This window comes from Streptomyces sp. CMB-StM0423, assembly GCF_002847285.1.
Lineage (GTDB): Bacteria > Actinomycetota > Actinomycetes > Streptomycetales > Streptomycetaceae > Streptomyces.
Genome location: NZ_CP025407.1, coordinates 1,381,387 through 1,439,057, shown reverse-complemented (window position 1 = coordinate 1,439,057; position 57,671 = coordinate 1,381,387). Strand labels below are relative to the sequence as shown.

General features: G+C 73.2%; 47 protein-coding genes (2 of these 47 only partly in view). 24 read left to right on the top strand and 23 right to left on the bottom strand.

What is annotated here, in order from left to right; all coding sequences use genetic code 11:
• The 12 genes from CXR04_RS36370 to dxs form a co-directional block, all read left to right on the top strand.
• Positions 1 to 2,304, top strand: partial view of an RHS repeat-associated core domain-containing protein gene (locus CXR04_RS36370; protein ID WP_101420854.1) — the 3' portion only. It extends 2,235 nt beyond the left edge of the window; the window shows 2,304 of its 4,539 coding nt (coding positions 2,236-4,539); the start codon falls outside the window, past its left edge; its stop codon occupies positions 2,302 to 2,304.
• Positions 2,301 to 2,690 (top strand): hypothetical protein, encoded by a 390-nt coding sequence (locus tag CXR04_RS06060; RefSeq protein ID WP_101420853.1) that lies wholly within the window; start codon positions 2,301 to 2,303, stop codon positions 2,688 to 2,690. Before CXR04_RS36370 ends, CXR04_RS06060 begins: the two co-directional genes overlap by 4 nt.
• Positions 2,691 to 2,914: 224 nt before the next feature.
• On the top strand, positions 2,915 to 3,562 hold the full coding sequence (locus CXR04_RS06055) for a hypothetical protein (protein ID WP_101420852.1): 648 nt from the start codon (positions 2,915 to 2,917) through the stop codon (positions 3,560 to 3,562).
• Positions 3,550 to 4,512 (top strand): hypothetical protein, encoded by a 963-nt coding sequence (locus tag CXR04_RS06050; protein ID WP_234380082.1) that lies wholly within the window; start codon positions 3,550 to 3,552, stop codon positions 4,510 to 4,512. Before CXR04_RS06055 ends, CXR04_RS06050 begins: the two co-directional genes overlap by 13 nt.
• Before the next feature lie 320 nt (positions 4,513 to 4,832).
• Complete coding sequence (gene ngcE, locus CXR04_RS06045; RefSeq protein ID WP_101420851.1) at positions 4,833 to 6,251, top strand: N-acetylglucosamine/diacetylchitobiose ABC transporter substrate-binding protein; 1,419 nt, start codon at positions 4,833 to 4,835, stop codon at positions 6,249 to 6,251.
• 64 nt (positions 6,252 to 6,315) lie between these two features.
• Positions 6,316 to 7,311: a carbohydrate ABC transporter permease gene (locus CXR04_RS06040; protein WP_101426219.1), complete on the top strand. Its 996-nt coding sequence runs from the start codon at positions 6,316 to 6,318 to the stop codon at positions 7,309 to 7,311.
• A gap of 22 nt (positions 7,312 to 7,333) precedes the next feature.
• Entirely contained in the window at positions 7,334 to 8,272 is a 939-nt protein-coding gene (locus tag CXR04_RS06035) for a carbohydrate ABC transporter permease (protein WP_101420850.1), read from the top strand.
• Positions 8,273 to 8,489: 217 nt separating this feature from the next.
• Complete coding sequence (locus tag CXR04_RS06030) at positions 8,490 to 9,695, top strand: ROK family transcriptional regulator (protein WP_101426218.1); 1,206 nt, start codon at positions 8,490 to 8,492, stop codon at positions 9,693 to 9,695.
• 130 nt (positions 9,696 to 9,825) lie between these two features.
• Positions 9,826 to 10,935 carry an ABC transporter substrate-binding protein gene (locus CXR04_RS06025; protein ID WP_101420849.1) on the top strand — a complete coding sequence of 370 codons (1,110 nt, stop codon included), beginning with the start codon at positions 9,826 to 9,828 and terminating at the stop codon, positions 10,933 to 10,935.
• Between the two features lie 120 nt (positions 10,936 to 11,055).
• Positions 11,056 to 11,847: an ATP-binding cassette domain-containing protein gene (locus CXR04_RS06020; RefSeq protein WP_047018641.1), complete on the top strand. Its 792-nt coding sequence runs from the start codon at positions 11,056 to 11,058 to the stop codon at positions 11,845 to 11,847.
• Positions 11,844 to 13,178: a sugar ABC transporter permease gene (locus tag CXR04_RS06015; protein ID WP_101420848.1), complete on the top strand. Its 1,335-nt coding sequence runs from the start codon at positions 11,844 to 11,846 to the stop codon at positions 13,176 to 13,178. The genes CXR04_RS06020 and CXR04_RS06015 overlap by 4 nt, the downstream gene beginning before the upstream one ends.
• A 217-nt stretch (positions 13,179 to 13,395) precedes the next feature.
• Positions 13,396 to 15,354: a 1-deoxy-D-xylulose-5-phosphate synthase gene (gene dxs, locus CXR04_RS06010; RefSeq protein ID WP_101420847.1), complete on the top strand. Its 1,959-nt coding sequence runs from the start codon at positions 13,396 to 13,398 to the stop codon at positions 15,352 to 15,354.
• 74 nt (positions 15,355 to 15,428) lie between these two features.
• On the opposite strand, the gene CXR04_RS06005 is transcribed toward dxs, so the two are convergent.
• The 6 genes from CXR04_RS06005 to CXR04_RS05980 all read right to left on the bottom strand — a co-directional run bounded on the left by CXR04_RS06005 (position 15,429) and on the right by CXR04_RS05980 (position 23,065).
• Positions 15,429 to 15,821, bottom strand: coding sequence for an NTP pyrophosphohydrolase (locus CXR04_RS06005; RefSeq protein WP_101426217.1), 393 nt, complete (start codon positions 15,819 to 15,821; stop codon positions 15,429 to 15,431).
• A 79-nt stretch (positions 15,822 to 15,900) separates the two neighbouring features.
• Complete coding sequence (locus CXR04_RS06000) at positions 15,901 to 18,033, bottom strand: 3-hydroxyacyl-CoA dehydrogenase NAD-binding domain-containing protein (RefSeq protein ID WP_101420846.1); 2,133 nt, start codon at positions 18,031 to 18,033, stop codon at positions 15,901 to 15,903.
• Complete coding sequence (locus tag CXR04_RS05995) at positions 18,030 to 19,274, bottom strand: thiolase family protein (RefSeq protein WP_101420845.1); 1,245 nt, start codon at positions 19,272 to 19,274, stop codon at positions 18,030 to 18,032. Before CXR04_RS05995 ends, CXR04_RS06000 begins: the two co-directional genes overlap by 4 nt.
• A gap of 709 nt (positions 19,275 to 19,983) precedes the next feature.
• The gene (locus CXR04_RS05990) at positions 19,984 to 21,243 is read right to left on the bottom strand and encodes a ribonuclease D (RefSeq protein ID WP_199850398.1); all 1,260 of its coding nucleotides are present in this window, start codon (positions 21,241 to 21,243) and stop codon (positions 19,984 to 19,986) included.
• Positions 21,244 to 21,348: 105 nt separating this feature from the next.
• Positions 21,349 to 22,041, bottom strand: a complete 693-nt coding sequence (locus CXR04_RS05985) for a response regulator transcription factor (protein ID WP_101420844.1) — start codon at positions 22,039 to 22,041, stop codon at positions 21,349 to 21,351.
• 328 nt (positions 22,042 to 22,369) lie between these two features.
• On the bottom strand, positions 22,370 to 23,065 hold the full coding sequence (locus tag CXR04_RS05980) for a DUF3000 domain-containing protein (RefSeq protein ID WP_101420843.1): 696 nt from the start codon (positions 23,063 to 23,065) through the stop codon (positions 22,370 to 22,372).
• 190 nt (positions 23,066 to 23,255) lie between these two features.
• Between CXR04_RS05980 and hemE the strand changes: the two genes are divergently transcribed.
• The 3 genes from hemE to CXR04_RS05965 all read left to right on the top strand — a co-directional run bounded on the left by hemE (position 23,256) and on the right by CXR04_RS05965 (position 26,924).
• Positions 23,256 to 24,263 carry a uroporphyrinogen decarboxylase gene (gene hemE / locus CXR04_RS05975; RefSeq protein ID WP_234380701.1) on the top strand — a complete coding sequence of 336 codons (1,008 nt, stop codon included), beginning with the start codon at positions 23,256 to 23,258 and terminating at the stop codon, positions 24,261 to 24,263.
• Between the two features lie 135 nt (positions 24,264 to 24,398).
• Positions 24,399 to 25,133 carry a TIGR04222 domain-containing membrane protein gene (locus tag CXR04_RS05970; RefSeq protein WP_101420841.1) on the top strand — a complete coding sequence of 245 codons (735 nt, stop codon included), beginning with the start codon at positions 24,399 to 24,401 and terminating at the stop codon, positions 25,131 to 25,133.
• 177 nt (positions 25,134 to 25,310) lie between these two features.
• A complete protein-coding gene (locus CXR04_RS05965; protein WP_101420840.1) occupies positions 25,311 to 26,924 on the top strand; it encodes an alpha/beta hydrolase in 1,614 nt (537 codons plus the stop codon).
• Between the two features lie 37 nt (positions 26,925 to 26,961).
• Here CXR04_RS05965 and hemQ read toward each other — a convergent pair whose 3' ends face one another.
• Together hemQ and hemG are read right to left on the bottom strand one after the other, a co-directional pair.
• Positions 26,962 to 27,708, bottom strand: a complete 747-nt coding sequence (gene hemQ / locus CXR04_RS05960) for a hydrogen peroxide-dependent heme synthase (protein WP_101420839.1) — start codon at positions 27,706 to 27,708, stop codon at positions 26,962 to 26,964.
• Positions 27,705 to 29,249, bottom strand: a complete 1,545-nt coding sequence (hemG, locus tag CXR04_RS05955) for a protoporphyrinogen oxidase (RefSeq protein WP_101420838.1) — start codon at positions 29,247 to 29,249, stop codon at positions 27,705 to 27,707. The genes hemQ and hemG overlap by 4 nt, the downstream gene beginning before the upstream one ends.
• 257 nt (positions 29,250 to 29,506) lie before the next feature.
• Between hemG and CXR04_RS05950 the strand changes: the two genes are divergently transcribed.
• The 3 genes from CXR04_RS05950 (at position 29,507) to CXR04_RS05940 (ending at position 32,717) form a co-directional block, all read left to right on the top strand.
• Entirely contained in the window at positions 29,507 to 30,487 is a 981-nt protein-coding gene (locus CXR04_RS05950; RefSeq protein WP_101420837.1) for a DUF4349 domain-containing protein, read from the top strand.
• A gap of 41 nt (positions 30,488 to 30,528) precedes the next feature.
• A complete protein-coding gene (locus tag CXR04_RS05945; RefSeq protein ID WP_101420836.1) occupies positions 30,529 to 31,935 on the top strand; it encodes an FAD-dependent oxidoreductase in 1,407 nt (468 codons plus the stop codon).
• Positions 31,936 to 32,066: 131 nt separating this feature from the next.
• The gene (locus tag CXR04_RS05940; protein ID WP_101420835.1) at positions 32,067 to 32,717 is read left to right on the top strand and encodes a LysE family translocator; all 651 of its coding nucleotides are present in this window, start codon (positions 32,067 to 32,069) and stop codon (positions 32,715 to 32,717) included.
• A gap of 82 nt (positions 32,718 to 32,799) precedes the next feature.
• Here the strand turns inward: CXR04_RS05940 and CXR04_RS05935 are convergent, their stop codons facing one another.
• Complete coding sequence (locus tag CXR04_RS05935; protein ID WP_107497100.1) at positions 32,800 to 33,630, bottom strand: peptidyl-tRNA hydrolase; 831 nt, start codon at positions 33,628 to 33,630, stop codon at positions 32,800 to 32,802.
• Positions 33,631 to 33,636: 6 nt separating this feature from the next.
• On the opposite strand from CXR04_RS05935, the gene CXR04_RS05930 reads away from it, so the two are divergent.
• On the top strand, positions 33,637 to 34,314 hold the full coding sequence (locus tag CXR04_RS05930) for an AIM24 family protein (protein WP_047018657.1): 678 nt from the start codon (positions 33,637 to 33,639) through the stop codon (positions 34,312 to 34,314).
• A gap of 61 nt (positions 34,315 to 34,375) precedes the next feature.
• On the opposite strand, the gene CXR04_RS05925 is transcribed toward CXR04_RS05930, so the two are convergent.
• The 3 genes from CXR04_RS05925 to zapE form a co-directional block, all read right to left on the bottom strand.
• Entirely contained in the window at positions 34,376 to 35,329 is a 954-nt protein-coding gene (locus CXR04_RS05925; protein ID WP_101420833.1) for a polysaccharide deacetylase family protein, read from the bottom strand.
• 177 nt (positions 35,330 to 35,506) lie between these two features.
• Complete coding sequence (locus tag CXR04_RS05920) at positions 35,507 to 36,868, bottom strand: alkaline phosphatase PhoX (protein ID WP_101420832.1); 1,362 nt, start codon at positions 36,866 to 36,868, stop codon at positions 35,507 to 35,509.
• 103 nt (positions 36,869 to 36,971) lie between these two features.
• A complete protein-coding gene (zapE, locus tag CXR04_RS05915) occupies positions 36,972 to 38,126 on the bottom strand; it encodes a cell division protein ZapE (protein WP_101420831.1) in 1,155 nt (384 codons plus the stop codon).
• Positions 38,127 to 38,191: 65 nt separating this feature from the next.
• Between zapE and CXR04_RS05910 the strand changes: the two genes are divergently transcribed.
• The 4 genes from CXR04_RS05910 (at position 38,192) to msrB (ending at position 41,492) form a co-directional block, all read left to right on the top strand.
• Complete coding sequence (locus CXR04_RS05910; RefSeq protein WP_101420830.1) at positions 38,192 to 38,959, top strand: pyrimidine reductase family protein; 768 nt, start codon at positions 38,192 to 38,194, stop codon at positions 38,957 to 38,959.
• Positions 38,960 to 39,065: 106 nt separating this feature from the next.
• On the top strand, positions 39,066 to 39,533 hold the full coding sequence (locus CXR04_RS05905) for an indole-3-glycerol phosphate synthase (protein WP_101420829.1): 468 nt from the start codon (positions 39,066 to 39,068) through the stop codon (positions 39,531 to 39,533).
• A gap of 128 nt (positions 39,534 to 39,661) precedes the next feature.
• Positions 39,662 to 41,071 (top strand): UDP-N-acetylmuramate--L-alanine ligase, encoded by a 1,410-nt coding sequence (murC, locus tag CXR04_RS05900; protein WP_101420828.1) that lies wholly within the window; start codon positions 39,662 to 39,664, stop codon positions 41,069 to 41,071.
• A gap of 1 nt (position 41,072) precedes the next feature.
• Entirely contained in the window at positions 41,073 to 41,492 is a 420-nt protein-coding gene (gene msrB, locus CXR04_RS05895) for a peptide-methionine (R)-S-oxide reductase MsrB (protein ID WP_101420827.1), read from the top strand.
• A 66-nt stretch (positions 41,493 to 41,558) separates the two neighbouring features.
• Here msrB and CXR04_RS05890 read toward each other — a convergent pair whose 3' ends face one another.
• The 8 genes from CXR04_RS05890 to CXR04_RS05855 form a co-directional block, all read right to left on the bottom strand.
• On the bottom strand, positions 41,559 to 42,749 hold the full coding sequence (locus tag CXR04_RS05890; protein ID WP_101420826.1) for a hypothetical protein: 1,191 nt from the start codon (positions 42,747 to 42,749) through the stop codon (positions 41,559 to 41,561).
• A 20-nt stretch (positions 42,750 to 42,769) separates the two neighbouring features.
• Positions 42,770 to 43,798: a 2-hydroxyacid dehydrogenase gene (locus tag CXR04_RS05885; protein WP_101420825.1), complete on the bottom strand. Its 1,029-nt coding sequence runs from the start codon at positions 43,796 to 43,798 to the stop codon at positions 42,770 to 42,772.
• Positions 43,795 to 44,463 (bottom strand): histidine phosphatase family protein, encoded by a 669-nt coding sequence (locus tag CXR04_RS05880; RefSeq protein ID WP_101420824.1) that lies wholly within the window; start codon positions 44,461 to 44,463, stop codon positions 43,795 to 43,797. The genes CXR04_RS05885 and CXR04_RS05880 overlap by 4 nt, the downstream gene beginning before the upstream one ends.
• The gene (locus CXR04_RS05875) at positions 44,460 to 46,007 is read right to left on the bottom strand and encodes an FGGY-family carbohydrate kinase (protein WP_101420823.1); all 1,548 of its coding nucleotides are present in this window, start codon (positions 46,005 to 46,007) and stop codon (positions 44,460 to 44,462) included. Before CXR04_RS05875 ends, CXR04_RS05880 begins: the two co-directional genes overlap by 4 nt.
• The gene (locus CXR04_RS05870; protein ID WP_101420822.1) at positions 46,004 to 47,545 is read right to left on the bottom strand and encodes an FGGY-family carbohydrate kinase; all 1,542 of its coding nucleotides are present in this window, start codon (positions 47,543 to 47,545) and stop codon (positions 46,004 to 46,006) included. The genes CXR04_RS05875 and CXR04_RS05870 overlap by 4 nt, the downstream gene beginning before the upstream one ends.
• Positions 47,546 to 47,549: 4 nt before the next feature.
• Entirely contained in the window at positions 47,550 to 48,800 is a 1,251-nt protein-coding gene (locus tag CXR04_RS05865) for a sugar ABC transporter permease (protein WP_101420821.1), read from the bottom strand.
• Positions 48,797 to 49,642, bottom strand: a complete 846-nt coding sequence (locus tag CXR04_RS05860; RefSeq protein ID WP_101420820.1) for an ATP-binding cassette domain-containing protein — start codon at positions 49,640 to 49,642, stop codon at positions 48,797 to 48,799. Before CXR04_RS05860 ends, CXR04_RS05865 begins: the two co-directional genes overlap by 4 nt.
• Before the next feature lie 63 nt (positions 49,643 to 49,705).
• Positions 49,706 to 50,782: an ABC transporter substrate-binding protein gene (locus CXR04_RS05855; RefSeq protein WP_101420819.1), complete on the bottom strand. Its 1,077-nt coding sequence runs from the start codon at positions 50,780 to 50,782 to the stop codon at positions 49,706 to 49,708.
• Between the two features lie 392 nt (positions 50,783 to 51,174).
• Between CXR04_RS05855 and CXR04_RS05850 the strand changes: the two genes are divergently transcribed.
• Positions 51,175 to 51,951 carry a DeoR/GlpR family DNA-binding transcription regulator gene (locus tag CXR04_RS05850; protein WP_101426215.1) on the top strand — a complete coding sequence of 259 codons (777 nt, stop codon included), beginning with the start codon at positions 51,175 to 51,177 and terminating at the stop codon, positions 51,949 to 51,951.
• Between the two features lie 75 nt (positions 51,952 to 52,026).
• On the opposite strand, the gene CXR04_RS05845 is transcribed toward CXR04_RS05850, so the two are convergent.
• The 3 genes from CXR04_RS05845 to CXR04_RS05835 form a co-directional block, all read right to left on the bottom strand.
• Complete coding sequence (locus CXR04_RS05845; protein ID WP_101420818.1) at positions 52,027 to 52,542, bottom strand: DUF5709 domain-containing protein; 516 nt, start codon at positions 52,540 to 52,542, stop codon at positions 52,027 to 52,029.
• 3,521 nt (positions 52,543 to 56,063) lie between these two features.
• Entirely contained in the window at positions 56,064 to 57,260 is a 1,197-nt protein-coding gene (locus CXR04_RS05840; RefSeq protein ID WP_234380081.1) for a globin domain-containing protein, read from the bottom strand.
• A 114-nt stretch (positions 57,261 to 57,374) separates the two neighbouring features.
• Positions 57,375 to 57,671, bottom strand: the 3' portion of a protein-coding gene (locus CXR04_RS05835) for a GNAT family N-acetyltransferase (RefSeq protein WP_101426213.1). Its footprint extends 159 nt past the window's final position; only the last 297 of its 456 coding nucleotides appear in the window; its start codon lies off the right edge, out of view; the stop codon is at positions 57,375 to 57,377.

Genomic DNA, 57,671 nt, shown 5'->3' with positions numbered 1-57,671 from the left:
GTAGTGACCGACGCCGCCGGCCTGCCTGTTGCCGTGACGGACCCCTCGGCGGCGACCACGCGCTGGGAGCGGGACGCATTCGGGCGCATCGCCGCCGCCGTCGACGCGCTCGGTGCCCGGACCGAGCTGGAGTGGACGACCGAGGGCAAGCCGTCCCGGCACCGCGCGCCGGACGGCTCCGAACAGCGGTGGACGTACGACGCGGAGGGTAATTGCACCGCGCACGTGGACGCCGCCGGGAACACCGTGCATTACGAGTACGGGGTCTTCGATGTCCTCGTCTCCCGCACGGAGCCCGATGGCAGCCGATACGAGTTCACGCACGACACCGAGCTGCGGCTCACCGGGGTGACCGACCCGAACCGGCTGACCTGGACATATGCCTACGACCCTGCGGGCCGCCTCGTCGCCGAGACCGACTTCGACCAGCGTCGGCTGGACTATGCGCACGACGCCGCCGGGCGGCTCGTTTCCCGCACCAATGCCCTGGGCCAGGAGATCGCCTATCGGTACGACGCCCTCGGCCGCGTCGTCAGCCAGAACGCCGCCGGAGCCGAGTCGACGTTCGCGTACAGCCCGGACGACGAGCTGGTCGCGGCCACCGGGCCGGACGCCGAGCTCGGCTGGGAGCGTGACGCCGTCGGCCGGGTCACCGCCGAGACCTGCAACGGCCGCACCCTCACTACTGCCTACGACGCACGCGGCCGGCGCACCCGCCGTACGACCCCGGCCGGCACCGTGACCACGTACGCCTATGACGCCACCGGCCGCCGCACCCTGCTCGCCACCGGAGGCATCGAGCTGGGCTCTGCCTACGATGCCGCCGGCCACGAGATCGCCCGCAGCATCGGCGACGCCCTGGTCCTGGATCGGGTGTGGGAGCCGACCGGGCGGCTCTCCGGGCAGACCCTCACCGGGCACGGCCGCCGGCTGCAGGAACATGGCTACCACTACCGCGCCGACGGGCAGCTCACCGGCATCGACGACCTCATCGATGGCCCGCGCACCTTCGAGCTGGATCCCACCGGCCGGGTCACCGCCGTCACGGCGGCCGGCTGGACGGAGTCGTACGCTTACGACCCGGCCGGCAACCAGACCGAGGCGCACTGGCCGGCGGGCCCCCACGACGCGGACGCGACCGGGTCGCGCGCCTTCGCGGGGACCGCGCTCGTCAGTGCCGGTGCCATCCGTTACCGCCACGACGCCGCGGGCCGTACCGTCGAACGGCAGAAGGTCCGGCTCTCCCGCAAGCCCGACACCTGGCGCTACGAGTGGGACGCCGAGGACCGCCTGACGCGCGTGACCACCCCGGACGGCGTCGTATGGCGCTACCTGTACGACCCGCTGGGCCGGCGCATCGCCAAGCATCGCCTCGGCGGGGACGGTACGTCCGAGGAGCGGGTGGAGTTCTGCTGGGACGGCTTCACACTGGTCGAGCAGACCGGGTACGGGCCGGGTGAGGCCCGGCCGGTCACGCTCACGTGGGACCACGACGGGGTGCACCCCGTGGCGCAGAGCGAGCGGCTCGGCTCGGCCGACCTGCCGCAGGAGGAGGTCGACCGGCGGTTCTTCGCGATCGTCACCGATCTCGTCGGCACACCCACCGAGTTGGTGGACCCGGACGGCGGCATAGCGTGGCGCACGCGGCGCACCGTGTGGGGCTGTACGGCCTGGTCCGCGGACGCCACCGCGTGCACGCCGCTGCGCTTCCCGGGGCAGTACTTCGACGCGGAGAGCGCGCTGCACTACAACGTGCACCGATACTACGACCCAGAGACCGCCCGCTACGCCACTCCGGACCCGCTGGGGCTGACCCCGGCGCCCAACCCCGGGACCTACGTCCGCAACCCGTTCACCTGGAGCGACCCGCTCGGGCTCAGCCCCTGTACGTCCGCCGGGAGCAGGGCGGCGCTGCCGCCCGCGGGCCGCGAGCCGCCCAACCTGGAGGGCACGAACATCGTCTCCCGCCTGGCCCGGCCGGGTGAGGAGTTCAACATGGTGCTTTCCCGCGGCCAGCCTCCGTCGCGCCCCGGCGGCTTCGGCACGTTCGACGACATCCCCAACCAGCAGTACGCGCGGGAGCAACTGGCGATCCGCAGCGACTGGAAGCCGGACGTGTCGATGGTGCAGCGCTACCGCATCCCGGACGGCGACGCTATCCGGATCCAGGAGAGTATCGTCGGGCCGCAGACCGACCCCGTGCTCGGGCACCTGCCCGGTGGGGGGAGTCAGCTTGAGATCCTGAACTTCGATGACCGGGCGCGACTCATCCCGGTCGGTGACCCGGGGGAGTTGCCCACGTGAGCCAGCAGCCCGAGACGATCGAGGTCCGGTGGGCCGAGGGTGAGCGGTTCGTCCGTTGGACGTACGGCTCCGCGGTGGTGGAGAAGCGCTTCGCCGAGCCCCCGCAGTCGGTCGTGGCCTGGGACGGCCACGTCCTCGTGGTCGAGGCGATGCCGCCCGCGGAGGCGAGAAAGGACAACGCGGTCGTCTTCGACGCGGACGGGACCGAACGGGTGAGGTTGAAACCGCCGCGGACGGGGGGCGAGCCGCACTGGGTCATCGGGTACTACACCGCCTACCTCGACGGCACGGGTCCCGTCGTGGTGGTGGCTACCCGGGTGGGGGACGTATGGGGTCGGGTCGACCTCGGCGAGGGCACGCTCACGGACGTACGGCCCTGGCGCTGACCGGGACATTCCGGGCCGGCGTGGACGGTGCCGGAGCCTGCCCGGGGCGGGCTCCGGATGGCTTGCGTACGCCGCGACTCCTCCGGATGCTGCCGCCTCCGGCGCCGCCGCCACGTAACAGGCCCGTGAGAATGCCCCGGGACCGCTTTCTTCCGGCGTTCACGCCTCGCTAGGCTCAGTGCACTTGACTACGTTGTGTGCACGACATTGGGGGTTGCCGCACGATGACCACCTCACGCTGGCGCGGGGGCGCCGCCGCGGTGCTGGGCGCGGCCCTGCTGCTGACGTCCTGCGGGGACTCGGGGGACGAGGGCACGGACGAGATCGTGGGTGCGGAGCGGGACCCCACGGAGCAGTCCTCGACACCGGCAAGCGAGGAACCGGCCCGGGACGCACCGGAGTTCGACTTCCCCGCCGACCTGAAGGTCGAGGTCGACGCCGACACCACGGGGGACGGGACCAAGGACGCGGTCCTGCGCGACCACGGCTACGCGGTACGGGCCAACATGCTGGCTCTCGCCAAGCTCGACCCCAAGCTGCCGGTGCTGGCCGAGTATGTCGCCGGCGATGCGTTCATCAACTCCGCCGACAACGTCGAGTCCTTCAAGGCCGACGCCCGGACCGTGACCGGCGCGACCCGCTTCTATGACCGCGAGGTCGAACTGCGGGAGAAGGGCCTGGCCTCGGTGACGTACTGCGAGGACCAGCGCAAGGCGTTCAACAAGGATGTCGACAGCGGCGAGGTCGACAGGACCGAGCCCAGCGACGAGAGCTTCGTGGGCTACACGGCGCTGATGGAGAAGACGGATGAAGGGGTCTGGCAGATGACCTTCGACCAGTCCGAGAGGGGAGCCCCCCAGTGTCAGCTCTGAGCCTGCGGAGGGCGGGTGCCGTCGGCGCCGGACTCGTGGTGGCGACGGCCCTTGGCGCCGCGCCGGCGGCGGCGGACTACGGCGGCGGCAGCGAGGACGGCGGGGCCAGCGCGTACGTCGACTTCGTGTACAGCAACCCCGGCTCCTCGGGCACGTCCATGACGTCCAGCGACGCCAACTGGTCGCCGCCGACGTGCTGGTACGAGCCGGCGTACAACCCGAAGGAGTTCGAGGAGTACCTGCGGGAGCACAACTACGGCGGCGGCAGCGCAGGCACCGAGCTGTACGAGCAGTACTACAACGAGACGGACGGGAAGTACCACCAGGGCGACGAGGGCGCCTGGTGGAAGCTGACCGTCGACCTGGACAAGGAAGACCTCAGTTGCGCGCGGGAGATGGACGCGTACGAGTTCATAGGCCCGGACTTCCCGCCCCCGCCCGGCGTCGAGATCCTCGACCCCGAGTTGCTTGCCATGCTCGCCTACGAGCGGATCAAGCTGCCGGCGCCGCCGGTCGATTTGAAGCCCGGCGCCGACCGGCAGATCGTGAACCTGGAGACGCTCGCGACCTTCGGCCAGGACCTGGAGCCGGCGTGGGTGACCGCGAGTGTCGACTACGTAGGGGTCCAGCTCGCCGCGACCACCGTGGCCACCCCGAGCCGGCTCACGCTGTCGGCGGATTCGTCCCAGGCCGACCCGGCGGAGTGCTCCTACGACCTGGTGGCCAGCGGCGGCGGCTACACGGTGGACACCGAGGACGCCGGGTGCAACGTCACGTACCGGAAGTCGAGCGGTGAAGGCACCCACGACCTCCAGGCGTCGCTCACGTGGGAGGTGGCCTGGAACCCGTCCGCCGACCCGGGCGGCACCCCGACAACCCCGCTGCCGGACGGGCAGTCGACCGGCGATATTCCGGTGACCGTGAAGGAGATCCAGACCGTGGTCCGGTAGTAGACCATTGGACTAGACCTCTGGGTATACCACTGAGGGCCGCGCCACCGCCGGGATGCGGGTGACGCGGCCCTTCCCGTCGCCGGTTCGCCCAGGTCTCAAGTCGGGAAAGACTGACGGTGAACCTTGTATTCGATCTTGCTCGGATGGTGGCGAGTGGACTATACCTGTCCGCACCCGGCGGCTCCCCCTGGCCCTCCGGGGTAAGACCCAGAACCACTCACGTATCACCGACCGCGGTAATCGGCCCCTTACCACTGGCATTTGGCGTCGGGGACCCGGTGCACCGCCTGAGTCCTGGAGAAAGTGAGGACTTGAGCATGGGATCCACCTCGGAAGTTGGTCGCCGCGATCTCGTCAAGCAGGCCATGGCGCTCGGCTTGATCTCCGTACCCACCATCGGCGCTCTGTCGGCATGCGCGAGTGGCGGTGACGACGACAACGGCGGGGGCGCCAAGGGTGAGAAGACGGACAAGAACCCGCTGGGCGTCGACAAGAACGCCCCGCTGGAACTCCTGATCTTCGACGGCGGTTTCGGCACGCAGTACGTCGAGGACGATGCCGCGGCCTACGAGAAGAAGTACGCCAAGGTCACGACGGGTTCGACGGTCAAGATCCAGTCCAAGGTGCAGGGCCGGATGGCCGCGGGTGACCCGCCGGATGTGATCAACAACTCGGGCGACGAGGCCATGGACGTGCCCGCGCTGATCGGCCAGGGGCAGCTCGCGGATATGACGCCGCTGCTGAACGCCCCGTCGATCGACGCCCCGTCGAAGACCGTCGCGGAGACCTTGCGCCCCGGCACGGTCGAAATGGGTCAGTACGGGGACGAGAAGTGCTACCGGATGAACATCGCGTACTCCGTGTTCGGCATCTGGTACTCGCAGAAGATGCTCGACGACAACGGCTGGGAGTACCCCAAGACCTGGGACGACATGCTCGCGGTCTGCGCGGAGGCGAAGAAGGCGGGCATCGCCGGCTGGACCTACACCGGCGTCTACCCCCAGTACCTCGGCTTCAGCATGCTGCCGATGATCGGCAAGGTCGGCGGCGCCGAAGTGCTCGACGCGATCGACAACTTCGAGCCCAACGCCTGGAAGCACGACGCGGTCAAGAGCGTCCTGGAGGCGCACTACGAGCTCTACGCCAAGGGCTACATCCTCAAGGGCTCCGGCGGCTGGAAGCACACCGAGTCGCAGACCAAGTGGACCGAGCGCAAAGCCCTGTTCATCCCAAACGGCTCCTGGGTGGAGAACGAGTCCAAGGACACCACACCCGACGACTTCCAGATGACCGTTTCCCCGTCCCCCAACCTGGACAGCTCGGACGCGATGCCGTTCGAGACGATCTGGGCCCAGGCCGGGGAGCCCTACATCGTTCCGGCGAAGGCGAAGAACGCCAACGGCGGCCTGGAGTTCCTGCGCCACATGCTCACGAAGGAGTCCGCCGCGGGCTTTACCAAGCTGGTCTCCTCGCTGGCGTCCGTCCAGGGCTCGGAGGAAGGGCTTGAGCTCGGCACCGGCCTGACGAGCGCGATCGGGCTCATGGACGCCGCCGGCGAGAACTTCCTCAACCCCCGGTTCCCCGACTGGTACCCGACGACCTGGCGCGAGAACGTCGTCTTCGTCCTCGGCGACATGATGAAGGGCGACGCGAGCCCCGGCGAGGCGGTCAACAAGATCCAGCAGATCGCCGACGACGCCGCCAAGGACGACAGCATCAAGAAGTACAAGCACTGAGCGGCGAGTCCAGTCGGTGAGCGAGCGAGACGGAGGGGGCGGGATGACGGTCGACGACCCTGCCGTGACCAAGACAGTACGGCGATCCGCCGGATCGCCGAAGGCGGGCGCGGGGGGCTTCCGGTCCTCGGCGCGCTATCGGACCTACGTCAAGTACCGGTTCGTCTTCGGGTTCCTGGTGGTCCCGTTCGGCCTGTACGCGGTGTTCGTCATCTCGCCGTTCGTCCAGACCTTCTACTACTCGTTCACCGACTGGTCCGGCCTCAGCAGCGACTTCAACATGGTCGGGTTCGAGAACTTCACCCGGCTCATGGACGACGAGCGGTTCTGGGCCGCCGTCCGGAACAACCTCATCCTGGCCCTCGCCGTGCCCTTGGTCACGCTGAGCCTGGGCCTGTTCTTCGCCTTCATGATCAACATCGGGGGCCGCGGCCGGCGGGGTGAGGCGGTGACGGGGGTCGCGGGCGCCAAGGCGTACAAGATCCTCTACTTCTTCCCCCAGGCCCTCTCCATCGCGGTCATCGCCGCGCTCTGGGGCTACATCTTCACGCCCGGCATCGGTGTGCTCGAAGCCATCCTTCCCTCCTCGCTGTCGCCGGAGAACGGCTGGCTGGGGGAGCGCCGCTTCGCGCTCTTCGCCGTGATGATCGTCATGTGCTGGGCGATGGTCGGCTTCTTCGTCGTGCTCTTCTCGGCCGCCATCGGGCAGATCCCCAAGGAGATCAACGAGTCGGCGCTGCTGGACGGCGCGGGCCGGGCAAGGACGTTCTTCAGCATCACCCTGCCGCTGATCCGCGACACGGTGCAGACCGGCTGGGTCTACATGGGCATCATGGCGCTGGGCGCGGAGTCCTTCGCCGTGGTCAACATCATCACCATCGGCCCCGGCGGTCCCGACGACTCCACCCAGGTGCTCGGCGTCTACCTCTGGCAGACCGGCTTCACCCAGGCGCAGGCGGGCCGCGGCGCTGCCATGGGTGTGTGCCTCTTCATCCTCACCATGCTCCTCGCCGTGGCCGCCCTGTCCCTCGGGCGCCGCCGCGACCGCATCGAATACTGAGCGCGACCCGGGAGAGCACTCCATGACCACTGCGGAACCCACGGACACCCCCCGGGCCGCCGAGGCACCCACGGCCGGGGACCCGAAGTCGAAGAAGTCGAGTTCGCCTCTGCTCAAGCCGGAGCGGAGCATCGAGGGCGCCGTGCTCAACGTCTTCTCGCACGGCTTCCTCATCCTGTGGGCGGTGCTGGCCGCCGGGCCGCTGCTCTGGGCGCTGATGACGGCCTTCAAGCCGTCCGCGAGCATCCTGGAGAGCCCGTGGGGGCTGCCGGACGGCCTGCACTGGGAGAACTGGTCCAACGCCTGGTCGAAGGCGAACATCGGCCGCTACACGCTGAACTCGTTCGTCATCGTGATCTTCTCCGTGCCGCTCACGATGCTGTTCGGCTCGATGGCGGCCTATGTGCTGGCCCGCTTCGACTTCCGGGGCAGCCGGATCGTCTACTTCACCTTCGTCGGCGGCATGGCCTTCCCCGTGGTGATGGCGCTCGTTCCGCTGTTCTTCGTCATGAAGAACCTGTCGCTGCTGGACACCCGGCACGGCCTGATCATGGTCTATATCGCCTACTCGATGCCCTTCACGATCTTCTTCATGACCACCTTCTTCCGCACGCTGCCCTCGTCGGTCGCCGAGGCCGCCGAGATCGACGGCGCCTCACACTCGCGGATCTTCTTCCAGGTGATGCTGCCCATGGCCAAGCCGGGCCTGATCAGCGTCGGTATCTTCAACTTCCTCGGCCACTGGAACCAGTACGTCCTGCCCTTCGCCCTCAACCAGGGCGACGAGGACGACTACGTCCTGACCCAGGGCATCGGCTTCCTCTTCGCGCAGGCGGGCTATCGCGCGGACTACGGCCGCCTGTTCGCGGGTCTGATGATGGCGGCCCTGCCGATCCTGATCGTCTACGCCATCTTCCAACGCCAGGTCCAGGCGGGCCTTACCGCCGGCGCCGTGAAGTGATCACCCCTGGCCGGGCCCGGTTCGGGGGCCCGGCCGGTGAGGCCCGAGGTCGCGGATGTGTGCGGGTTACGGAATAGTCACGCCGTCAAGGTCTTGACGGCGGTAACCATGGCCGTCGAGCCTAGACTTCACAAGTTGTAGGCGATCCGGGTCCCATCGGCGTGGCCCGGGAGGTGGGGGGCCGTCGTGTCGCCCGCCGAACCAGGAGTGGATGGCCGTGGAGACTCCGGGCTCGCAGTCCTCGCTGCACCGGGCAAACCTTGAGCGCGTCGTGCGCGCCGTGCGACTGTCCGGTTCGCTCACGCAGGCGCAGATCGCGCGGAGCACCGGGCTGTCGGCCGCGACGGTCTCCAACATCGTCCGGGAGCTCCAGGAGAGCGGCACGGTCAGCGTCACGCCCACCTCCGCGGGCGGGCGGCGCGCGCGGGCCGTGTCCCTCAGCGGGGACGCCGGGATCGTCGTCGGGGTCGACTTCGGGCATACGCACCTGCGGGTGGCCGTGGGCAACCTGGCGCACCAGGTGCTCGCCGAGGAGTCCGAGCCGATCGACGTGGACGCTTCCGCGACCCAGGGCCTGGACCGCGCGGAGGCGCTGGTGAGCCGCCTGGTGGGGGCCACGGACGTGCCCGCGGACAAGGTCGTCGGCGTCGGCCTCGGGGTGCCCGGGCCCATAGACACCGAGACCGGCGTGCTGGGCTCCACCAGCATCCTGCCGGGCTGGACCGGCACGAACCCGCGCGACGACCTGCAGTCCCGCCTGGGCGTCCCGGTCTACGTCGACAACGACGCGAACCTCGGCGCCCTCGGCGAGCTGGTCTGGGGCAGCGGCCGGGGCGCCAAGGACGTGGCGTACATCAAGGTCGCCAGCGGCGTCGGCGCCGGCCTGGTGATCAACGGCCAGCTCTACCGCGGCCCCGGCGGCACCGCCGGCGAGATAGGGCACATCACCCTGGACGAGTCCGGACCCGTCTGCCGCTGCGGCAACCGCGGCTGTCTGGAGACCTTCACCGCCGGCCGCTACATCCTCGGCCTGCTGGAGGCCAGCCACGGCCCCGGGCTGACCGTGGAGCGCATGGTGCAGCTCGCGCGGGACGGTGACCCGGGCTGCCGCCGGGTGATCGCCGACGTCGGCCGGCACATCGGCAGCGGCGTGGCCAGCCTGTGCAACCTGCTCAACCCGAGCCGGGTCGTCCTCGGCGGCGATCTCGCCGAGGCCGGGGAGCTGATCCTGCAGCCCATAGGGGAGTCCGTCGCGCGCTACGCGATCCCCAGCGCCGCCCGTCAGCTCGACCTGGCCTCCGGGGCGCTGGGCAGCCGCGCGGAGGTGCTCGGGGCGCTGGCCCTGGTGCTGAGCGAGATGGGCGACCGTTCGATCCTTGACGGCGCCGTGCCGGTCCTCACCCCCGCTCTCACAGAGGGATGAGTTCACATAGAGAAACCATGAGATCGTATCCTTCTCGTTAAGCATTTACTTCTTGACGGCATGGTTACGGGCGAGTTGACTACCTCACACCTCGGCCGCGAAGGCGCGGCCACGTCAGGGAGGTTCGACCGTGCACACCTATCTGCGCCGTGCGGCAGTCGCACTGGCCGCCGTAACCATGACCGTCGGCATCGCGGCCTGTGGCAGCGCCGATGAGGCCGACAACGACTCCGGCAGCGGCGACAAGAAGAACGACGGACCGTTGACGATAGGTCTCCTCCTGCCGGAGGACCAGACCGCGCGCTACGAGGACTTCGACCGGCCGCTGATCGAGAAGAAGATCGAAGAGCTGGCCCCGGGCACCAAGGTCATCTACAACAACGCCAAGCAGGACGCGACCACGCAGAAGCAGCAGGTCGACACCATGATCACGCAGGAGGTCGACGCGCTGATCCTGGACGCCGTCGACTACAAGTCGGTCGCCTCCAGCGTCAAGGAGGCCGACGACGCGGGCATCCCCGTCGTCGCGTACGACCGCCTGGCCGAGGGCCCGATCAGCGGGTACACCTCCTTCGACAACAACAAGGTCGGCCAGGTCCAGGCCGAGTCCCTGCTGGAGGCGCTCGGCGGCAAGGCCAAGGACGGCGAAGTCGTCATGCTCAACGGCTCCGTCACCGACCCGAACGCCGCGATGTTCAAGGAGGGCGCGCACTCCGTCCTCGACGGCAAGGTGAACGTCGGCAAGGAGTACGACGTCAAGGAGTGGAAGGCGGAGAACGCCAACTCCGACATGAAGGGCGCCATCTCCTCGGTCGGCAAGGACAAGATCATCGGTGTCTACGCCGCCAACGACGGCATGGCGGGCGGCGCCATCACCGCCCTGAAGGCCGCCGACTTCGACCCGCTGCCGCCGGTCACCGGCCAGGACGCGGAGCTGGCGGGCGTGCAGCGCATCGTCACCGGCGAGCAGTACATGAGCGTTTACAAGCCGTACAAGCCCGAGGCCGACGCCGCCGCCGAGATGGCGGTCAAGCTGGCCCGCGGCGAGAAGGTCGACTCCGTCGCGACCGGCACGGTGGACAGCGAGTCCGAGCAGGGCGTGCCCGCCGTGCTCATCGACCCGATCGCGCTGACCACGGACAACATCGAGGAGACGGTCGTCAAGGACGGCCTGTGGACGATCGAGGAGATCTGCGCGGGCAAGTTCGCGTCCGCCTGCAAGGACGCCGGCCTGCAGTGAGCCGCTGAGCCGGCCACCAGCCACCCGCGTGCCCGGGGTCCCGCCACCCAACTCCCGCTGCCGGCGGGGCCCCGGGCACCCGGGCCCTCATCTTGTCCACGCCCTATCCCCCTGTAGGAGATGGTTCACGTGTCCGCTACGCCCGTGCTGGCGTTGCGCGGGATCTCGAAGCGGTTCGGTGCCGTCCAGGCACTCACCGACGTCGATCTCGAGGTCCGCGCCGGTGAAGTGGTCGCCCTCGTCGGCGACAACGGCGCCGGGAAGTCCACGCTCGTCAAGACCGTCGCCGGCGTCCACGCCATCGACGACGGCCGCATCGAGTGGGGCGGCCGCCCCGTTCGTATCCACAAGCCGCACGACGCCCAGGACCTGGGCATCGCGACCGTCTACCAGGACCTGTCGCTCTGCGACAACCTCGACGTCGTCGGCAACCTCTTCCTCGGCCGCGAGATCCGCCGCGCGGGTGTCCTGGACGAGGTCGAAATGGAGCGCCGCGCCCGCGAGTTGCTCACCACCCTGTCCATCCGCATCCCCAGCGTCCGCATCCCCACCGCCTCCCTGTCCGGCGGCCAGCGGCAGACCGTGGCCATCGCCCGCTCGCTCCTCGGCGACCCCAAGCTCGTCATCCTCGACGAGCCCACCGCCGCCCTCGGCGTCGAGCAGACCGCCCAGGTGCTCGACCTCGTCGAGCGGCTGCGCGAGCGCGACCACGCCGTGCTGCTGATCAGCCACAACATGGAGGACGTCAAGGCCGTCGCCGACCGGGTCGCCGTCCTGCGCCTCGGCCGTAACAACGGCGTCTTCGACGTCGCGACCACGACGCAGGAGGAGATCGTCGCCGCCATCACGGGCGCCACGGACAACGCCGTGACGCGCCGCTCGGCGCGCGGAAGTGCGGAGGCAGCGAAGTGAGCACCGAGGGGATCAAGAAAAAGGACTCCGCGAAGCCCGACCTCGCGAAGTCCGCCGCACCCGCCGATACCCCGCCCGCCGAGTCCTCGCCCGGTGTCGCCAAGGGCGCCGTCACCGCCGTCGACCCCCGGCTGGTCGTCCGCGAGCAGGGCTTCGCCGGCTATCTGACCGAGTTCAAGCGCCGCATGCGCGGGGGTGAGCTGGGCTCCGTCCCGGTCATCGTCGGCCTGATCCTCATCATGGCGATCTTCCAGGGCCTGGACGACGCCTTCCTGTCCGCGCAGAACCTGTCGAACATCTCCATCGACATCGCCGGTCCCGGGCTGATAGCCGTCGGCATCATCTTCGTGCTGCTGCTCGGCGAGATCGACCTGTCGATCGGCTCGGTCAGCGGCCTCGCCGGCGCGGTGTTCGCCGTGCTGGCCGTCCAGGAGGGGATGCCGGAAGTCCCGGCGATCATCCTCGCGATCCTGGTCGGCACCGCGACCGGCACCTTCCACGGCTTCTTCTTCGCCCGGATCGGCGTCCCGCCGCTCGTGGTGACCCTCGCGGGGCTGCTCGGCTGGCAGGGCCTGATGCTCTACATCCTGGGCAGCTCCGGCACCATCAACATCGACTCCGACGGCGTGGTCGGCAAGCTCACCACGTACTACTTCACCGACGTCGCCGCCGCCTACGGCGTGGCCACGATCGCCGTCGGCGGCTACTTCGCCGCCGCGTACTTCGGGGCGAAGCGGCGCGAGGCGGCCGGGGTGCCGTCGCGCCCGCTGAGCGAGATCATCCTGCGTACGGCCGTGCTCGCGGTGCTCGCGTACGTCCCGGCGTACGTGCTGAACCAGTACAAGGGCCTGCCGCTGGCGCTGCTCATCTTCCTCATCGTCGTCGTCGGCGCGGACTTCACGCTGCGCCGCACCGGCTTCGGCCGGCGGATCTTCGCCCTCGGCGGCAGCGTCGAGGCCAGCCGCCGGGCGGGTATCGACGTCGACCTGATGCGCATCGCGGTCTTCGCCGTCTCCGGCACGCTGGCGGCGGTCGGCGGTCTGTTCATGACGTCGACCATCGCCGCGGCGAACCAGGGCGCGGGCGGCGGCACGCTGCTGATGAACGCCATCGCGGCGGCCGTCATCGGCGGCACCAGCCTCTACGGCGGCCGCGGCAGCAGTTGGTCCGCGCTGCTCGGCGTGCTGGTCATCATGTCCATCCAGTCGGGCCTGGCGCTCAAGGGCATCGACGCGCCGGTGCAGTACATGATCACCGGCTCGGTGCTGCTGGCGGCGGTCGTCATCGACTCCGTCTCCCGCCGCACCCAGAAAACGGCCGGACGCGCCTGACCGGCGTGACGCCCGCCACCCGCCTGCACCCCCGTACCGACCCCGGTACGGGGGTGTAGCTGTTGCGGACCTGTGGCATACATCGCACTGTCGGATCAGCGACCGGACATCGGGAACATTAGACTCGACCGGACGCTTCGGGCCCGGCACGTCCGCACGGACGGCGGGGCCCGGGCCGTACGGCCCGAAGGCAGGCTGCGACAGCAAGGAGGCACGGGTGGCACTGCTGGCCCGTATCAGGGGACCGCGCGACCTGGACCGGCTCGGTCCCGAGCAGCTCGACCGGCTGGCCGCGGAGATCCGCACCTTCCTGGTGGAATCCGTCGCCCGCACCGGCGGCCACCTCGGCCCCAACCTCGGCGTGGTGGAGCTGAGCATCGCGCTGCACCGGGTCTTCGAATCGCCCCGCGACCGGGTGCTGTGGGACACCGGCCACCAGTCGTACGTGCACAAGCTGCTCACCGGCCGCCAGGACTTCGGCAAGCTCAAGAAGAAGGGCGGCCTGTCCGGCTACCCCTCGCGGGCCGAGTCCGACCACGACGTCATCGAGAACAGCCACGCCTCCACCGTCCTCGGCTGGGCCGACGGCCTGGCCAAGGCCAACGAGGTGCGCGGCCGCGACGCCGCCGTCGTCGCGGTCATCGGCGACGGCGCGCTGACCGGCGGCATGGCCTGGGAGGCGCTGAACAACATCGCCGCCGCCCAGGACCGCCCCCTCGTCATCGTCGTCAACGACAACGAGCGCTCGTACGCCCCCACCATCGGCGGCCTCGCCGACCATCTCGCCACCCTGCGCACCACCGACGGCTACGAGCGCTTCCTCGCCCGCGGCAAGGAGCTGCTGGACCGTACGCCCGTCGTCGGCAAGCCGCTGTACGAGACCCTGCACGGCGCCAAGAAGGGCCTGAAGGACTTCATCGCGCCGCAGGGCATGTTCGAGGACCTGGGGCTGAAGTACGTCGGCCCCATCGACGGCCACGACATCGCCGCCGTCGAGTCCGCCCTCCAGCGCGCCCGCCGCTTCGGGGGCCCCGTCATCGTGCACTGCCTGACCGAGAAGGGCCGCGGCTACCTGCCCGCGCGCCAGGACGAGGCCGACCAGTTCCACCAGGTCGGCGTCATCCACCCGGACACCGGCCTGCCGGTGGCCGCGGGCGGCGCCGACTGGACCTCCGTCTTCGCCGACGAGATGGTACGGATCGGCCGCGAGCGCCCCGACGTCGTCGGGATCACCGCCGCGATGATGCGCCCCGTGGGCCTGCAGAAGTTCGCCGAGACCTTCCCCGACCGGGTCTACGACGTGGGCATCGCCGAGCAGCACGCCGCGGTCTCCGCCGCGGGACTGGCCACCGGCGGCCTGCACCCGGTCTTCGCCGTCTACGCCACCTTCCTCAACCGGGCGTTCGACCAGGTGCTGATGGACGTCGCGCTGCACCGCTGCGGGGTGACGTTCGTCCTGGACCGCGCCGGGGTCACCGGCAGCGACGGCGCCTCCCACAACGGCATGTGGGACATGTCGATCCTCCAGGTCGTCCCCGGGCTGCGGATCGCCGCACCGCGCGACGCCGACCAGGTACGCGCCCAGTTGCGCGAGGCCGTCGCCGTCGACGACGCCCCGACCGTCGTGCGCTACTCCAAGGGCGCCGTCGGCCCCGCGGTCCCCGCGGTCGGCCGGATCGGCGGCATGGACGTGCTCCACGAGCCGGCGGCCGGCACCGAGGGCGCGGAGCGGCCCGACGTGCTGCTGGTCTCCGTCGGCGCGCTGGCGCCGATGTGCCTGGAGGTCGCCGGGCTGCTCGACAAGCAGGGCATCACGACGACGGTCGTCGACCCGCGCTGGGTCAAGCCCGTCGACGCCGCGCTGCCGCCGCTCGCGGAGCGGCACCGCGTGGTCGTCACCGTCGAGGACAACATCCGCACCGGCGGCGTCGGCTCCGCCGTCGCGCAGGCGCTGCGCGACGCGGGCGTCGACATCCCGCTGCGCGACTTCGGCATCCCGGAGCGCTTCCTGGACCACGCCTCCCGCAAGGAGGTCCTGGCGGACATCGGCCTGACGGCCCCGGACATCGCCCGCCAGGTCACCGGCCTGGTCGCCCGTCTCGACCGGCGCGCGGGCGAGGACATCGGGGCCCAGGGCACCGGGGAAGGCACGGTGTCGAAGGTCGTCGGGGACTGAGTCCCGCAACGGCAGACGGAGGGGCGGCTCGTACGGGCCGCCCCTCCGGCGTGTGTCCGCCGGTGCCGCGGGCGTCAGGCGGGACGGACCGTGCGCGGGCCCGCCGTGGCCGCGCCGTGGCGGTGGACGCGGTCGCGCAGCGCGCGGTCCGCCGTGACCACCAGCACGCGGCGCTCCGGATCCCGCTCGGCCGCCTCCGCGACGACGGCCACGATCCGGTCGTCCCCGCTGCCGTCCGCCGCCACGACCCGTACTCCCGGCACCGCCGCCACCCCGCGGGCCGCGCCCTCGACCACGAGCACCACCTCCACCGGACCCGGCAGCCCGGCCACGCCCGCCGAGGCGTACGGCACGAGGCCGTCGCGCAGCCGCTCCGCCGCCCCGCGCCGGTCGCGCCACCAGCCGTCGGGCACCGACCCGACGACGTTGGCGGCGTCCACGACGAGCAGCGGGAGGGGTGCGTCCATGCCGCCCAGCCTCCCACGCCCGTACGACACGAACGTGCCCCGGCCGCACAGCGGCGGCCGGGGCACGGGTGACGTACCGCTACTCCGGAACGCTCGCCACGCCCGGCGGCAGGAACCGGCGGCCCGTGACGCGCTCGCTGACGCCCGCCCGGTCCAGGTACGGCGTGATGCCGCCCAGGTGGAACGGCCAGCCCGCGCCGGTGATCAGGCACAGGTCGACGTCCTGGGCCTCCGCCACGACGCCCTCGTCCAGCATCAGCCGGATCTCCTGCGCGATGGCGTCCAGCGCCCGGTCGCGTACCTGCTCCTCCGTCAGCACCGTGTCGCCGACCTGGAAGAGCGCCGCCACCTCCGGGTCCAGCTCCGGCTTGCCCGAGTCATGGACGTACAGCGTCCGCTTGCCCGCCTCCACGACCCGGCCCAGGTTCGCCGACTGCGCGAAGCGGTCGGGGAACGCCTCGGCGAGGGTGCCCGCGACGTGGTGGGCGACCGCGGGGCCGACCAGGTCGAGCAGCACGATCGGTGACATCGGCAGCCCCAGCGGCGCCAGCGCCCCGTCCGCGACCTCCACCGGCGTGCCCTCGTCCACGGCGCCCAGCACCTCGCCCATGAAGCGGGTCAGGATGCGGTTGACGACGAACGCCGGGGCGTCCTTGACCAGCACGGCCGACTTCTTCAGCTTCTTGGCGACGGCGAACGCCGTGGCCAGCGAGGCGTCGTCGGTGTCCGCGGCCCGTACGATCTCCAGCAGCGGCAGCACCGCCACCGGGTTGAAGAAGTGGAAGCCCACGACCCGCTCGGGGTGCTTGAGCCCGGCGGCCATCTCCGTCACCGACAGGGACGAGGTGTTCGTCGCGAGGATCGCCGTCGGCGGTACGACCTCCTCCAGCTCGGCGAAGATCCGCTGCTTGAGGGAGAGTTCCTCGAAGACCGCCTCGATCACGAAGTCGGCGTCGGCGAACGCCGCGGCCTTGTCCAGCGACCCGGTGACCAGCGCCTTGAGCCGGTTGGCGGCGTCCTGGTTCACCCGGCCCTTCAGCAGCAGCATGTCGATCTGCTCGTGGACCCACGCCACGCCCTTGTCGATCCGCTCCTGGTCGATGTCCGTGAGCACGACGGGCACTTCGAGCCGGCGGACGAACAGCAGCGCCAACTGCGAGGCCATCAGCCCCGCGCCGACCACGCCGACCTTCGTGACCGGCCGGGCGAGGCCCTTGTCCGGCGCCCCGGCGGGCCGCTTGGCGCGCCGCTGCACGAGGTTGAACGCGTAGATCCCGGCCCGCAGTTCGCCGCCCGTGATCAGGTCGGCCAGCGCCTCGTCCTCGGCCGCGAAGCCCTGCCGCAGATCGCCGTTCTTCGCCGCGGCCATGATGTCCAGCGCGCGGTACGCCGCCGGGGCGGCGCCGTGCACCTTGTCGTCGGCGACGGCGCGGCCGCGCTCGATCGCCGCGTCCCACGCCTCGCCGCGGTCGATGTCCGGGCGTACGACCTCCAGTTCGCCGCCGAGGACGGCGCCGGTCCAGGCGAGGGACTGCTCCAGGAAGTCGGCGCCCTCGAAGATCGCGTCCGCGATGCCCAGGTCGTAGACCTGCTTGCCCTTGAGCTGCCGGTTCTGGTTGAGGCTGTTCTCGATCACGACGGTGACCGCGCGGTCCGCGCCGATCAGGTTCGGCAGCAGCGTGCAGCCGCCCCAGCCGGGCACCAGCCCGAGGAAGACCTCCGGCAGCGAGAACGCGGGCACGGCGGCGGAGACCGTGCGGTACGTGCAGTGCAGCCCGATCTCGACGCCGCCGCCCATCGCGGCGCCGTTGTAGTACGCGAACGTCGGCACGCCCAGATCGGCCAGCCGCTTGAACACCTCGTGCCCGCCGCGCCCGATGGCCAGCGCCTCGTCACGCTGCCCGAGCACCTCGACGCCCTTGAGGTCGGCGCCGACGGCGAAGATGAACGGCTTGCCGGTCACGCCGACGCCGACGATCCCGCCCTCCGCGGCCTCCTTCTCGACCTGGTCGAGCGCGGCGTCGAGGCCGGCGAGCGACTGCGGGCCGAAAGTGGTCGGCTTGGTGTGGTCGAAGCCGTTGTCCAGGGTGATGAGCGCGAACCGGCCCGCGCCGCCGGGCAGATCGAGGTGGCGTACGTGCGCCTGCGTGACGACCTCGTCGGGGAAGCGCTCGGCGGCGCCCTTGAGGAGTTCCACGGTGCTGCTGCTCACTTGCCTGCCCCCTCGAAGTGCGGGTTCTCCCAGATGACCGTGCCGCCCATGCCGAAGCCGACGCACATGGTGGTGATGCCGTACCGCACCTGCGGCTGCTCCTCGAACTGCCGCGCCAGTTGCGTCATCAGCCGCACGCCGGAGGAGGCGAGGGGGTGGCCGAAGGCGATGGCGCCGCCGTACTGGTTGACGCGGGGGTCGTCGTCGGCGATGCCGAAGTGGTCGAGGAACGCCAGCACCTGCACGGCGAACGCCTCGTTGATCTCGAACAGGCCGATGTCGCCGATGCCGAGGCCCGCCTTGGCGAGCGCCTTCTCGGTGGACGGGATCGGGCCGACGCCCATCACCTCGGGCTCCACGCCGGCGAAGGCGAACGACACCAGCCGCATCTTCACCGGCAGTCCGGCCGCGCGCGCCACGTCCTCGGCGGCGATGAGGGAGGCGGTGGCGCCGTCGTTGAGCCCGGCGGCGTTGCCTGCGGTGACCCGGCCGTGGGCGCGGAAGGGCGTCTTCAGCGTCGCGAGGTTCGCCAGCGTGGTGCCGGGGCGCATCGGCTCGTCCCGGGTGGCCAGGCCCCAGCCGGTCTCGCCGGCTGAGCCCGCGGCGGAGCCGCTGTCAGATGCAGTGGTGCGGCGGACGGAGATGGGCACCAGGTCGGCCTGGATCCGCCCGTTCGCGTACGCCTTGGCGGCCTTCTCCTGCGAGTGCACCGCGTACTCGTCGGCGCGGGCCCTGGTCAGGTGCGGGAAGCGGTCGTGCAGGTTCTCCGCGGTCATGCCCATGAAGAGGGCGGACTCGTCGACGAGCTTCTCGGAGACGAACCGCGGGTTGGGGTCCACGGCCTCGCCCATCGGGTGCCGGCCCATGTGCTCGACGCCGCCGGCCAGGGCGATGTCGTACGCGCCGAAGGCGGTGGAGGCGGCGGTCGTCGTCACGGCGGTCATGGCGCCGGCGCACATCCGGTCGATGGAGTACCCGGGCACGGTCGGCGGCAGCCCGGCGAGTATGCCGGCGGTGCGGCCGATGGTCAGGCCCTGGTCGCCGATCTGGGTGGTGGCGGCGATGGCGACGTCGTCGACGGCGGCGGGGTCGAGGGCGGGGTTGCGGCGCAGCAGCTCGCGGATGCACTTGACGACGAGGTCGTCGGCGCGGGTCTCGTGGTAGATGCCCTTCGGGCCCGCCTTGCCGAACGGGGTCCGGACGCCGTCGACGAAGACGACGTCCCTTGCGGTACGAGGCACGGGCTCTCCTCCGGAGGGGATGCGGGGTCACGCGGCACCGGCCCACGGGGGGCGGCACGGCTCGCCCCCCATGCTACTCACGGGTAACAGAAGGTGCCCAGGCCCCCGCCGGAGTTGTGCCTCACAGTCCCCTCACCGGGCGGTCCACACCGGGTCATGAGGCGGCGTGCACGGCGGTTGCCTTGCGTCCCCGGGACCGGGGAGGGAGCGACGCGGCGGCTTCACCGGGCACTGCGCCCGGTACCGGGCGGTGCCTTCGCCGGGCGGGCGATGGCGGGGTACGGGCCGCGGGGTCGGCGGGTGCGGCGATTGCCTTACGGCACCGGGACGGGTGACCGGGCGACGCCAACGGCTTCGCCGGGCGCGCCTCCTGGGCGTGCCGTGCCTGTGGCGCGCCTGGCGGTGCCGCCGGCGGATGCCGGGCGGACCGCCGCGCCACGGCTTCGCTGGCCGGGCGATTCCGCCTCGGGCTGTGCCGCCCGGGCGGCCGTGCCTCCGGCCCGCGCGCCGCGGTCGTTCGCGGGATGGCCCCGCACGCCTTGCCGACCCGGCGCCGGGCCCGATGACTCAGCCGCGCCTCCGGCTGGGAGTGCATCCCTCCCCGCGGCGTCGGACCGTGGCCCGCACCGCGGGGAGTTCCGGCCGCGTGGCGGCGCCGTCCAGGCCGTCCACCGAGGCCACCCCGCGCCGTGCCTTCCGGCCGGACGCTTCAGTCGCTGACCGCCGCCGTCAGGAGTGGGGTGACCTGTTCGATTTGCCAGCGGCGGGCGCCCAGGTGGGTCAGGGCTGCTGCCACCGACTCCTCCGCGGGGTCCTTCGGGGGCTCCCAGCAGATGCGGCGCACCGTGTCCGGTGCGATCAGGTTCTCCTGCGGCAGGCCCAGCTCCTCCGCGCGTGCCGTCACCGCCGCCCGTGCCGCCGACAGCCGGGCGGCCGCGGCCGGGTCCTTGTCCGCCCATGCGCGCGGCGGCGGCGGGCCGTTCAGCGGCAGACCCGGCTGCGGGAGCTCCGACTCCGGCAGCGCGCGGGCGCGCTCCACCGCGGCGAGCCACTGCTCCAACTGCCGCCGGCCCATGCGGTGCCCGAAGCCCGGCAGCGCGGCCAGCGCCCGCGTGGACGTCGGCATCGCGAGCGCCGCCTCCACGATGGCGGTGTCCGCGAGCACCTTGCCCGGCGAGATGTCGCGCCGCTGCGCGATGCGGTCCCGGGCCGTCCACAGCTCCCGTACGGTGCCGAGCTGGCGCCTGCGCCGTACCTTGTGCATGCCCGACGTACGCCGCCAGGGGTCCCGGCGCGGCTCCGGCGGCGGCGCCGCGGCGATCGCCGCGAACTCCTCCTCCGCCCACCGCAGCTTCCCCTGCGCCGTCAGCTCCTCGACCAGCGCGTCCCGCAGGTCCACCAGCAGCTCGACGTCGAGCGCGGCGTAGCGCAGCCACGGCTCGGGCAGCGGCCGGGTGGACCAGTCGACGGCGGAGTGGCCCTTCTCCAGCGCGTACCCGAGGACGTTCTCGACCATCGCGCCGAGACCGACCCGGGGGAAGCCCGCCAGCCGCCCCGCCAGCTCCGTGTCGAACAGCGCGCCAGGACGCATGCCTATCTCGGCGAGACACGGCAGATCCTGGGTCGCGGCGTGCAGAACCCATTCCGCATCGCCGATGGCCGTCGCGAGACCGGAGAGGTCGGGGCAGGTCACCGGGTCGATCAGCGCCGTGCCCGCGCCCTCACGGCGCAACTGCACGAGGTACGCCCGCTGCCCGTAGCGGTAGCCGCTGGCGCGCTCCGCGTCGATGGCGACCGGGCCGCTGCCCGCGGCGAATGCGCGGACGACCTCGGCGAGCGCCTCGGGGTCCGCGGTGACGGGCGGGATGCCCTCGCGGGGATCGAGAAGGGGGACCGGCGCCGATCCGGAAGTCGATGCTCCGGGTGCGGGGAGTCTGTCCTCTGCTGCGGTCTCTTGGGCGTCGGTCACGTGTCAAGGGTATCTGTGAGTCGTGCACGACAGCGCCCGTCGACGGAACGTTACGTCGACGGGCGCCGCGCGGCTGCCTGGGGAGGGCCCGTCACCGGGCCCCGGTCAGTGGATGATGCCGGTGCGCAGCGCCACCGCCACCATGCCGGCGCGGTCGCCCGTGCCGAGCTTGCGCGCGATGCGGGCGAGGTGGCTCTTGACGGTCAGCGCGGACAGTCCCATCGAGACGCCGATGGCCTTGTTCGACTGGCCCTCCGCCACCAGCCGCAGCACCTCGACCTCGCGGCCGGACAGCTCGCGGTAACCGCCCGGGTGTCCGGGCGGACCGGAGTTGCCGCCGGCGCCGGGGGAGCCCGGTGGCCGGCGGTGGTGCAGCCGTCCTGCGGCGGCGCCGATGTGCGCGGCGTTGGGGCGGGTGGGCAGGCCCATGCCGGTGCGGGTGCCGGTGACGACGTAGCCGCGCACGCCGCCCGCGAGGGCGTTGCGTACGGCGCCGATGTCGTCGGCGGCGGAGAGGGCGAGGCCGTTGGGCCAGCCCGCGGAACGCGCCTCGGAGAGCAGCGTGAGGCCGGAGCCGTCGGGCAGGTGGACGTCGGCGACGCAGATGTCGCGGGGGTTGGCGATCCGGGGGCGGGCCTCCGCGACGGACGACGCCTCGATCACGTCGCGCACGCCCAGCGCCCACAGGTGGCGGGTGACGGTCGAGCGCACGCGGGGGTCGGCCACGACGACCATGGCCGTCGGCTTGTTGGGGCGGTAGGCGACCAGGCTTGTGGGTTGCTCGAGGAGAACAGACACCAGGTCCCTCCAGACGGTGTGCGGGGACGGGGCCGGCTGGGAGAGCCGGGACGTTCCGTGTCGCGTAGGGGCCGCGTACGGAAGGTCTCTCACGTCTTCGGCAGGAGCCCGGAGGGGCTTTAGGCAATGATCACGAATTAGTGAGGAAAAAACGGACAATTCGGATGGGCGATCGACTGCGGGGCACGCGGCCGGTCGCCACCCTCCGGGCCGGTGCGCGCGGGCCCCGGTCCCGGTCCCGCACCCGGGCTGGCGACCCTGCCGAGCCCGTACGCCCCGACCGCCCGCCGTGCGCTCCGTCCCGCCCCCGTGACGGCGCGCTCGGCGCTCAGCGCCGGCGCGAGCCGCGGCGCTGCGGCAGCGGCACGATCGGCGCGGCGTCCGGCTCCGGCGCCGCCGGCGGCGCGGCCGACGGCGGCAGGCCCGCGCACTGGCACAGCATCTCCACCCACGCCGCCAGGTGTGCCGCCGCGTCCGGGGCGCCGTCCCCGGCCGCGCGCGACGGCTGCGGCGTCCAGGACGCCCGGATCTCGATCTTCGTCGTCGTGCCGCGCTCCGCCAGCCCGCCGAAGTGGTGCGAGGACGCGCGCGTGACCGTGCCGCTGGGCTCGCCGTAGCCCAGGCCGCGGGTGTCCAGCGCGCCGGTCAGCCAGGACCAGCACACCTCTGGCAGCAGCGGGTCCGCGGCCATCTCCGGCTCCAGCTCCGCGCGCAGCAGCGTGACGAAGCGGAACGTACCGCGCCAGGTGTCCTGCCCGTCCGGGTCGTGCAGCAGCACCAGCCGGCCGTCGGTGGGCTCGACGTCCTCCGCCGCGTCCTCGTCGACGTCCGCCTCCAGGGCGTACGCGAACGGGGCGATGCCCCGCGGCGCCCGCGTCGCCTGCAGCGTCACTTCGGGGCGTACCGCAGCGGAGTCGAGCGCCTCGACGGCCCGCCGGAACGGGGGCGGCAGGGCTCCGCCCCCCGGCCGGCCGTCCGGGGGGCCATCGGGTTCGTCGACGAGGTGTCCAGGAGCCGCAACCATGCCGGAAGACTAGGGGGCGCGGCGTGCAGAAGCGCTGCGGGACACCCGGGTGGCCGGATCTCGCCTCCCACGCGCGTGCGAAGATGCTGGGGTGAGTGCCGACAGCGCCCCCCGCCCCTCCGCCACGTCCACCGCCGGTGCCGCTTCCACGGCCACCGCCCCCGCGGGTCCGGCCGCCGACTCCGCGTTCCTGCGCGCGTGCCGGCGCGAGCCCGTGCCGCACACACCCGTGTGGTTCATGCGGCAGGCGGGCCGGTCACTGCCCGAGTACCGGCGGCTGCGCGAGGGCATCGCCATGCTCGACTCGTGCCGGCGGCCCGACCTCGTCACCGAGATCACGCTGCAGCCCGTACGGCGGCACGGCGTGGACGCCGCGATCCTCTTCAGCGACATCGTCGTGCCGCTCAAGGCCATCGGCGTCGACCTCGACATCAAACCGGGCGTCGGGCCCGTCGTCGCCCAGCCGATCCGCAGCCGCGCGGACCTCGCGCAGCTCCGCCCGCTGGAGCCCGACGACGTGCCGTACGTGACCGAGGCCGTGGGCCGGCTGACGGAGGAGCTGGGCGCGACGCCGCTCATCGGCTTCGCCGGGGCGCCGTTCACGCTGGCCAGCTATCTGGTCGAGGGCGGTCCCTCGCGCAACCACGAGCACACCAAGGCGATGATGTACGGCGCCCCGGAGCTGTGGGCCGAGCTGGTCGGCCGGCTCGCGGGCATCACGGCGGCGTTCCTGCGGGTGCAGATCGAGGCCGGCGCCTCCGCCGTGCAGCTCTTCGACTCCTGGGCGGGCGCGCTGGCGCCCGCCGACTACCGGCGCGCGGTGCTGCCCGCGTCGGCGGAGGTCTTCGCGGCCGTCGCGGAGTACGGCGTGCCGCGGATCCACTTCGGCGTCGGGACCGGCGAACTGCTGACCGCGATGGGCGAGGCGGGCGCGGACGTCGTCGGCGCCGACTGGCGGGTGCCGATGGACGAGGCGGCGCGCCGCGTCGGCCCCGGCAAGGCGCTGCAGGGCAACCTCGACCCGGCGGTGCTGTTCGCGCCCCGCGAGGCGATGGAGGCCAAGGCCGGCGAGGTGCTTCAGGCGGCGGCGGGGCTGGAGGGGCACGTGTTCAACCTCGGCCACGGCGTGCTCCCGACGACGGACCCGGACGCGCTCACGCGGCTCGTGGAGTACGTGCACGAGTCCTCGGCCCGCTGACCCCCGGCTGCCTCCCGCCGCCCGTTCCGCCCGTACGCTTCCTGTCGGCTACGGGTCCGCAACACCCCGCTATCACGGCCGCGTTCGGAAAGATAGGGCTGGCGCCCTGTGCCCCCGATCGCGTAGAACACCGCCATGTGGGTGTGCTTCGCGCTCGTCGCCTGGGCGGCCGCGCTGCTGACGTGCGGGCGGCTTGTCCTCGTCGGTTCCGTCGCCGCGGCGCAGCCGGAGCCCGAGCCGGCGCAGGTCCGCGGGGCGCGTGAGCTGACCCTGTACGAGGCCGCCTTCCTTGCCGGCGGGCCGCGGCGGGTCGTCGACGTCACCCTGGTCGCGCTGGCGCGGGAGCGGCGGCTGCTGCTCGCGCACACCGGCTGGGCGACCGTCGTGGCGCCCGAGGGCCGCGACCCCGTCGAGCGCGCGGTGATCGCCGCGGCCGGACCCGGCGGGCAGAACACGATCCCGGCCATCCGCGCCGCCGCCTCCGCCGCCGACGCGCTGCGCGACCTGGACGACGGCCTCGCCGCGGCCGGGCTCGCGGTGCCCGCGCCGATCCGGTCCGCCGTGCGCGCCGCGGTGCGGCACGTACGGATCGCGGGGGTGGTGGTGCTCGGCGCCGGTACCGCCGCGCTGGCGCTGCGGGCGCCGGAGCACGAGCCGATCGCGGGCTGGTTTGTGCTGCCGCTGATACTGGTCTGCGGCTGTCTGGCGATAGCCCGGCTGGAGGTCGGCGACTACACGCGCTGGGCCACGCCCGACGGCCGCGGGCTGCTCGCCACCCTCGACGAGGCGGACTCGCTGCTCACCGGGCTCGCCGTACACGGGCCCGCCGCGCTGCCCGACCCGGAGATGCGCGCCGCGCTCGCGCGGTAGGCCGACGCGCGCCGCGACACCCCCGCCGGGGTCCTTTACATCAGCAACTCCGCCAAGAATTATCACTTTTACCCTCCTTTCTCCCCGTCGCGCACGCCGCCGCGAGCGGCCGTCGCCATGCCTCATCGCGCCTCGCCACGCCTCGTCACGCCGGAAGGGCCCTTCGTGAGAGCAGCAGTGCTGTACGGAATCCTCGGTTCGCTCGCTCTCACCGGCCTCGCCGCGGCCCCCGCCGCCGACGCCGCCCGCTCGGGGACCGCCGCCCCCGTGTCCCGGGCGGCCGAAGGCCCCGAGGCCCGCGGGGTCGCCGTCGCCGCCGCGCGTGCCGCCAAGGCCGGCGTCGACTTCGGCCCCTGCCCGGCGGCGGAGGGGCTGCCGGCGCCGATCGAGTGCGGCACCGTCGCCGTCCCGCTGGACTACGCGGACCCCGGCGGCCGGAAGCTCAAGCTCACCGTCAGCCACATCGGCGCCACCGGCCCGCGCGCCGAGCGGCAGGGCAAGCTCGTCTTCAACCCCGGCGGCCCCGGCGGCTCCGGCACGTACTTCCCGTTGCTGAGCCGGTCGCCGGAGTGGCGGCGGCTGGCGGAGGCGTACGACTTCGTCGGCTACGCCCCGCGCGGCGTCGAGCGCTCCGGCGCGCTGTCCTGCCAGAACCCCGATGAGTTCATGAAGGCGCCGTCGAACACCTCGGAGCGCCCCTCGGAGCGTGAGAAGCGCGCCCGGGTCGAGAAGGCACGCGCGTACGCCGACGGCTGCGCGAAGATCGCGGGCCTGCGGCACTACACGTCCCTCAACAACGCCCGCGACCTCGACGTGCTGCGCGCCGCGCTCGGCGAGCGCAGGCTCACCTACCTCGGCGCCTCCTACGGCACCTACTTCGGCAGCCTGTACGCCGCGCTCTACCCGGACCACGTGCGCCGCATGGTCTTCGACAGCCCGGTCGACCCCGACCCGCGGCAGATCTGGTACGGCAACAACCTGCGCCAGTCCGCCGCGTTCGAGGAGCGCTGGGCCGACTGGCAGCGGTGGGTGGCCGAGCACGACGACGTCTACCACCTCGGCGGCACCCGGTGGGAGGTGGCGGCGGCGTACGAGCGGGCCCGCGAGATGATCGAGAAGGAGCCGGCCGGCGGGCGGATCGGCACGGCCCAGTTGCAGGCGGGCTTCCTGCGGGCGGCGTACGCGGACGGGTACTGGGCGCCGGCCGCCACCGCGCTCGCGGACTACCTGGACGGCAAGCCGAAGACGCTGGTGGAGTTCGCGGCCGACGATCCGTCGGACAACGCGGCGGAGGAGAACGGCAACGCCGTCTACACCGCCGTCGAGTGCAACGACGCGCCCTGGCCCACGGACTGGGAGACCTGGGACCGCGACAACAGCCGGCTCGCGCGCGTGGCGCCGTTCGAGACGTGGGAGAACGCCTGGATGAACCTGCCGTGCGCGTTCTGGACCGGCCCGCGGCAGCAGCCCCTCGACGTCCGCACCGACGCCGGCGAGCTGCCCCCGGTGCTCCTCCTCGCCGCCGAGCGCGACGCGGCCACGCCGTACGACGGCGCGCGGGAACTCGCGCGGCGGCTGGGCGGCTCGGCGAACCTGGTGACGGAGAAGGACGCCGGGTCGCACGGGCTCGCCGGGGGCGAGAACGACTGCGTCAACAAGCACGTCGACACGTACCTGCTGACGGGCCGCACGCCCGGCGACGTCACCTGCGCACCGCACCCGGAGCCGAAGGCGGAGCGGGGCGGGAAGAGGTCGGCGGCGCCGGGGGCGGGCGGCCCGGCGGTCGGCTGAGACCGGCGCGCCGGGCTCGGATCGCCGGGGCCGGGCGTCAGGCGAGGGAGGCGACCAGCTCCGCGACCGCCTTGCGGCGGCCGGTGTAGAACGGCACCTCCTCGCGGACGTGCAGCCGCGCCTCGGACCCGCGCAGGTGGCGCATCAGGTCCACGATGCGGTGCAGTTCGTCGGCCTCGAAGGCGAGGATCCACTCGTAGTCGCCGAGGGAGAAGGAGGGCACCGTGTTGGCGCGTACGTCCGGGAAGCCGCGGGCCATCTTGCCGTGGTCGGCGAGCATGCGGCGGCGGTCCTCGTCCGGCAGCAGGTACCAGTCGTAGGAGCGGACGAACGGATACACGCTCACGTACGCGCGCGGGGTCTCGTCCGCGAGGAACGCCGGGATGTGCGACTTGTTGAACTCGGCGGGGCGGTGCAGCGCCATGTTCGACCAGACCGGCGCGAGGGAGCGGCCGAGGCGGGTGCGGCGGAAGAGGTTGTACGCCTCCTGCAGCGCGTCCGAGCTCTCCGCGTGCCACCAGATCATGACGTCCGCGTCGGCGCGCAGCCCGGACACGTCGTACGTGCCGCGCACGACGACGTCCTTCGCGGCGAGCTGCTCGAACAGCTCGGTCACCTCGTCCGCGTAGCCCGCGCGGTCCTCGGGGAGGGCGTCGCGGAGCCGGAAGACGGACCAGAGGGTGTAGCGGATGACCTCGTTGAGGTCCTTGGCCTTCTTGCCGGCGTTCGCGGAGCGGGACGGAGCCGCGGGCGAGTCGGCCGGCGGGGGGGTTGCGTCACTCATGCGGTCATTGTCCCAGGGCGCCCCAGCAGCTCGTCGGCGGCCCGGTGTGCGCTCGCGATGCAGGCGGGGATGCCCACGCCGTCGTAGAGCGCGCCGCACACCGCGAGCCCGGCGGGCAGCGCGCCGCGGATACGCGCCACGCGGGCGTCGTGCCCGACCTCGTACTGCGGCAGGGCGCCGCGCCACCGGCTGACGCGGCTCGCGACCGGGCGGGCGGCGAGCCCGGTGGCGGCGCGGAGGTCGTCGAGGGAGGCGGTGACGAGGTCGGCGTCGTCCCGTTCGAGGGTCTTGTCGTCGCCGATGCGGCCGACGGAGGTGCGCAGAAGGAACACGTCGTCGTCGCCGGCCCAGCGCCACTTGGCGGAGGAGAACGTCGACGCCTTGATGGTCCGCCCGTCGACCGGCGGTACGAGGAAGCCGGTCCCGGCGGGCAACTGGGCCTCGGCCTCCCGGCGGGGGAGGGCGAGGGTGATCAGCGCCATGGAGGCGTACCGCACCCCGTCGAACTCCGCGGCTGCCCGCGGCGCGAGCCCTCCCACCAGCCGCGCGGCAGCGGCGGCGGGCACGGCGAGCACGACGGCATCGGCGTCGTAGGCCCGCCCCCCGGCGAGAACCCGCCAGCGGGCGGGGGCGGGGTCCGCCGGACGGCCGGCCCCGGAGGCCGCCGCGGCCGGGGGGTCCGGGGGCGCCGCCCCGGCGGGGTCCCCGGGGCGGCGCCCCGGGTTTCGGGACGGGGCGGGGCCGGGGAAACCCTTCCCTCGCTCCAGCGACGCGGCTTCCGCGCCGAGGACGATCTCGCCGCCCGCTTCCCTTACCGCCTCCGCCACCGCCGCCGGCAGGCGGCCGACGCCGCCCTCGATGCCCATGAACACCGGCGCCTGCGACGCGGATGCCGCCGCACCGCGGGACTGCACCGCCCTGGCCGCACCCAGCAGCGTCCGCTCCTCGCGCAGCGCCGCGAACAACTGCGGGACCGCGGCACGCATCGACAGCCGGTACGCGTCGCCCGCGTACACCCCGCCCAGCAGCGGCTCCACCAGCCGGTCCGTGACCTCCGCGCCCAGCCGTTCGGCGACGAACGCGCCGATCGCGACGTCCTCGCCCGGCTCCGCCGGCGGCAGCTCCGCTTCGCGGGCGACCCGCGCCAGGCCCTCGGGAGAAAGCACGTCGGCCGCCGCCAGCCGGTCCAGGTCGCCGGGGACGCCCATCACCTGGCCGCCCGGCAGCGGCCGCAGCTTCCCGCGGGTCCAGACCGCCGCGCCGCCCGCGGCCACCGGCTGCAGCGCGTCGGCGAGCCCTACCGCGCGGGCGAGGCCGACGGCCTCCGGGCGCCGGGCCAGCAGGGCCTCCGCGCCGAGGTCGGCCGGCACGCCGGCCAGCTCGCCCGCGTGCAGCTTGCCGCCGAGCCGGGTCCCGGCCTCCAGCACCGTGACCCGCGCGCCGCCGGCCAGCAGCCGGTGCGCGGCGGCGAGTCCGGCGATGCCGCCGCCGATGACGACGACCCTGGGCGGCCCGGGCTCCGCGGGCTGTGCGCTGCTCATGCACGCCACTGTCGCAGACCCCGCGGACACGCCCGTACGAGCCTGTGGATATCCCGCGCCGACGCCGCGTATATGACCCCGGGGGCTACCGCGAACGAGCCCTCCGGGCGCCCACCGTGTCCCCGCCCGCCTCGTGCCCGCCCGCACCGCGCCCTGCGCGTAGTCCGATCGTGACCCTTCCGGGACCCGCTACCCCGAACCTCCGCCCCCGCCGTCCCGTCGAAGCTGCACAGACCCGACACCTGGGGGGTTCGACGATGCCCGCACGTATCAGGACCAGACCCGCGCTCGCCGCCGCGCTGCTCGCCGCCGTGCTCGCCGTCGGCGGCTGCACCGACAGCGGGGGGGACGCGGACTCCGCCGAAGCCGGCTCCGCCCGGGCCGACGCCAAGGCGCAGGGGGCGGCACCGCGCGAGGGCGGCGGCGCCGACGCCGGCGGCGCCGGTGACTCCGCCGACTCGCGCGCCCCCCGCGGCGGCGCCACCGCCGCCGAGGGCGTCACCCTCGCGCCGCAGGCCCTCGTCCGCACCGCCGCGATCACCGTACGCACCAAGGACCTGGCCGGAGCCGCCGACTCCGCCCGCACGCTCGCCGAGGGCGCCGGCGGCTACGTCGGCGACGAGTCGACCAGCCAGGAGCCCGGCGCCCCCGCCCGCGCCCGGCTCACCCTGCGGGTGCCTGCCGCGGAGTACGACGCCGTCCTCGGCGACCTCGCCGAGCTGGGCCGCGTCGTCAACCGGGACGTGGAGGTGAAGGACGTCACCGACGAGGTCGTGGACGTCGACAGCCGGGTGCGGTCCCAGCGCGCGAGCGTCGCGCGCATCAGGGACCTGATGGACGATGCCACGAAACTCGCTGACGTCGTCACCCTGGAGGGGGAACTCGGCACCCGCCAGGCCGACCTGGAAGCGCTCCTCGCCCAGCAGTCCTCGCTGAAGGAGCGCACCGAGCTCGGCACGATCACCCTGGAGCTGCGCCGGCCGGCCGCCGCACCCCCGGCGGACGAGGACGACGGCACCAGCGTCACCGAAGCCCTGGCCGGCGGCTGGGACGCCTTCGTCACCGGGCTGCGCGGGGTGCTGATAGCCGTCTCCGCGTCGCTGCCCTTCGCCGCGCTCCTCGTCCTGCTCGCCCTGGCCTGGCGGTGGCTGCGCGGCCGGCTGCCGCGGCGGCACGTCACCCCGCCGCCCAGCCCGTTCCCCGGGCAGCCGACACCCCAGGGCGGCGAGCCCGAGTAACCCGTCGTAGCGTGTCCTTCACGGCGGCGAAAGGGAGCGTCATGGGGGCCAAGCAGCGGATGGTGGTCATCGGCGGCGATGCGGCGGGCATGTCCGCCGCATCGCAGGCGCGCCGGATGCGGACGCCGGACGAGCTGGAGATCACCGCGTTCGAGCGCGGCCGGTTCACGTCGTACTCGGCCTGCGGGATTCCGTACTGGGTCGGCGGCGAGGTCCCCGAGCGGGACCAGCTCATCGCCCGTACCCCGGAGGAGCACCGGGCGCGCGGCATCGACCTGCGGATGCGTACCGAGGTCACCGAGATCGACCTCGACCGGCAGTGCGTCCGCACCCGCGCCCTCGACGAGGAGGGCGGCGCGCAGGAGCGCTGGCACGGCTTCGACCACCTCGTCGTCGCCACCGGCGCCCGGCCGCTGCGCCCGCCGCTGCCGGGCATCGACGCTCCCGGGGTGCACGGGGTGCAGAGCCTGGACGACGGCCAGGAACTGCTGGACCGGCTGCAGAAGCAGCAGGTGCGGCACGCGGTCGTGGTGGGCGCCGGGTACATCGGGGTGGAGATGGCGGAGGCGTTCTGCCACCGCGGGCTCCACGTCACCGTGCTGGAGCGCGCCGAACAGCCCATGAACACCCTCGATCCCGACATGGGCACCCTGGTGCACGAGGCGATGAACGGCAACGGCATCGGGATCGTCACCGGCGCCGAGGTCACCGAGATCCTCACCGGCACGGACGGCGAGGTGCGCGGCGTGGCCACGGCGCACGGCGAGTATCCGGCGGACGTCGTCGTGCTGGGCCTGGGGGTGCGCCCGGAGACCGGGCTCGCGCGGGACGCGGGGCTGCCGCTGGGCGAGTCCGGCGGGCTGCTGACGGACCTGGCGATGCGGGTGCGGGGGCAGGAGAACGTGTGGGCGGGCGGCGACTGCGTCGAGGTGCTCGACCTGGTGTCGGGCCGCGAGCGGTACATCCCGCTCGGCACGCACGCCAACAAGCACGGGCAGGTCATCGGCCGCAACGTCGGCGGCGGCTTCGGCACGTTCCCCGGCGTCGTCGGCACGGCCGTCAGCAAGGTGTGCGATCTGGAGATCGCGCGTACGGGTCTGCTGGAGACGCAGGCGCGCGAGGTGGGCCTGCAGTACGTGACGGTGACCATCCGGTCGACCAGCCGCGCCGGTTACTACCCGCGGGCCGCGCCGATGCACGTGAAGATGCTCGCGGAGCGGCGCACGGGGCGGCTGCTCGGCGTGCAGATCGTCGGCCGCGAGGGTGCGGGCAAGCGCGTGGACATCGCGGCGGTGGCGCTGACGGCGGGCATGACGGTGGAGCAGATGACGGCGCTGGACCTGGGGTACGCGCCGCCGTTCTCGCCGGTGTGGGACCCGGTGCTGGTCGCGGCGCGCAAGGCGGCGGTGGCCGTCGCGGAGGACGCGCGGGAGACCGACGGCGGCTGACGGACGGCGGCCGGGTTTCCCGGACGTACGGGCCGCGCACGCCGTTCGGCGTGCGCGTGCCCGGCCCCGCTCGGCGGGAATCGCGGTGTCGGGCTGACAGCCGTGCCGCGTGTGGCGGAGGATGCGGTGCCATGGCGGACTTCGCTTCGTACCTTGGACTGTGCCTGCTCATCACCCTGACCCCCGGCCTCGACACCGCGGTGGTCATCCGCAGCGCCGTCAACGGCGGCCGCGGCGCCGGGCTGCAGACCGCGCTCGGCTGCGCGGCGGGGCTCTTCGTGCACGCCGTCGCGGTCGCCTTCGGCCTCGCCGGGCTGCTGCTCCGCAGCGCGGTGGCGTTCGAGATCGTCAAGTTCTGCGGCGCGGCGCTGCTGTGCTACCTCGGCGCGCGCAGCCTCTGGGCCGCGTGGCGGGCGCGGCGCGAGGACCCGGCGCCCGCGCCGGCGGCCGGGCAGGAGGAGGCGGGCGGTCCGGCGGGGCGCGGCCGGGGCACGCCGTTCGTGCAGGGGCTCCTCACCAACCTGACCAACCCCAAGGCCACGCTGTTCTTCATGGCCAGCCTGCCGCAGTTCATGCCGGACGACCGGCCGGGGACGGCCGTGCCGGTCGCGCTCGCGCTGGCCGCGGTGGCGGTGCTGTTCAGCATGTCGGGGCTCGGGCTGACAGCGCTCGCGGTCGGGCGCGTGCGCCATCTGCTGCGCTCCCGCCGGGCCCGCCGGATCCAGGAGACGCTGCTCGGCGGCACGCTGGTGGCGCTGGGCGTGCGGGTGGCGACGGAGTAGGCGCAGTCGGCCGCACCCGTGCCCCTACGCGCGCGTGCACCGCGATGTGCGTCCCGCGCGCGCGTGCCCGTACGGCCGCGGGTCAGCCGGTACGCAGCGCGGGGTGGTCGGCGACGACCGTGCAACTGCCCGCGGCGATCTCCGTGTACCCGGCGTCCCTGACCACCGGCAGCCCGCTCGCGACCAGCTCCGCCCAGCGCTCCGGTGCGGGCGTGCGGACGGCGAGGGGGAAGCCGGCGGCGCGCCAGGCCGCGCGCTCCGCGCCGGACAGCTCCCACCAGGCGAGTTGGGCGCCGTGGCCCGCCTGCGCCATCGCCTTGCCCGCAGTCATGCCGAGCCTCGGCGCCAGCCACAGCACCGGGACCCCCGGCGGGGGCGGGGGAGGGGGCCCGGGGTCGTCGAGGTCGGTGCCGGAGACCTGGAGCCGGGCGAGGTCCTTGGGCCAGCCGTCGAGCGGTACGGGCGGGAAGACCCGCACCTCGGCGGCGCCGGCCGTCCCGGCCGGGCTCCCCGCGGTGCCCGCGCCGTGCTCCGCGGCCCCGCCGGCCGCCGAGGTCACCGTGATCCCCGGCAGCGCCTCCGCCCGGCGCCACTCCGCGCCCCGCGCGCGCCGCACCACCTTGCGGATCCGGGCGTCCTGCCAGTCCTGTACCGCCCGGGCCCACCGGCCCTCGCCCGCGGAGCGCTCGTCCGCCAGCAGGACCAGCACCGCCCGCGCCGCCGTCTCCAGGGCGTCGGTGCGCGTGGGCGGGCCGGTGCGCTCGATGCGTACGACGAGGGGGAGGACGAACTGCGGCAGGTCGTCGCGGCTCACCGCCTCGTGCGGGAAGGGGCTGGTCTCGGCGCTGGTCACACGATCAAGTGTGCCAGGGGCGCAGCCTGCTTGGCGGAGGGAGGGATTCCGGCGGATCATGCCCGTATGCGCAGTGATTTGTTCGCTAAGGAAAACATGGCCGAGCCTGCGACGCAGGTCGGCATGACTCTGCAGAACGCCAAGTCGATCAAGTACGCCGTCAACGGCGAGTGCCTGGCCCGGCAGGGCGCGATGATCGCCTACAGGGGCAATCTGCAGTTCGAGAAGAAGGGCCAGGGGGCGGGGCAGTTCCTCAAGCGCGCGGTCACCGGCGAGGGCCTGGCGCTCATGTCGGTGAAGGGGCAGGGCGAGTGCTGGTTCGCGCTGAGCGCGGCCAACTGCTTCATCCTGGACTTCGACCAGCCGAACGACAGCCTCACGCTCAACGGGCGCAACGTGCTGTGCTTCGACTCGACGCTGTCGTACGACATCAAGGTGGTCAAGGGCGCGGGCATGGCGGGCGGCGGGCTGTTCAACAGCGTGTTCACCGGCCAGGGCCGGCTGGGCGTGGTCTGCGACGGCACCCCGATCGTCATCCCCGTCTCGCCGGGCTACCCGGTCTTCGTCGACACCGACGCCGTCGTCGGCTGGAGCACCCAGCTCCAGACGGGGCTGCACCGCTCGCAGAGCTTCGGGTCGATGATCCGCGGCGGCTCCGGCGAGGTCATGCAGCTCCGGCTGGACGGCGAGGGCTTCGTCGTGGTGCGGCCGAGCGAGACCGGCGCGGGGGCGCCCACCGGGTGACCCGGTGCGCCGCGGCGGAGGCGAAGGTTCCGGTGCCGCCGCGGCGTGTCCCGTACGGGCCTCAGCGCGCCGCCATCAGCTCGGAGACCTTGGCGAAGCCGTAGCCGCGCCGGCGCAGCTCCGGCACGATCTCGCGCACCGCCTGCTCCGTGACCGGCGCCGCGCTGCGCGTGACGTGCAGGACCACCACCGACCCCGGCCGCACCCGTGTCAGCACCTCCTCCGCCACCGCGCCCGGGTCGGTGGCGAACGCGTCGCCGCTGGGGACGTCCCACTGCACGGCGGTCACCCCCGTCGGGGCGAGGGCGCGCAGCGCCGTGTCGTCGTAACAGCCGCCGGGGAAGCGGAAGTACGGCGCGGGCGCGGGCACGCCCGCGCGGCGCAGCTCGGCGAAGGTCCGCTCGACCTCGGCGCGCATGGTGCCGGGGTCGACCTCGGGCAGGCCGTAGCAGGGGGTGGCGAAGGCGCGGTGGCTGTAGGAGTGGTTGGCCACCTCGAACAGCGGGTCGCGCCCGATGGCGCGGGCCTGGTCCGGGTAGCGGGCGGCCCAGGTGCCGGTCATGAAGACGGTCGCGGGCACCTTCAGTCGCCGTAGCGCGGCGATGAGCCCGGGGTTGTCGAACTGCTCGCCGGCGTCGGCGCGGTCGTGCTGGTCGGCCATCATGTCGGCGTCGAAGGTGAGTGCGACGCGCTTGCCGAGCGCGCCCCGGCGCGCGCCGTGCCGCCACACCGGCGCGAGCCCCGCGCGGGCCGCCTTGGCCTCCCCCCGCGCCTTCCCCCGTGCCCCGCCGCGCGCCTCGCGCCGGGTCTCGCCCCGGGTCCCGCCCTCCGGTTCCTTCTGCGGTCGCGCCGTCCCGTACGCGGCCGGGTGGTCGCTGTGCTCCCGGGCGGCGGGCGCGCCGACCGGTGCCGAGGGGGCGGAGGGTGCGGACGGCTGGGCGCACGCCGGGAGGAAGAGGGCGAGCAGCGCGACGAGGGCCGCGCGGGCGGGGCGCGGGCGCCGGAAGTCGATCATGCGGGGAGCGTAAGAGCGCTTCCGGGGGCGCGCGCGCCGGAGCGAGCGCCCGGGTGAACGGGCTACGACACGCCGCGGCGCCGGCCCGGGCGGCGAACCGGGTGAACCGGTCCTCCGCCGGGCCGGCGCCGGGCGCCGTGCCGATGCGGCCTTGCGCGCGCGTACGCGCCGGGCGGGCTACCGCCAGCGGCCGGTGATGGCGAACGTGGTGCCGGGCGCGTAGCAGTTCACGTACATCGTCCGGCCGTTCGGCGAGAAGGTGACGCCGGCGAACTCGCCGTACTCCGGGTCCTCCGCGCTGCCCGTGTTCTGCCGGTTGCGCGCCACCGCGAAGACCTCGCCGCGCCGCGAGACGCCGTACACGTGCTGCTCGCCGCCGCCGTCCTCGCAGAGGAACAGCCCGCCGGACGGCGACAGGGCGATGTTGTCGGGGGACTCGCCGGGGGTGTCGACGCCGTGGTCGGGGCCGAAGCGGATGACGAGCTTCAGCTCGTTGGTCCGCGGGGTGTAGCGCCACACCTGGCCGAAGTGGTCGCCGCCCGAGCCCTCGGAGGACTTGGCGAAGCTGGAGACGAAGTACACGGAGTTGCCGCCCCAGTAGCAGCCCTCCAGCTTCTGCGCGTGCGACATGGGGCGCCCGAAGTCCTGGTGGCGGATCGGGGTCTTCGCCGCCAGCGGGTCGGGGACCTCGATCCACTCGACGTTGTCGAACGTGGTGCCGATCTCCTCGACCACCGACAGGTCCGGCACGTCCGGCACCCGCATGGCCTGCAGCTCGCCGCCGGCCCGCAGGGAGCCGAGGCCGCCCTTGGGCTTCTTCGGCAGGAAGCGGTAGAACAGCCCGAACGGGTGCTGGAAGGCGTCCTCCGTCTCGTAGACGACGCCGTTGGACGGGTCGAAGGCGACGGCCTCGTGCTGGAAGCGCCCCATCGCGGTGAGCGGCTCCGCGCCGCTCTCGTGCGGGTCGACGGGGTCGACCTCGAAGATGAAGCCGTGGTCCTTGGTGTACCCGTTGGTGCCGGCCTTGTCCTCGGTCTCCTCGCAGGTCAGCCAGGTGCCCCAGAGGCTGGGCCCGCCGGCGCAGTTGACCGCGGTGCCGGCGATGCCGACACGCTCGCCCTCCAGTTCGCCGTCCCGGTCGACCTCCAGCACGGTGCAGCCGCCCATGCCCATCGGGTCGTACGTCAGGCCGTCGATCGCGGGGACGCGGTGGGGTGCGGTGGGGCGGTTCTCGTGGTTGCGGACGAGCCGCACGTCGCCGCCGCGGGCGCGGAAGGCGGCCATGCCGTCGTGGTTGCTGGGCACGGCGCCCTCGCCGGAGAGCAGTTGGTCGCCCTCGCGGGAGAGCACCCGGTACTCGAAGCCCTCGGGGAGGTCCAGGAGGCCGTTGGGGTCGGGGACGAGCGGGCCGTAGCCGGCGTCCTGCGGGGCGTGCGCGGCGGCGGTGCCGGCGTACAGCTCGGAGACGCTTCCGGTGAAGGCGATGCCGGCGCCCAGCGCGCCGGTGCGGGCGAGAACCTCACGTCGTGATGCAGCCATGCGGAAAGACCAACTCCCTGCTGACGGACAGGAAAACGGTGACCCGACCGTGTGTACCACTCGGTGAACTGAAAGTGAACCAGGTGAGAGGTGTGTGAAGGGTCTACTCCTGTGGCGGCGGTGTGCCGTCGCTGCCGCCGGCCGTCGCGGAGCCGTCCGGGGTGTCCCGTTCGTCCACGTCAGCGCGGGCGTCGCGGGCCAGGGCGGTGAGCCGGGATATCGCGCGAAAGTACTTCTTGCGGTACCCGCCGGCGAGCATGTCGTCGCCGAAGAGCCGGCCGAACGGCACGCCGGAGGCGAGCACGGGTATCTCCCGGTCGTACAGCCGGTCCGCGAGCACCACGAGCCGCAGCGCCGTCGCCTCGTCGGCCACCGGCCGCACGCCGGTCAGGCAGACGGTGCGTACGCCGTCGGTCAGCGCGCCGTAGCGGCTGGGATGGACCCGCGCGAGGTGGCCGAGGAGGTCGGGGAAGGCGTCGAGCGTGGCGCCGGGGACGGTGTGGGCGGCGCGGGTGACGGCCGCGTCGGTCAGCGGGGCGGGGGCGGCGGGCAGGCCCCGGTGGCGGTAGTCGTCGCCGTCGATGCGCAGGGGGCGGAAGCGGTCCGCCAGGCCCTGTATCTCGCGCAGGAAGTCGGCGGCGGCGAAGCGGCCCTCGCCCAGCTTGCCAGGCAGGGTGTTGGAGGTGGCGGCCAGCGCGACGCCGGAGTCGACGAGCTTGCCGAGGAGGCTGGAGACCAGCACGGTGTCGCCGGGGTCGTCCAGCTCGAACTCGTCGATGCACAGCAGTCGGTGGTCCCCGAGGGTGCGTAGCGTCTGCTGGAAGCCCAGCGCGCCCACCAGGTTCGTCAGCTCGACGAAGGTGCAGAAGCCCTTCAGCTCGGGCGCCGCCTCGGTGGCGTGCCAGAGCGAGGCCAGCAGGTGCGTCTTGCCGACGCCGAAGCCGCCGTCCAGATACACCCCGCGCGGCCCGGCCGGCTCCTTCGGCGCCCGCCGCCACCAGGGCCGCCGGCCGCCCACCGCGGTGGCGCCGCCGCCGAGCCCGGCGGCGAAGGCGGCGAGGGCGCGTACGGCCTCCGCCTGGCTGGGGCGGGCCGGGTCCGGCACGTAGGTCGAGAAGCGCACCGCGTCGAAGCGCGGCGGCGGCACCAGCTCGGCGACCAGCCGTTCGGCGGGCACGCGCGGCTCGCGGCCGGCGAGGGCGCCGGGGGCTATGCCGCCGGGCGTGTCGGCGGTGGAGGCGGAGGCGGAAGGGGACACGTTCTCACTGTACGGTCGACTCCTCGGCAAGCCGTACACCAGTACGTCATGCCACACTGCCGCATATGCGTCGCCTGCTGCCCGTACCCGCAGATCCGTCCGCCCTCGCCGACCGCGAGTGGTCCCTGGACGAGCTCGCGGACGCCTATGCATACCCCCCGGGGGACGGTGTCTGGCTACGGGCCAACATGGTCAGCTCCATCGACGGCGCCGCGTCCTTCGACGGGCGCTCCCAGCCGCTGTCGTCCCCAGCGGACATGCGCCTCTTCGGCGTGCTGCGCGCGCTGGCCGACGTGGTGGTCGTGGGTGCAGAAACGGTACGCCTGGAGGGGTACCGGCCGGCCCGCGTCCGCGAGGCGTTCGCCGCCCGTAGGGCCGCGGCCGGCCAGACCCCCGCGCCGCCCGTCGCGGTCCTCACCGCCTCCTTCGACCTGGACTTCTCGCTGCCGCTCTTCACTGCACCGGCCGTGCCGACGCTGCTGCTCACGGGCGCGCAGGCGCCGGAAGAGCGGGTGGCCGCGGCCCGGGCGGCCGGGGCGGAGGTCGTGGTCGCGGGAGAGGGCCGGGGCGCTGAACCGGCGGCGGCCGTCGCCGCGCTCGCGGAACGCGGGCACCGGCGGCTGCTGACGGAGGGCGGCCCATCGGCGCTGGGCCGCTTCGCCCGGGCGGGGGTGCTCGACGAGCTGTGCCTGACCCTGGCGCCCCGGGTGGCGCTGGGAGACGCGCCCCGGATCATGCACGGCACCGCCCCGGAGGCGGAGCCGCTGGGCCTCGGCCTGGAGTCGGTCATGGAGGAGGCCGGCTTCCTGTTCACGCGTTACCGTCGGTTCTGACAATCTGCGGAATATCACGTTCCGCTTAGCCGCGCTGGGGCAGACTAAGTCGGCAGGATCGTTTCTGACGTGGTCTGTGTGCCTGTGCGGAAGAAGGGCGTTCATCGTGTTCACCACCGTCCTGATGATCGAGAAGCCGCTCGCACCCGTGGATGTGGAGATGGTCACCACGCTCCACGGTCAGGAGCCCGTCAGCTTCGTCGTGCTGCTGCAACCCCGCGGAGACCAGGGAGTGCTGTTGCGGGCGCTCGACGACGTAGCCCTCGGAGAGCTGGAGGACGCGGTCCGCGAGTCGGACGAGCCGGAGGGGAACGAGGCGCTGCCCACCGCCAAGCTGGCCCTGGAGCACTCCCTGAAGGCGCTGCGCGAGAAGGGGGCGGAGGCCGTCGGCGAGATCGTCGACCGGCACCCGCTCGACCTGCTGAAGTCCGTCGTGGAGCAGACACGGGCCGACGAGGTCATCGTGCTCACCGCGCCGCATCTGGTGGAGGAGTTCTTCCACCGCGACTGGGCCTCCCGGGCCCGGCACAAGGTCGGCGTGCCGGTGTTGAAGCTGTTCGCGCACGACGGCTGAACACGGCCGCGCGCCGGGGGCGGGGGCCACGTGCCGCCCGCCCCCGGCGGTGGCACCGGATTGTCGGTGCGGGGTGCGAGAATCGTCGCGTCACACCCGAACCCGCCAGGAAGGCAGGGCGCCACCACATGACCCCGGGGATCCCGCCCACGCTGGAGAGTCCGCACTTCGTCGGCATCGGCGGCGCCGGTATGTCGGGCATCGCGAAGATCCTCGCCCAGCGCGGCGCCGCCGTCGCCGGCAGCGACGCCCGCGAGTCCGGCACCGTCGCCGCGCTCCGCGAGCTGGGCGCCGTCGTGCACCTCGGCCACGCCGCCGGGCATCTGGACCCCGGCGCCAGCGCCGTCGTCGTCTCCTCCGCCATCCGCGAGGACAACCCCGAGCTGGCCGCCGCCCGCGCGCGCGGGCTGCCCGTCGTGCACCGCTCCGACGCGCTGGCCGCCGTCATGGACGGGCTGCGTCCCATCGCGGTGGCCGGCACCCACGGCAAGACGACGACCACCTCGATGCTCGCCGTCGCCCTGCGCACTCTCGGCCGCGACCCGTCGTACGCCATCGGGGGCGACATCGACGCCCCCGGCACCAACGCGCACCACGGCACCGGCGACCTCTTCGTCGCCGAGGCGGACGAGAGCGACCGCAGCTTCCACAAGTACGCGCCCGAGGTCGCCATCGTCCTCAACGTCGAGCTGGACCACCACGCCAACTACGCCTCGCTGGAGGAGATCTACGCCTCCTTCGAGACCTTCGCCGCCCGCATCGTCCCCGGCGGCACCCTCGTCGTCTCCGCCGACCACCCCGGCGCCCGCGAGCTGACCCGCCGGCTGGCCGGGAGCGGCGTGCGTACCGTGACGTACGGCGAGTCCCCCGACGCCGACGCGCGCGTGCTCTCCGTCACCCCCAAGGGGCTGGCCAGCGAGGTCACCGTGGTGCTCGACGGCGCGAAGCTCACCTTCGGCGTCTCCGTCCCCGGCCGCCACTACGCTCACAACGCCGTCGCGGCGCTGGCCGCGGGCGCCGCGGCCGGCGTGCCCGCCGCGGAGCTGGCGCCCGCCCTGGCGTTCTTCACCGGCGTCGGCCGGCGGCTGCAGCCGAAGGGCACGGCGGGGGGCGTGCGGGTCGTCGACACGTACGCGCACCACCCCACCGAGATGAGCGCCGACCTGGAGGCCGTACGGGCCGCCGCGGACGACGGCCACGGCGGCCGCTCCGGCCGCATCCTCGTCGTCTTCCAGCCGCACCTGTTCTCGCGCACCCGCGAGCTGGGCACCGAGATGGGCCAGGCCCTCGCGCTCGCCGACGCCTCCCTGGTGCTCGGCATCTATCCCGCCCGCGAGGAACCGATCCCCGGCGTGACCAGCGACATCATCATCGAGGCTGCCCGTGCGCAGGGCGCCGACGTCACCTCCGCGCCCGACATGGCCGCCGTCCCGGGCCTGGTCGCCGGAATGGCGAAGCCCGGTGATCTCGTTCTCACCATGGGGGCAGGGGACGTCACCGAGCTGGGACCCCGGATCCTGTCCCGACTGGAGGGCTGAGATGACATACGAGGTCGACAAGCCGGACGAGCAGTGGCGCGCGGAGCTGTCGCCCGAGGAGTACCGCGTGCTGCGGCGGGCGGGCACCGAGCCCGCTTTTACCGGCGAGTACACGGACACCAGGGCCGAGGGCGTCTACGAGTGCCGGGCCTGCGGCGCGGAGCTGTTCCGCTCCACGGAGAAGTTCGAGAGCCACTGCGGCTGGCCGAGCTTCTACGACCCGGCGCAGAGCGAGGCCGTCGAACTGCTGGAGGACCGCTCGCTGGGCATGGCCCGTACCGAGGTGCGCTGCGCCCGCTGCGGCTCCCACCTGGGCCACGTCTTCAGCGGCGAGGGCTATCCGACGCCGACCGACCAGCGCTACTGCATCAACTCCGTCTCCCTGCGGCTGCTGCCCGCCGGTGAGTCCACCGGGCAGTAACGCCCGGGATCCCCCCGGGCCCGCCCCCGATACGTGCGGGCCCGGGAGGCGCGAGAGCGCCCCGTGTCAGTCCTCGACGCGCTCGAACGGGGTCGGGGTCTCGCCCGTCCAGCGGTAGAGGTAGACCTCGCCCTCCTGCTTGCGTACGCCGTCCTCGGTCACCGCCCGGCCCTCGGCGACGTAGTAGCGGCCGTCGCCCAGCGCGTCGATGCCGTAGTTGCCGTGGAACTCCCAGCCGCGCACACCCGTCTCCGGGTCGTTCAGGCCCGCGTCGCGCAGCGTGAGCAGCTTGCCCTTCTCGGGCTTCGCCTGGCCCTTGATCTCACCGCGCACCGGCTCCTTCGAGCCGTCGACGGTGAAGAACGAGTAGTTCGGGAAGCCCTCCTTCACGCCGTCGTAGACCGCCATGATCCAGTTGCGGGTGTACGGGTCGTACTGGAGGTTCTGCACGCCGTAGGTGGTGTTGCCGGTGTACGCGAAGTACTTGCCGTCCGTCCGCTTCGGGCCGCTGCGGTGCGGGTCTGCCTGCGACAGCGGGCGCTCGTAGCGGCGCCAGTCGCGCACGTCGTACTCCAGGACCACCTGGTGGTCGTTGTCGGCGCGCGTGGTGTTGGAGTACACGCCGTACGCGACCATCAGCTTCTGCACCCCGCCGCGCTTGCCGAACTCCGGGCCGAAGGAGACGCCGTCGATGCCGGAGCAACCGTAGCGGTGGTCGGGGGTGTTCGCGGTGTCGCCGTCGAAGACGCCGTCGCCGTTCATGTCGGCGGTGAAGTCCTCGACGACCTCGTCCAGGTGGACGGCGGTCATCACGCCGTCGGACTCGGCGTTCATGCCGACCCGGTCGATCTTGTCCACGTCGAAGACGGCGATGTAGAACGCCTCTTCTGCCTTGTACTCCAGCGAGCCGTAGACGCGGCCGTCGCGGTCGTTGAGGTCGATGTCGCCGAGGTGTCCGGTGAGGCCCTCGACGGTGCCGATCACGTTGCCTTCGAGGTCGGTCTTGACCAGCATCTGCGTGAACGACCAGTAGACGAAGCCGCGTTCGGTGTCGACGGTGACACCCTGGACGTGGCTCGTCGGCCACGCGCCGCCTTCGATGTGGGTGGGCAGCTTGGGCGGGAGCGGCTTGGCCGCGGGGGCGGCGGCGGGTGCGGTGGCGGCCGCGAAGCCTGCCGGGGCGGCGGTGAGCAGGAGGGCGGGGACGGCTATGCCGGCGACGACGGCCGCTCTGGCCGTACGGTACTTGCCGCGCATGCGGGTTCCTTTCCACGGGTTCATCTGGTGAGCACTTCCGGATTCGCGCAGTGGATCAGGGGCCGGCCGGCCAGGTGGTGGCCGACCTCGGTGGCGACCATGCCGGCCGCGTTGTGGGCGGTCTGGCGGCTGGCGCCGGCCAAGTGGGGGGTCATCACGACGCCCGGGGTACGGGGCAGTCGTGAGTCAGCGGGCAGCGGTTCGACGGGGAACACGTCGAACGCGGCACCGAAGAGCCGGCCTTCGTCGAGGGCGTCGCAGACCGCGTCGTAGTCGACGAGGGAGCCGCGGGCGCAGTTGACGAGGACGCCGCCGGCGGGCATGAGGCCGATCAGCTCGCGGGAGATCAGCCCCTCGGTCTGCGGGGTGGCGCGGGCGTGCACGGTGACGAAGGCGGAACGGTTCATCAGCTCGGGCAGCTCGACCAGTTCGTCCGGCGCGACGGCCGCCGCGTCGGCGAAGGGGTCGGCGACGAGCACGCGGGCGCCGAAGCCGCGGGCGATACGGGCCACGCGGGATCCGATGGCGCCGTAGCCGACGATGCCGACCGTGCTGCCCTCCAGCTCCGGGCCGACGGCCTCGTAGCGGTAGTAGTCGCCGCGCCAGGTGCCGGCCGCCAGGTCCGCGTGGGTGGCGGGGATCCGGCGGGCGGCGGCCAGCATCAGGGCCACGGTGTGCTCGGCGGTGGCGGTGGCGTTGCGGCCGGGGGCGTAGGTGACGGCGACGCCGTGGCGGGTGGCGGCTTCGAGGTTGGCGTTGACGGGGCCGCCGCGGCTGACGCAGAACAGCCGCAGGGCCGGGCTGGCGGCGAGGATCCGCTCGGTGAGCGGCGCCATCTGCGTCACGCAGATCTCGGCACCGGCCAGGGCCTCGATGAGCTGGTCCTCCGTGCCCGACGCCTCCCGGACCTCGGCCACCGGGCCGAACGGCTCGACCGGCCAGGGCAGGGTGAGTTCGCGGACGTCGGCGTCGGGGGCGACCGGGCGGAGCCGGTCGCGGAGCAGGTCGTTGCGGACGAAGTGGTCGCCGGCGGCGAGGATGGTGGTCACGCGGGGACTCCGGGGGTCACGGGGCGGTTCAGCGTCAGCAGCGAGGGCGTGCCGTCGCTGAGGACCAGCTCGTTGAGGGCGCAGTTGGCCAGGTGGGGGAAGCGGCGGCGGTAGTCGCGCAGCGGCAGGTCGAGCAGCCGGCACAGGGTGAGCCGGATGGCGGTGGAGTGGGCGACGACGAGTATCCGGCCGTCGCTCTTCTTGCCGTTGCGCCGTTCTCCGTTGCCCCGCGCACCGGTGTCGTGCTCCGCGCGCAGGTCGGCGAGGAAGGCGACGTACCGCTCGACGACCGCCGCCGGATCCTCCCCCTCGGGGAAGTGGCTGGCCACCGGGTCGGCCTCGAACGACGCCACCGCCTCGGGCATCCGCTCGCGCATCTCGGCGCGGGTCAGCCCCTCGGCGACGCCGAAGTCCAGCTCGCGCAGCCGCGGGTCGAGGTGCAGCGGCAGTCCGGCGGCCGCTGCGCTGCCCGCCGCGGTCTGCCGGCAGCGCAGCATCGGCGAGGACCACACAGCCGTCAGACCCGCCTGCGCCGCCCAGTCGGCGAGGGCGGCGGCCTGGTCGCGGCCGTGTTCTGTGAGGTCGATGTCGGTGGCGCCGGCGTAGCGGTTCTCGCCGTGCCAGACGCTCTCCCCGTGCCGGACGAAGATGACGTTGAGGCTCATGACGCGGTCCTCTCTCGTGCGTGGGCCGCGACGACCTCGGGCAGCCAGCCGCGCCGGGCCAGCAGGTCGACGAGCCGGACATAGCCCTCGTCGTGGGCGGATCGGTACGGGTCGCGGGGCTCGACGGTGCGGTCGGCCCGGACCATCGCGGCGGCGGCGCGGTCCAGGGCGCCGCCCGCGGCGGGACTGCCGGCGGCGTCGCCGGAGCCGGTGCCGCCGCCGTCGGTGCCGTCGAGGGCGGCGGCCGCCAGGACGGCCATCCCGAGCGCCGGCTGCGCGTGGCGCGGCAGCGTCACCGGGCGGCGCAGCACGTCGGCGCGGAGCTGGTTCCACACCGGGTTGCGGGTCGCGCCGCCGGTGAGGACGACGGCCCCGGTGGCGGGTGCGCCGAGCAGGTCCGCGTAGTCGAAGCAGAGCCGCTCGACGTACGCGGCCCCCTGCAGCAGCGCCGCGAAGTCCTCGGCGGAGCCCGCCGCCTCCCGGCTGCGGAACGCCGTCGCGTCGGGCGCGACGAACGGGAACCGCTCCCCGGGCGAGACCAGCGGATAGCGCAGCAGCCCCGTCGGCAGCAGCTCCGCCGCCTCGGCCGTCAGCCGGTCCAGGTCGGCGCCCGCGAACTCCCGCGCCACCAGCCCGGCCCCGACGCTGGACGCGCCGCCCGGCAGCCAGGTGCCCGCGGGCGAGCGGTGCGAGTACATGACGCCCGCCGGGTCGTGGACCAGGTCCGCGGTCACGCCCTTGAGCACCAGCGTGGTGCCCATGACGGAGTTCCAGCTCCCCACCGCAGTGGCCCCGGAGCCCAGTTGGGCGGCGCAGCCGTCGGTCATCCCGGCGACCACCGGGGTGCCCGCGAGCAGCCCGGTCTCCGCCGCCGCGGCGGCCGAGACCTCCCCGAGCACGGTCCCGGGCGGCACCAGCCCCGGCAGCACCTCCGCGGGGATGCCGAGGTCCGCGAAGACCTTCTCCGGCCAGGTCACGGTGGCGGCGTCGGCGCCGGTCTTGAGCGCGTTGCTGGTGTCGGTCGGTACGTCGTGGCCGACGAGCCGGCGGTTGACCACGTCGCTCTGGTGCGCCAGCCGCCAGCCGTCCGCGGCGGCCCGCGGATGCCGGTCGAGCAGCCAGCGCAGCTTCGGCAGCCCCCAGGAGCGCTGCATCCGCCGGTAGCCGGCCCGGGTCCACTGCGCCTCGCCGGCCTCGTTGACCTTCTCGGCCTCGGCGGCGGCACGCCCGTCGTCGTACATCAGCGCGGGCGTGACGGTGTGCCCGCGGCGGTCGGTCAGGGTGACGGTGCCGGAGGTGGCGTCGACGGCCACGGCCCGGATCCGGCGCGGGTCCGCGCCCGCCGCGCGGGCCTGCCCGACCGCGGCGCAGACCGCGCGCCACCACTCGTCCGGGTCCTGCTCGTGGCGGCCGTCGCGCCGGTCGCTGGTCAGCGGGGCCGTGCCCGCGCCGAGCAGGTGCCCCGCGGAGTCGGCGGCCACCGCGCGGACGCCCTGGGTGCCCAGGTCGATGCCGAGCCAGGCGTCAGGAGCCGGGTGGGTCATGCGCCGGCTCCACCGGAGTGCGCGGACCCGTTCCCGTCGGCCGTACGCTCCCGGCCCAGCGCCCACACCGGGCGGTGCAGCTCGCGCAGTTCCAGGAACTCGGCGTAGCGGCCGTCCGCGGCGCGGGCGCGGTCCGGTTCGTACGACGCCGCGATACGCACCTGGTGCGCCGCCGCCGTCGCGAAGTCCGGCTCCCTGCCGGTGGCGACGGCGCCGGTCAGCCACGCGCCGCGGGCGCCGATCTCGGTGTCGGCCGGGACCGCCACCGGCATGCCCGTGACGTCGGAGATCAGCCGCATCCAGAACCCGCTGCGGGTGCCGCCGCCGCTGAGCGTCAGCAGGCCGGGCTCGGCGCGCGAGGCGGCGAGGCAGTCGCGGATCGCCAGGGTGACCCCCTCCACCACCGCGCGCGCCACGTCCTCGCGGCCGCTGTCCAGCGACAGGCCGGTCAGCGAGCCGCGGGCGGCCGGGTCGAAGAAGGGGGCGCGCTCGCCGGCGGGGGAGAGGTACGGCATGAACCGCACCCCGGCGGTGTCCGCGGAGCCGCGTTCGGCCAGCTCCATCAGCTCGGCGGCCGAGGCGAGACCCAGGAGCTTGGCGCCCCAGTCGAGCATGTCGCCGCCGCTCATGGTCGGGAAGGCACGCAGGTAGTGGCCGGGGACGCCGAGCGGGACGGTGATGCCCACGGGGGTGTCCGACGGGCCCGGGGCGGGGGGTGCGTCCATGACGATCTCGGTGGAGAGCGTGGTGCCGAGGATGGTGCACGCGCGGCCCGCGCTGACCGCGCCCGAGCCGATCGCGGTGGCGCAGATGTCGTACGGGGCGAGCACCACGGGGATGCCCTCCGGCAGTCCGGTCTCGGCGCCGGCGGCGGTGGCGAGCGGGGTGACGCGGTGGGCGTCGTCGCGCAGCGGCGGCAGCAGCTCGCGGGCCCACTCCACCCCGTACAGCTCGAACAGCCGGTCCGACCAGGTGCGTTGCGAGATGTCCAGGAACGGCGCGGCGGCCTCCGACTCATCGACGGCGGGCTGTCCAGTGAGCTGGTAGAACAGCCAGCCCCCGCAGGTCAGCAGATGCCGGGAGCGGGCGAGGCGGTCCGGGTCGTGCGCGCGCAGCCACGCCAGCACCGCGTTCGGCATGCCCGTCGACAGCCGCGAGCCGCAGATGCGGAACGCCTCGTCCACGGTCCCGTCCCGCTCCCAGTCGCCGACGATGCCGGCGGCGCGGCCGTCGTTCCAGAGCACCGCGGGCCCGGTGGGCCGGCCCGCGCCGTCGATCAGCCAGGCCCCGTCGCCCTGCCCGGTCACCGCGACGAACGCGGGCGGCGCGGGCAGCGCGGCGACCACCTCCCGTACGGCGGAGGCCACCGCGTCCCACACGTCGGCCATGTCCTGCTCGGCCCAGCCGGGCCGGGGCCGCGTCACCCGCGTCGGGCGCCGGCCGACCGTCAGCTCCGCGCCGTCCGGGCCGTAGCCGACGACCTTCACGACGGTGGTGCCGGCGTCGATCGCGATCGCGGTCAGGTCCGCATCCCCCATGTCGTCAGCCCCTTCCGTGTGCCTGCCGCGACCGCCGGGCCGCGGAGTCCAGGGCGACGGCGACGAGCAGCACCAGGCCCGTGATGATGAAGCGGTACGAGGAGTCGAGGTTGAGCAGCGTCAGACCGCTGGAGATCGACTGGATGACCAGCACGCCCAGCAGCGCCGCGAACGCCGAACCGCGGCCGCCGAAGAGGCTGGTGCCGCCGATGACCGCGGCGGCGATGGCGTTGAGGTTGACGTCCGCGGTGCCGGTCGACTGGTTCGCCGCCGCCAGCCGCGCCGCGGCCAGCACGCCGCCGGTCGCCGCCAGCGCGGAGCACATGACGAACGCGGAGGTGTAGACGCCGCGGACGTTGATGCCGGCCCGGCGGGCCGCCTCCGCGTTGCCGCCCACCGCGTACAGGGACCGCCCGAACTTCGTCTTGGTGAGGACGTAGTGCACCATCAGCACCAGGCTGACGAAGAGCATGAACATCCAGGGGACGCCACGGGTGCGGTTCAGGTAGTAGACCGTGAACAGCAGCGCCGCGGCCAGCAGCCCGGCCTGCAGCCCGAGCCACTGCATCGACGCGGACGACAGCCCGGCGCGGCGCCGGCTGCGGGCCCGTACCCAGCCCACGGCGAGGAAGCCGCCGGCCGCCGCGACCGCGAAGACGTAGGCCAGCGCCTCGGGCACGAACCACACCTGCGCGAACTTCACCAGCGGCGAGTCGAACGGGATGTTGATCGCGTTCTGGTCGCGCAGCAGCCACAACTGCAGGCCCAGGAAGGCCAGCAGCCCGCCCAGGGTGACGACGAAGCTGGGCACGCCGAAGCGGTTCAGTATCTGGCCGTAGAGCCAGCCGATCACACAGCCGCCGGCGATGGCGACGGCCAGGGCCAGCACCATCGGCTGCTCGTGCTTGACCATGACGACGGCGGTGGCCGCGGCCGAGACGCCGCTGACCGAGCCGACCGACAGGTCGATCTGGCCGACGAGCAGCACGCACACGATGCCCAGCGCGATGACGCCGAGCGGCACCATCTCGAAGGTGAGGTTCACCAGGTTGGTGCTGGACAGGAAGGTCTGGTTCAGCGACTGGAAGATGGTCCAGATGACCAGGATGCCGGCGACGACGGGCAGCATGCCCAGGTCGCCGTCGCGGGTGCGGCGGACGGCGGCGCGGACGCTGTCGCCGATGCCCTGGGGCGTCGTCAGCCGCTCGTCCTGCAGGTCGGTGGTCTTGCTCGGCGGAGTGTCCAGGGATGTCACGGCAATTCCTTCTCTTTCCGCTCATTCCGCGTCGCCGCGTCCGGCCGCGGTTCGCCGGCCGCGGCTCTCCTGGCCGCGCGCTGCGCGACCACGTTGTCCACCGCGCCGGTGATCGCGGCGACGACCTGCTCCGAGGTGACGGTGCGGGCGTCGAAGACGCCGTTGTTGCGGCCGAGGCGGAGCACCGCCACCCGGTCGGCGACGGCGCGTACGTCGTCCATGTTGTGGCTGATCATGACGACGCCGAGGCCGTTGCCCTTCAGCCGCTCGATGAGGTTCAGCACCTCGGCCGTCTGCGCCACGCCGAGCGCGGCGGTCGGCTCGTCGAGGAGGATCACCTCGGGCTTGCCCAGCAGCGCCCGGGTGATCGCCACCGTCTGCCGCTGGCCGCCGGAGAGGGCGGCCACCGGCACGTCGAGGGTGGGGATACGGGCCGACAGCTCCCGCAGCAGCTCCCAGGAGCGGGTCTCCATCCGAACGTCGTCCAGCATCCAGGGGCGCAGCTCCTGGCCGAGGAAGAGGTTCGCCTTGACGTCGAGGTTCTCGCACAGCGCCAGGTCCTGGAAGACGGTGGCGATGCCGATGGCCTGCGCGTCGGCGGGGGAGCCGAGCGACACCTCCCGGTCGTGGAAGGCGATGGTGCCCCCGTCGGGGGTGTAGACCCCCGACAGGATCTTCACCAGCGTGGACTTGCCGGCGCCGTTGTCCCCGACGACGGCCACCACCTCGCCGGCGGCCACGTCGAGGTCGATGCCGGTGAGCGCGGCGACGGCGCCGAACTGCTTGCTGACGCCGCGCAGGGACAGCACGGTGGGCGCGGCCGGGGCGGCGGGGGCTGTCATCGTGACCCTTTTCCTTTCGTTTCGCCGGGTGCGGAGTTCGCCGGGTGCGGAGGCTGCGTACCGTCAGTCGATCCCGAGGCTCTTGCAGTCCTTGGCGTACTCGCGGGTGCAGACGTCCTCGGTCTTCAGCACGCCGTCGGGGCCGAAGATGACCTCCTTGAGGTTCTCCTGCGTCACGACGGTCGGCTGGAAGAGCTGGGACGGCGTGTCGAAGAGCTGGGTGTCGGCCTTGGGCTTCTCGCCTTGCATGAAGGCGTACGTGACCTCGGCGGCGGCCTCGGCGACGGTCTTGATCGGCTTGGAGATGGTGTTGAACTGGTCGCCCGCGATGATCCGCTGAACGGCCGCAAGCTCGGCGTCGTTGCCGGTGACCGGCGGGACCTGGGCCTCGGCGGCCTTGAACGCGGCGATCGACCCGCCGCCGGTGCCGTCGTTGGCGGCGACCACGCCGGCGATGCGTCCCGAGTACTGCGAGATCTGGCCGCTCACCCACTGCTGGGCCTTCTCCGGCGACCAGTCGGGGGTGTCGAACTCGGCGAGCAGCTTGTAGCCGCTGTCGTCGACGGCGTTGTGGATGCCCTTCTTGATCAGCCCGGCGGCGGCGTCCGTCGGCGAGCCGTTGACCTGGAGGATGCCGCCCTCGGCGGACTCCTTGTCGAGGTGGTCGACGAGCGACTGGCCGATGGACTCGCCGATGGCCTCGTTGTCGAACGAGACGTAGAAGTCGGCGGGCTTGGTGGGGATCGGCCGGTCGTACGCGATGACCTTGACGCCCTGCGACTGGGCGGTCTGCACGATGGTCGCCGCGGACTCGGAGTCCACCGGGTCCAGGACGATGACCTTGGCGCCCTGCGCCATGGCCGAGTTGGCCTGCTGCTGCTGGAGGGCGGCGTCGCTGTCGGCGTTCTGGTAGATGACCTTGCACTCGTCGCAGAGCTCGCCCATCCGCTTCTTGAACATCGGGGCGTCGTACTGCTCGTAGCGCGTGGAGGCCAGGTCGGGCATGAGGAACGCGACCTTCCCGGCCCCGGTGCCGCCGCCCTCGCCGTCGTCACCCGAACTGCCGGGCTCCTCGGCGCAGGCGGTCAGTGCGCCGGTGGCGAGGATGCCGGCGAGAGCAAAACTGGCCAGTCGTCTCATGTTCCACTCCTTGCTCGTGTCCTTGCTCGTGGGCGCTGGCTGCGGGGAGGCGCGGTGCGCTGTGCCCTCGGCGTTGTGGCCTTTGTGGACGCCTGCCGGGCGCTTGGAAGGCGACGCACACGAAACTCGGATGTTTCATTCGTGTCAACGGGCCTCAGAAAATGAACAACGGACCCCGGTAATGCACCCCTTTGAGTGTTCGCTCGATCAGGGGCGGTTAACATCGGGTCGATGGCCGGTGCGGTGGGGGGCTATGACAGCGCAGGCAGTCGCGTCGCCATCCGTCGCGTACGCAGCCCTGAGCGGTGCGCGGCGTCCGGATACGGGAATGTTCACTTCACAGAAAGAGAACAGGAGTTTCCATGGGGGCAGAGACCCGGCAGCCGGCCGACATGAGCGGGCGAAAGCCCCGGGAGCGAAGAGATCGCATCAAAGGCCGCGTCGTGGACGAAGGCTTCGTCCGCATCGAGCAGTTGGCCGACGAACTCGGCGTGACCCCCATGACCATCCGCCGGGACCTCGACCACCTGCAGAGCAGAGGCTGGCTCCGCAAGGTCCGCGGCGGCGCCACCGCCCAGCCCTCGACCGCCTTCCACGGCGACGTACGCCACCGCACCCAGGCGATGACGGCCGAGAAGAACGCCCTGGCCCGCGCCGCGCTGCCGCTGGTCAAGTCCGGCCAGTCGGTCATCATCGACGACAGCACCACGGCCCTGGCCCTGAGCCGCCTGCTCACGCAGCAGGCACCGCTGACGGTCATCACCAACTTCGTGCCGGTCACGCAGGTCCTGGCCGGCAGCCCGGGCATCGAGCTGATATCGCTGGGCGGCACGTACTACCCCGCGTACGACGCCTTTCTGGGGCTGCGTACGGTCGACGCGGTCACGAGCCTGTACGCCGACACCCTCTTCGCCTCCACGACGGCGATCACCCGGGGCCACTGCTACCACCAGTCGCAGGAGACGGTGGCGGTCAAGCGGGCGCTGATGGAGGCGTGCGCCCGCAAGATCCTCCTGGTCGACCACACGAAGTTCCGCCGCCGCGGGCTGTACCAACTCGCCCCGGTGACGGCCTTCGACCTGGTCATCGTCGACTCGGGGATCCCGCCGGCGGATCTGGACGCACTGCAGGCGGACGGGGTGGAGGTGCTGGTGGCCCACCCGGAGTGAGGGGGGCGGTTTTGCGGGTTGGTTTCAGGGGCGGTCGCCGGGGGAGCGGATGTCGCCGTCTGCGTACCGATCTGCCTACTGGTCTTCGTACTCGTCCTGGTATTCGTCTTCGTCGTTGACGACGTGGACGGCGGCTTCCTCGGCGGAGGCGGCGGCGCCGTTGATGCCCGCGTCTGAGGCGATCATGTCTTTCTCTTCGTCGTCGTGGGCGCCCTCGTCGGGGGCGACGAGGCGGCCGGCGCGGCGGTCGCCGACTTCGTCGTCGATCAGCTCGCCGTCGGTGTCGGGGGCGTCCCCGAGGCCGTCGTCGTCGGGGAGGACGGGCGGATCGGGGATCTCCTCGGCGAGCCGCTCGTCCAGGGACTCCCCGCGGCGCTGCTCGGCGGCGGTGACGCCGGTGTGCTCGACCCCGCGGGGCTTCTCGGGCGGCGAGTAGCCCTCGTCGAGGGGGTCGATGAACCCGTCGAGGGTGTCCTCGGGCGGCAGCAGCCCTTCGTCGTCCTGAGCCCCGTCCCCGGGCGCACCGGAGGCGTAGGGCTGGTAGACCTCGTCGCCAGCGGCGCTGTCTTCTTCGCCGTCGCTGCCCGTCACACGCGCCTCCTGTGGAGAAAATCCCGCTGGGGTCATACTCGGCGGGGCGTGGGGGCGGGGATACCTGGGCGGGGCGATCGGGTGGCGGGGCACGGGTGGGGTGGTGGCGGGGATTCGGCGATCGGGCGTCGGGGTGGCGTGGGCGCGGGGGCCGGTGTCGGGGTGGCGGGTGTCGGTGCGTGAGGTGGGGCGGGTACGGGGGTATGGCGTCGGGCCGGCGGTGGTGCGGGGGGCCGGTGTCGGGGTGGCGGGTGTCGGTGCGTGAGGTGGGGCGGCTACGGGGGTATGGCGTCGGGCCGGCGGTGGTGCGGGGGGCCGGTGTCGGGGTGGCGGGTGTCGGTGCGTGAGGTGGGGCGGCTACGGGGGTATGGCGTCGGGCCGGCGGTGGTGCGGGGGGCCGGTGTCGGGGTGGCGGGTGTCGGTGCGTGAGGTGGGGCGGCTACGGGGGTATGGCATCCGGCCGACGGTGGTGCGTGGAGTGGGGCGGTGGACGGGGGAGCCGTTTCGGGGGTGGGCGGGTGCGGGTTCGATCCGCCGCCGAGGACACGCTGCTAGCCCGCCCCCAGTTCCCCTCACACCCGCCCAAGGGTATGCGGCTGGTATGACAGCGCGGGGGTTGCCGGCGGTGTGAGCTGGCCTTTTGTGTACGGGAGGCGGGTACGGGGGTACGGCGTCGGGCGGGTGGTGCGTCGTGGGGTGGAGCGGGTGCGGCGGGGGGCGGTGTCGGGGTGGCGGTGGTGCCTGGGCGGGGCCGGGTGCGGGGGTGCGGCGTCGGGGTGGCGGTGGTGCGTGGGGTGGGCCGGTGTGCGGGGGTGTCGGTGAGGGGAGTGGCCGTGTCGTAAAGGCTCCCCCCGGGCCACCCCGCTGTTGAGTGTGCGGGCCTGCGTCCGGTGTCAAGGGCGTCCCTTCCGCTTCGCTCCAGGGACGTCGCTTCGCGATGGGGCTTCGCCCCACCCCTGACACCGGACTCCGGCCCGAAAGACCGGCGGCTATGGGTGGCCCGGAGGGAGCGGGCACCCTAACGCTGCGCTACGGATGCCGTGCCCTGCCGACGGGGTGGCCGGGCTACTGGGCGCCGGGCCCTCCCCGAGCGCCGATGCCGCCGGGCGATGGAGGGGAGGGGCCGGAGGTGGGGCGGGCCTGATCGCCGATGTTCCCGGTGGACGGGGGCGGAAGCCGGAGGCGGCTCCGCCCCATCGCGGATGTCCCCGGCGGGGGTGGGGGTGGGCCCCCGCGGATCTGGGCTCAGTCCGGTCTCCGATGTCCCCGGTGGTCGGGGGCGAAGGGCGGTGCCGGGCCTGGTCCGATCGCGCGCGGCCCCGGCGGGCGGGGGCGAAGACCGGTGCAGGGACGGACCGGTCGCGGTGGCCGCCGGCGGGGTGGGGCCTGTGCCCGGGGGTGTTCGTGGGATGGGCCGGGTACGGGGTTGGGGCCGGGGGCGTCCGTGGGGTGGCCGGGGGCGGGGCTGAGGTCGGGGCCTTCGTGGGGTAGGCCGGGGGCGGGGCTGGGGGAGGGGAGCATCGCACGGGGGCGGGCCCGGGGCATGCGTAGGTGCAGGCCCGTACGGGGCTGGCGTGACCCACCTCCGCAGGGTGGACCGCTTCGGGGGAGCCGCGTCGGGGTGTCTGGGCGGCGTCGACCGGGCTGTGGTTGCGTGTCGCCGGGCGAAACTCTGGCTCCGGCGCCCGATTCGGCCCGGACCCGGGGGTGTTACCGCGAGTTACGACCCAATCTCTCCGCTCGGGCGCTGCGGATGGCGGTCGCCGGGCCTTGGAGCGGCCGCGTGCGCGTCGATGGGCGAATGTCGACCCGCGGGGGTGATTTGCCCCGGTGTGCGGGAGGTGTTGTCGTGAGTTGCGGCTCAATTCCTCCGCCGGGGACGCCGTGTATGGCGGTGGCAGGTCTCGGAATCCCCCGCGTGTGCGTCGATGGGCGAAAGTCGGCTCGCGGGGGTGGTTTGTCCCGGTTGGCCGGTGGGCTGCTGTGAGTTTGGTGCGCTTGCGTTCAATCGGGGTGTTCTGGGCGGTGGTTGGCGTGGCTGGGTGGGCGAAAGTCGGGTCCGGTGGGCGGTTTGGGCTGGTTTTCGGGGTGGGTTACCGCGAGTTCGCCTCGGCCGCCTGCGTTCCGAGTCGCGGCCTCGGGTGGGTGCGGCTGGGTGGGCGAAAGTCGGCCCTTGGGTGCCGATTCGGCCCGGACCCGGGGGTGTTACCGCGAGTTACGGCCCGTTCTCTCCGCTTCCGGCGGTACGGGCAGGGCTTCGGCGGGCGATCGCCGAGCGGATGCACGTCGTGCGGTGGGGCGTTGGGCGTTGCTTCCCCGGGTGGGTCGGTTCCGGGTGCTGGCGGGCGCCGGGTGTTGCGTGTGATCGCCGCCGGGGCCGGAGCCGGGCCCTTCGGGGAGGCGGCTGCCGGGCGCGGTGGGGCCCGATGCTCCAAAACCCACGTTGGGCCGTTCGTATACGAGATCGCCCACCCTGACGCCCGCTCTCCCACGACGCCGGGCAGTCCGGCGACGACAGCCGGCGGCCACCGCGCCGCCGCCCCCGGCGCCGGGACGCCGCGCGAACGTGCGTCGCCCGGCGCCGACTTCCGCCCCCCCCCCCCCGGCGGCCGGTGCTGCCCGCGGGCCGGTCTGCCTATCGGCCGGTTGCCGCTGCGCCGTCACCCGGGCGCCTGCGTGCGCCGGTCCGCCCGGCTCCGGCTTTCGCCCCCGGCCGGGTACCGCCCGCCGCGGGTCCGCCCGTTGTCGCGCTGGCCCCCGTCACCCGGGCGCTTGCGTGCGCCGGTCCGCCCGGCTCCGGCTTTCGCCCCAGGCCGGGCACTGCCCGCCGCGGGTCCGCCCGTTGTCGCGCTGGCCCCCGTCACCCGGGCGCTTGCGTGCGCCGGTCCGCCCGGCTCCGGCTTTCGCCCCCGGCCGGGTACCGCCCGCCGCGGGTCCGCCCGTTGTCGCGCTGGCCCCCGTCACCCGGGCGCTTGCGTGCGCCGGTCCGCCCGGCTCCGGCTTTCGCCCCCGGCCGGGCACTGCCCGCCGCGGGTCCGCCCGTTGTCGCGCTGGCCCCCGTCACCCGGGCGCTTGCGTGCGCCGGTCCGCCCGGCTCCGGCTTTCGCCCCCGGCCGGGTACCGCCCGCCGCGGGTCCGCCCGTTGTCGCGCTGGCCCCCGTCACCCGGGCGCTTGCGTGCGCCGGTCCGCCCGGCTCCGGCTTTCGCCCCAGGCCGGGTACCGCCCGCCGCGGGTCCGCCCGTTGTCGCGCTGGCCCCCGTCACCCGGGCGCTTGCGTGCGCCGGTCCGCCCGGCTCCGGCTTTCGCCCCCCGGTCGGGTACCGCCCGCCGCGGGTGCCCCCGTTGTCGCGCTGGCCCCCGTCACCCGGGCGCTTGCGTGCACCGGGCCGCCCGGCTCCGGCCTTCGCCCCGCCGCCCCCGCCGCCCCCGCCCCAACCCCCGACGTCCCAACCCCGGCCCGCGGCCTTCCGCTCTTGGCACTCGCGAAGTCGCATGTGCCCCCGGACTGCCCCTCCCGCCCTCAGCGGTCCGCCGGGTTGATCCATTGCGGTTGCGACGGGTGCAAGAACCACCCCGAGTGGCCCGGTTCCCGCCCGCCCCGTTCCGGCGGCGGTACGTGGTCGTGGGCGATCTGCTCCGGTGGCGTTCCGTACCCCCGCACCAACTCCCGTACGTCCGCGATGAATTGCGCCGGACCCGACACGTACACCCGGTGCTTCGGCCAGTCCCTGTGCGCCGACAGAGCCGTCTCCAGGTGGCGGGCCGTTGCGCCCTGGCGTTCCGTGCGCTCCGGCGTGATCACCGTGATGTCCACCCACGAGTGGTGCTTCCGCAGCGCGTCCACGGCCTCCGGGTCGTAGAGGTGCGCGGGGCTGCGGGCGACCAGGAACAGCCGGGCCGTCGTCGGGGTCCAGCGGCGCACCATGTCCTCCAGCAGGGCGCGGATCGGGGCCCAGCCCGTGCCCGCCGCGATGAAGGTCACCGGCTGGCCCACGCGCTTCGGGAGCACCGCCGTGCCCGCCGGCGCGCCCAGCCGGAGGGTGTCGTTGGGGACCGTCCGATCCACCAACGCCGGGCTCAGCAGGCCGCCGTCGACCCGGCTGACGTGCAGGTCGATCGTGCGGTCCGCGCGCGGGGCGCAGCCTATGGAGTACGGGCGCCACACCCGCGGCACCTTCGATGTGGAGACGCTGACGAACTGTCCCGCGGCGTACGGCAGGGTCCGGTCCGGGAGGAGGGTGAGCACCGTGACGCCCGGGGCGGCCTCGTGGCGGGCCACGACCCGGCAGTCCCACCAGCGCGGCGCCTGCTGCTTGTCGGCCTCCTCGCTGCCGCCGATCATCGCCTCGGAGAGGATCTTGTACGCGCCGAGCCATGCCTGCTCGGTCTCCTCGTCCCAGGTGTTCGGCAGCCCGAAGCGCAGCGCCGCGATCAGGCTCTCGCCGACCGCCGCGTAGTGCTCCGGGCGGGCGTCGAACTTGCGGTGGTCGCGTCCCAGCGTCGCGAGGTAGCGGGGCAGGTCCGGGTCGTCGAGGCGCTGCACGACGTGGGTGAGGGCGGCGAAGAGGCGGTCACGCTGCTCGGACATGTCCGCGGGGAACAGCTCGCGGACCCCCGGATTGCGGGCAAACAGATGCGAATAGAAGTACTTGGCGACATGGTCGGCTCTGCGTTCAACTCGGGCAAAACTCGCCCGGATTCGCTCGTTTGCATCCACGCACACGGACGGTACTGACCCATGGGTCACTTCTTCAACACGGCCTCGAACAAGTTTCCCAAGTCGCCACCGAATGTCTGTTCCGCCCGGGCCGGACCAAGGGGAACGAAGGCATCAAAGACGGATCTCCAGCAGCCGCCCCGGCCACCCCGGCCGCCCCGGCCGCTCCACCGTGAACGTGCCGCTCGGCGTGAACCCCAGCCGCTCGTACTGCTGCGCCAGCGCCCCGTCGCCACCCCCGAAGCAGTCCACCCGCAGCAGCCCCACGCCCCGCCGCACCGCCTCCGCCCGCGCGTCCGCCACCAGCGCCGCGCCCACCCCGGCGCCGCGCAGCGTCCGGTCCGTCACCAGCAGCCGGACGTACAACTCCGGCTCCCCGGCCGCCGGTACGAACGACTGCGGCTCGTCCGC

Coding starts and splice junctions, on each gene's coding strand:
- CXR04_RS06055 (WP_101420852.1), top strand. CDS start 2,915: ATGACCACCTCACGCTGGCGCGGGGGCGCCGCCGCGGTGCTGGGCGCG.
- ngcE (WP_101420851.1), top strand. CDS start 4,833: ATGGGATCCACCTCGGAAGTTGGTCGCCGCGATCTCGTCAAGCAGGCC.
- CXR04_RS06035 (WP_101420850.1), top strand. CDS start 7,334: ATGACCACTGCGGAACCCACGGACACCCCCCGGGCCGCCGAGGCACCC.
- CXR04_RS06020 (WP_047018641.1), top strand. CDS start 11,056: ATGGTTCACGTGTCCGCTACGCCCGTGCTGGCGTTGCGCGGGATCTCG.
- CXR04_RS06005 (WP_101426217.1), bottom strand. CDS start 15,821: ATGGACGCACCCCTCCCGCTGCTCGTCGTGGACGCCGCCAACGTCGTC.
- CXR04_RS05980 (WP_101420843.1), bottom strand. CDS start 23,065: ATGGTTGCGGCTCCTGGACACCTCGTCGACGAACCCGATGGCCCCCCG.
- CXR04_RS05970 (WP_101420841.1), top strand. CDS start 24,399: ATGTGGGTGTGCTTCGCGCTCGTCGCCTGGGCGGCCGCGCTGCTGACG.
- hemQ (WP_101420839.1), bottom strand. CDS start 27,708: ATGAGTGACGCAACCCCCCCGCCGGCCGACTCGCCCGCGGCTCCGTCC.
- hemG (WP_101420838.1), bottom strand. CDS start 29,249: ATGAGCAGCGCACAGCCCGCGGAGCCCGGGCCGCCCAGGGTCGTCGTC.
- CXR04_RS05950 (WP_101420837.1), top strand. CDS start 29,507: ATGCCCGCACGTATCAGGACCAGACCCGCGCTCGCCGCCGCGCTGCTC.
- CXR04_RS05945 (WP_101420836.1), top strand. CDS start 30,529: ATGGGGGCCAAGCAGCGGATGGTGGTCATCGGCGGCGATGCGGCGGGC.
- CXR04_RS05940 (WP_101420835.1), top strand. CDS start 32,067: ATGGCGGACTTCGCTTCGTACCTTGGACTGTGCCTGCTCATCACCCTG.
- CXR04_RS05935 (WP_107497100.1), bottom strand. CDS start 33,630: ATGATCCGCCGGAATCCCTCCCTCCGCCAAGCAGGCTGCGCCCCTGGC.
- CXR04_RS05930 (WP_047018657.1), top strand. CDS start 33,637: ATGCGCAGTGATTTGTTCGCTAAGGAAAACATGGCCGAGCCTGCGACG.
- CXR04_RS05925 (WP_101420833.1), bottom strand. CDS start 35,329: ATGATCGACTTCCGGCGCCCGCGCCCCGCCCGCGCGGCCCTCGTCGCG.
- CXR04_RS05920 (WP_101420832.1), bottom strand. CDS start 36,868: ATGGCTGCATCACGACGTGAGGTTCTCGCCCGCACCGGCGCGCTGGGC.
- CXR04_RS05910 (WP_101420830.1), top strand. CDS start 38,192: ATGCGTCGCCTGCTGCCCGTACCCGCAGATCCGTCCGCCCTCGCCGAC.
- murC (WP_101420828.1), top strand. CDS start 39,662: ATGACCCCGGGGATCCCGCCCACGCTGGAGAGTCCGCACTTCGTCGGC.
- msrB (WP_101420827.1), top strand. CDS start 41,073: ATGACATACGAGGTCGACAAGCCGGACGAGCAGTGGCGCGCGGAGCTG.
- CXR04_RS05890 (WP_101420826.1), bottom strand. CDS start 42,749: ATGCGCGGCAAGTACCGTACGGCCAGAGCGGCCGTCGTCGCCGGCATA.
- CXR04_RS05880 (WP_101420824.1), bottom strand. CDS start 44,463: ATGAGCCTCAACGTCATCTTCGTCCGGCACGGGGAGAGCGTCTGGCAC.
- CXR04_RS05875 (WP_101420823.1), bottom strand. CDS start 46,007: ATGACCCACCCGGCTCCTGACGCCTGGCTCGGCATCGACCTGGGCACC.
- CXR04_RS05870 (WP_101420822.1), bottom strand. CDS start 47,545: ATGGGGGATGCGGACCTGACCGCGATCGCGATCGACGCCGGCACCACC.
- CXR04_RS05860 (WP_101420820.1), bottom strand. CDS start 49,642: ATGACAGCCCCCGCCGCCCCGGCCGCGCCCACCGTGCTGTCCCTGCGC.
- CXR04_RS05855 (WP_101420819.1), bottom strand. CDS start 50,782: ATGAGACGACTGGCCAGTTTTGCTCTCGCCGGCATCCTCGCCACCGGC.
- CXR04_RS05850 (WP_101426215.1), top strand. CDS start 51,175: ATGAGCGGGCGAAAGCCCCGGGAGCGAAGAGATCGCATCAAAGGCCGC.